52 protein-coding genes (2 of these 52 cut by a window edge) are annotated in these 57,671 nt (G+C 45.8%); 20 read left to right on the forward strand and 32 right to left on the reverse strand.

The genetic code is table 11. The annotated features are described in order from the left end of the window. Positions 1–350: the beginning of a tRNA preQ1(34) S-adenosylmethionine ribosyltransferase-isomerase QueA gene (gene queA, locus QMA41_RS19955; protein ID WP_281630422.1), read on the reverse strand. Its footprint begins 703 nt before the window's first position; only the first 350 of its 1,053 coding nucleotides appear in the window; its start codon is at positions 348–350; the stop codon falls past the left edge of the window. A gap of 326 nt (positions 351–676) precedes the next feature. Between queA and QMA41_RS19960 the strand changes: the two genes are divergently transcribed. Further along, on the forward strand, positions 677–1,117 hold the full coding sequence (locus QMA41_RS19960; protein ID WP_006959761.1) for a CBS domain-containing protein: 441 nt from the start codon (positions 677–679) through the stop codon (positions 1,115–1,117). Positions 1,118–1,234: 117 nt separating this feature from the next. Here the strand turns inward: QMA41_RS19960 and aceA are convergent, their stop codons facing one another. The 3 genes from aceA to QMA41_RS19975 all read right to left on the reverse strand — a co-directional run bounded on the left by aceA (position 1,235) and on the right by QMA41_RS19975 (position 5,869). Beyond that, on the reverse strand, positions 1,235–2,548 hold the full coding sequence (aceA, locus tag QMA41_RS19965) for an isocitrate lyase (protein WP_281630423.1): 1,314 nt from the start codon (positions 2,546–2,548) through the stop codon (positions 1,235–1,237). Between the two features lie 127 nt (positions 2,549–2,675). Further along, entirely contained in the window at positions 2,676–4,322 is a 1,647-nt protein-coding gene (gene aceB, locus QMA41_RS19970) for a malate synthase A (RefSeq protein ID WP_281630424.1), read from the reverse strand. 641 nt (positions 4,323–4,963) lie between these two features. Further along, positions 4,964–5,869 (reverse strand): hydrogen peroxide-inducible genes activator, encoded by a 906-nt coding sequence (locus tag QMA41_RS19975; RefSeq protein ID WP_281630425.1) that lies wholly within the window; start codon positions 5,867–5,869, stop codon positions 4,964–4,966. 198 nt (positions 5,870–6,067) lie between these two features. On the opposite strand from QMA41_RS19975, the gene QMA41_RS19980 reads away from it, so the two are divergent. Continuing rightward, a complete protein-coding gene (locus QMA41_RS19980; protein ID WP_019274128.1) occupies positions 6,068–6,676 on the forward strand; it encodes a peroxiredoxin C in 609 nt (202 codons plus the stop codon). Between the two features lie 341 nt (positions 6,677–7,017). Then, complete coding sequence (dapD, locus tag QMA41_RS19985) at positions 7,018–8,049, forward strand: 2,3,4,5-tetrahydropyridine-2,6-dicarboxylate N-succinyltransferase (RefSeq protein ID WP_281630426.1); 1,032 nt, start codon at positions 7,018–7,020, stop codon at positions 8,047–8,049. Between the two features lie 100 nt (positions 8,050–8,149). Here the strand turns inward: dapD and QMA41_RS19990 are convergent, their stop codons facing one another. After that, the gene (locus QMA41_RS19990; RefSeq protein ID WP_281630427.1) at positions 8,150–9,334 is read right to left on the reverse strand and encodes an NnrS family protein; all 1,185 of its coding nucleotides are present in this window, start codon (positions 9,332–9,334) and stop codon (positions 8,150–8,152) included. Positions 9,335–9,561: 227 nt separating this feature from the next. On the opposite strand from QMA41_RS19990, the gene QMA41_RS19995 reads away from it, so the two are divergent. Both QMA41_RS19995 and QMA41_RS20000 read left to right on the forward strand, forming a co-directional pair. Beyond that, positions 9,562–9,864, forward strand: a complete 303-nt coding sequence (locus QMA41_RS19995; protein WP_006959770.1) for a PTS fructose transporter subunit IIB — start codon at positions 9,562–9,564, stop codon at positions 9,862–9,864. Next, complete coding sequence (locus QMA41_RS20000) at positions 9,861–10,637, forward strand: PTS sugar transporter subunit IIA (RefSeq protein WP_281630428.1); 777 nt, start codon at positions 9,861–9,863, stop codon at positions 10,635–10,637. Before QMA41_RS19995 ends, QMA41_RS20000 begins: the two co-directional genes overlap by 4 nt. Here QMA41_RS20000 and QMA41_RS20005 read toward each other — a convergent pair. After that, on the reverse strand, positions 10,634–11,476 hold the full coding sequence (locus QMA41_RS20005; protein WP_019274123.1) for an AraC family transcriptional regulator: 843 nt from the start codon (positions 11,474–11,476) through the stop codon (positions 10,634–10,636). The genes QMA41_RS20000 and QMA41_RS20005 overlap by 4 nt on opposite strands. A gap of 341 nt (positions 11,477–11,817) precedes the next feature. Here QMA41_RS20005 and QMA41_RS20010 point away from each other — a divergent pair, with 341 nt between their 5' ends. Together QMA41_RS20010 and QMA41_RS20015 are read left to right on the forward strand one after the other, a co-directional pair. Continuing rightward, positions 11,818–13,713: a fructose-specific PTS transporter subunit EIIC gene (locus tag QMA41_RS20010; protein ID WP_281630429.1), complete on the forward strand. Its 1,896-nt coding sequence runs from the start codon at positions 11,818–11,820 to the stop codon at positions 13,711–13,713. Between the two features lie 122 nt (positions 13,714–13,835). Continuing rightward, positions 13,836–14,390: a gamma-glutamylcyclotransferase family protein gene (locus tag QMA41_RS20015; RefSeq protein WP_281630430.1), complete on the forward strand. Its 555-nt coding sequence runs from the start codon at positions 13,836–13,838 to the stop codon at positions 14,388–14,390. 31 nt (positions 14,391–14,421) lie between these two features. Here the strand turns inward: QMA41_RS20015 and QMA41_RS20020 are convergent, their stop codons facing one another. Both QMA41_RS20020 and QMA41_RS20025 read right to left on the reverse strand, forming a co-directional pair. Continuing rightward, positions 14,422–15,054: a porin family protein gene (locus QMA41_RS20020; RefSeq protein WP_281630431.1), complete on the reverse strand. Its 633-nt coding sequence runs from the start codon at positions 15,052–15,054 to the stop codon at positions 14,422–14,424. A 165-nt stretch (positions 15,055–15,219) separates the two neighbouring features. After that, positions 15,220–15,552 carry a tRNA-binding protein gene (locus QMA41_RS20025; protein ID WP_281630432.1) on the reverse strand — a complete coding sequence of 111 codons (333 nt, stop codon included), beginning with the start codon at positions 15,550–15,552 and terminating at the stop codon, positions 15,220–15,222. A gap of 164 nt (positions 15,553–15,716) precedes the next feature. On the opposite strand from QMA41_RS20025, the gene QMA41_RS20030 reads away from it, so the two are divergent. Then, on the forward strand, positions 15,717–16,715 hold the full coding sequence (locus QMA41_RS20030; protein ID WP_082313489.1) for a substrate-binding domain-containing protein: 999 nt from the start codon (positions 15,717–15,719) through the stop codon (positions 16,713–16,715). A gap of 55 nt (positions 16,716–16,770) precedes the next feature. On the opposite strand, the gene galM is transcribed toward QMA41_RS20030, so the two are convergent. The 4 genes from galM to galE all read right to left on the reverse strand — a co-directional run bounded on the left by galM (position 16,771) and on the right by galE (position 21,244). Then, the gene (galM, locus tag QMA41_RS20035) at positions 16,771–17,829 is read right to left on the reverse strand and encodes a galactose-1-epimerase (protein WP_281630433.1); all 1,059 of its coding nucleotides are present in this window, start codon (positions 17,827–17,829) and stop codon (positions 16,771–16,773) included. A gap of 9 nt (positions 17,830–17,838) precedes the next feature. Next, positions 17,839–18,999, reverse strand: a complete 1,161-nt coding sequence (gene galK, locus QMA41_RS20040) for a galactokinase (protein WP_281630434.1) — start codon at positions 18,997–18,999, stop codon at positions 17,839–17,841. Between the two features lie 111 nt (positions 19,000–19,110). Then, on the reverse strand, positions 19,111–20,163 hold the full coding sequence (locus tag QMA41_RS20045) for a UDP-glucose--hexose-1-phosphate uridylyltransferase (RefSeq protein ID WP_281630435.1): 1,053 nt from the start codon (positions 20,161–20,163) through the stop codon (positions 19,111–19,113). A gap of 61 nt (positions 20,164–20,224) precedes the next feature. Then, positions 20,225–21,244, reverse strand: coding sequence for a UDP-glucose 4-epimerase GalE (galE, locus tag QMA41_RS20050; RefSeq protein ID WP_281630436.1), 1,020 nt, complete (start codon positions 21,242–21,244; stop codon positions 20,225–20,227). 339 nt (positions 21,245–21,583) lie between these two features. On the opposite strand from galE, the gene ebgR reads away from it, so the two are divergent. The 4 genes from ebgR (at position 21,584) to QMA41_RS20070 (ending at position 28,007) form a co-directional block, all read left to right on the forward strand. After that, positions 21,584–22,570: a transcriptional regulator EbgR gene (gene ebgR, locus QMA41_RS20055; protein WP_229630083.1), complete on the forward strand. Its 987-nt coding sequence runs from the start codon at positions 21,584–21,586 to the stop codon at positions 22,568–22,570. Between the two features lie 363 nt (positions 22,571–22,933). Then, the gene (gene ebgA, locus QMA41_RS20060) at positions 22,934–26,023 is read left to right on the forward strand and encodes a beta-galactosidase subunit alpha (protein ID WP_281630437.1); all 3,090 of its coding nucleotides are present in this window, start codon (positions 22,934–22,936) and stop codon (positions 26,021–26,023) included. Between the two features lie 2 nt (positions 26,024–26,025). After that, complete coding sequence (locus QMA41_RS20065) at positions 26,026–26,478, forward strand: beta-galactosidase subunit beta (RefSeq protein ID WP_281630438.1); 453 nt, start codon at positions 26,026–26,028, stop codon at positions 26,476–26,478. 101 nt (positions 26,479–26,579) lie between these two features. Continuing rightward, on the forward strand, positions 26,580–28,007 hold the full coding sequence (locus QMA41_RS20070; protein ID WP_281630439.1) for an amino acid permease: 1,428 nt from the start codon (positions 26,580–26,582) through the stop codon (positions 28,005–28,007). Positions 28,008–28,075: 68 nt separating this feature from the next. On the opposite strand, the gene QMA41_RS20075 is transcribed toward QMA41_RS20070, so the two are convergent. Continuing rightward, positions 28,076–28,687, reverse strand: coding sequence for a TetR/AcrR family transcriptional regulator (locus QMA41_RS20075; RefSeq protein ID WP_038164891.1), 612 nt, complete (start codon positions 28,685–28,687; stop codon positions 28,076–28,078). Between the two features lie 149 nt (positions 28,688–28,836). Between QMA41_RS20075 and QMA41_RS20080 the strand changes: the two genes are divergently transcribed. From QMA41_RS20080 to ygjK, 3 genes are all read left to right on the forward strand, one after another. Continuing rightward, positions 28,837–29,853, forward strand: a complete 1,017-nt coding sequence (locus QMA41_RS20080) for an MBL fold metallo-hydrolase (protein WP_281630440.1) — start codon at positions 28,837–28,839, stop codon at positions 29,851–29,853. Positions 29,854–29,864: 11 nt separating this feature from the next. After that, positions 29,865–30,203: a DUF5329 family protein gene (locus QMA41_RS20085; protein WP_045986151.1), complete on the forward strand. Its 339-nt coding sequence runs from the start codon at positions 29,865–29,867 to the stop codon at positions 30,201–30,203. 334 nt (positions 30,204–30,537) lie between these two features. Further along, positions 30,538–32,913: an alpha-glucosidase gene (gene ygjK, locus QMA41_RS20090; RefSeq protein ID WP_281630441.1), complete on the forward strand. Its 2,376-nt coding sequence runs from the start codon at positions 30,538–30,540 to the stop codon at positions 32,911–32,913. Positions 32,914–32,964: 51 nt separating this feature from the next. Here the strand turns inward: ygjK and QMA41_RS20095 are convergent, their stop codons facing one another. The 3 genes from QMA41_RS20095 to QMA41_RS20105 form a co-directional block, all read right to left on the reverse strand. Beyond that, entirely contained in the window at positions 32,965–35,208 is a 2,244-nt protein-coding gene (locus tag QMA41_RS20095; RefSeq protein WP_281630442.1) for a hypothetical protein, read from the reverse strand. Positions 35,209–35,283: 75 nt separating this feature from the next. Continuing rightward, positions 35,284–36,714: a melibiose:sodium transporter MelB gene (melB, locus tag QMA41_RS20100; protein ID WP_281630443.1), complete on the reverse strand. Its 1,431-nt coding sequence runs from the start codon at positions 36,712–36,714 to the stop codon at positions 35,284–35,286. Between the two features lie 70 nt (positions 36,715–36,784). Further along, entirely contained in the window at positions 36,785–38,137 is a 1,353-nt protein-coding gene (locus tag QMA41_RS20105; protein WP_281630444.1) for an alpha-glucosidase/alpha-galactosidase, read from the reverse strand. A 332-nt stretch (positions 38,138–38,469) separates the two neighbouring features. Between QMA41_RS20105 and melR the strand changes: the two genes are divergently transcribed. Beyond that, positions 38,470–39,480 (forward strand): transcriptional regulator MelR, encoded by a 1,011-nt coding sequence (gene melR / locus QMA41_RS20110; protein ID WP_281630445.1) that lies wholly within the window; start codon positions 38,470–38,472, stop codon positions 39,478–39,480. A 78-nt stretch (positions 39,481–39,558) separates the two neighbouring features. Beyond that, a complete protein-coding gene (locus tag QMA41_RS20115; protein WP_281630446.1) occupies positions 39,559–40,662 on the forward strand; it encodes a phosphatase PAP2 family protein in 1,104 nt (367 codons plus the stop codon). Here QMA41_RS20115 and QMA41_RS20120 read toward each other — a convergent pair. Continuing rightward, the gene (locus tag QMA41_RS20120) at positions 40,643–41,551 is read right to left on the reverse strand and encodes a LysR family transcriptional regulator (RefSeq protein WP_281630447.1); all 909 of its coding nucleotides are present in this window, start codon (positions 41,549–41,551) and stop codon (positions 40,643–40,645) included. The two genes, QMA41_RS20115 and QMA41_RS20120, sit on opposite strands and share 20 nt — an antisense overlap. Before the next feature lie 104 nt (positions 41,552–41,655). On the opposite strand from QMA41_RS20120, the gene chrA reads away from it, so the two are divergent. Further along, positions 41,656–42,801, forward strand: coding sequence for a chromate efflux transporter (gene chrA, locus QMA41_RS20125; protein WP_281630448.1), 1,146 nt, complete (start codon positions 41,656–41,658; stop codon positions 42,799–42,801). Positions 42,802–42,861: 60 nt separating this feature from the next. Here the strand turns inward: chrA and QMA41_RS20130 are convergent, their stop codons facing one another. From QMA41_RS20130 to QMA41_RS20200, 15 genes are all read right to left on the reverse strand, one after another. Continuing rightward, complete coding sequence (locus tag QMA41_RS20130; protein ID WP_172849277.1) at positions 42,862–43,881, reverse strand: tetratricopeptide repeat protein; 1,020 nt, start codon at positions 43,879–43,881, stop codon at positions 42,862–42,864. 14 nt (positions 43,882–43,895) lie between these two features. Then, a complete protein-coding gene (locus tag QMA41_RS20135) occupies positions 43,896–44,843 on the reverse strand; it encodes a type II secretion system F family protein (RefSeq protein ID WP_021455741.1) in 948 nt (315 codons plus the stop codon). Between the two features lies 1 nt (position 44,844). Further along, positions 44,845–45,813, reverse strand: coding sequence for a type II secretion system F family protein (locus QMA41_RS20140; RefSeq protein WP_021455740.1), 969 nt, complete (start codon positions 45,811–45,813; stop codon positions 44,845–44,847). A gap of 11 nt (positions 45,814–45,824) precedes the next feature. Further along, positions 45,825–47,303 carry a CpaF family protein gene (locus QMA41_RS20145; protein WP_021455739.1) on the reverse strand — a complete coding sequence of 493 codons (1,479 nt, stop codon included), beginning with the start codon at positions 47,301–47,303 and terminating at the stop codon, positions 45,825–45,827. A gap of 31 nt (positions 47,304–47,334) precedes the next feature. Next, positions 47,335–48,558, reverse strand: a complete 1,224-nt coding sequence (locus tag QMA41_RS20150) for an AAA family ATPase (RefSeq protein WP_165579428.1) — start codon at positions 48,556–48,558, stop codon at positions 47,335–47,337. Positions 48,559–48,569: 11 nt separating this feature from the next. Beyond that, positions 48,570–49,055, reverse strand: a complete 486-nt coding sequence (locus QMA41_RS20155; protein WP_045986138.1) for a TadE/TadG family type IV pilus assembly protein — start codon at positions 49,053–49,055, stop codon at positions 48,570–48,572. Then, the gene (locus tag QMA41_RS20160; protein ID WP_085058122.1) at positions 49,052–49,495 is read right to left on the reverse strand and encodes a TadE/TadG family type IV pilus assembly protein; all 444 of its coding nucleotides are present in this window, start codon (positions 49,493–49,495) and stop codon (positions 49,052–49,054) included. Before QMA41_RS20160 ends, QMA41_RS20155 begins: the two co-directional genes overlap by 4 nt. Continuing rightward, positions 49,492–50,721 carry a Tad domain-containing protein gene (locus QMA41_RS20165; RefSeq protein WP_031342483.1) on the reverse strand — a complete coding sequence of 410 codons (1,230 nt, stop codon included), beginning with the start codon at positions 50,719–50,721 and terminating at the stop codon, positions 49,492–49,494. The genes QMA41_RS20160 and QMA41_RS20165 overlap by 4 nt, the downstream gene beginning before the upstream one ends. A gap of 17 nt (positions 50,722–50,738) precedes the next feature. Continuing rightward, positions 50,739–51,008 (reverse strand): hypothetical protein, encoded by a 270-nt coding sequence (locus tag QMA41_RS20170; protein WP_019274092.1) that lies wholly within the window; start codon positions 51,006–51,008, stop codon positions 50,739–50,741. An 11-nt stretch (positions 51,009–51,019) separates the two neighbouring features. Next, on the reverse strand, positions 51,020–52,483 hold the full coding sequence (locus QMA41_RS20175; RefSeq protein ID WP_095664587.1) for a type II and III secretion system protein family protein: 1,464 nt from the start codon (positions 52,481–52,483) through the stop codon (positions 51,020–51,022). Positions 52,484–52,491: 8 nt separating this feature from the next. Continuing rightward, complete coding sequence (gene cpaB / locus QMA41_RS20180) at positions 52,492–53,235, reverse strand: Flp pilus assembly protein CpaB (protein WP_019274090.1); 744 nt, start codon at positions 53,233–53,235, stop codon at positions 52,492–52,494. Then, on the reverse strand, positions 53,232–54,578 hold the full coding sequence (locus QMA41_RS20185; protein ID WP_281630450.1) for an AAA family ATPase: 1,347 nt from the start codon (positions 54,576–54,578) through the stop codon (positions 53,232–53,234). The genes cpaB and QMA41_RS20185 overlap by 4 nt, the downstream gene beginning before the upstream one ends. A gap of 15 nt (positions 54,579–54,593) precedes the next feature. Then, positions 54,594–55,118, reverse strand: coding sequence for an A24 family peptidase (locus QMA41_RS20190; protein WP_281630451.1), 525 nt, complete (start codon positions 55,116–55,118; stop codon positions 54,594–54,596). Positions 55,119–55,144: 26 nt separating this feature from the next. Then, positions 55,145–55,297, reverse strand: a complete 153-nt coding sequence (locus QMA41_RS20195) for a hypothetical protein (protein WP_021455729.1) — start codon at positions 55,295–55,297, stop codon at positions 55,145–55,147. A 91-nt stretch (positions 55,298–55,388) separates the two neighbouring features. Continuing rightward, positions 55,389–55,553: a hypothetical protein gene (locus QMA41_RS20200; protein ID WP_021455728.1), complete on the reverse strand. Its 165-nt coding sequence runs from the start codon at positions 55,551–55,553 to the stop codon at positions 55,389–55,391. Positions 55,554–56,055: 502 nt separating this feature from the next. Between QMA41_RS20200 and QMA41_RS20205 the strand changes: the two genes are divergently transcribed. After that, complete coding sequence (locus QMA41_RS20205; RefSeq protein ID WP_281630452.1) at positions 56,056–56,793, forward strand: AraC family transcriptional regulator; 738 nt, start codon at positions 56,056–56,058, stop codon at positions 56,791–56,793. Positions 56,794–56,929: 136 nt separating this feature from the next. Continuing rightward, positions 56,930–57,671 carry the beginning of an AMP-binding protein gene (locus QMA41_RS20210; protein ID WP_281630453.1) on the forward strand. The gene runs 944 nt beyond the window's last position, so only the first 742 of its 1,686 coding nucleotides appear in the window; it begins with the start codon at positions 56,930–56,932; its stop codon lies off the right edge, out of view.

Below are 57,671 nucleotides of genomic sequence, written 5' to 3' on the forward strand. Positions count from 1 at the left end.
GCAGAATACTCGTCGTTTTCACCAATAAAGATGGTTGAACCCGGTTTAGGCGATTTAGAACAGCGCACATGAGCCAGAATGCTTTTTTCATCCAACACACGTTCCACTAACACTTCCAGCTTACCGCCTGACTCTTTACGGCCAAACATACGCGCAGGAATCACACGAGTGTTATTGAAAACCACAAGATCGCCCGGCTGCACTTGCTCAAGTACATCCGTAAACGTGCCATCGCTTAGCTCACCACTGTTGCCATCAAGTTGAAGCAAACGGCTCGCGGTGCGCTCAGGCTGAGGATAACGAGCTATCAGCTCATCGGGTAAATCAAAGTGAAAATCTGATACTTGCATGTTACTAATCTTTTGTCGTGGATTCTTACGTCGTGATGGAAGTCGAACTGATTCTGTCACAAACAGACGACGAGTTTTTCGCAGCCGACTAGTATATGCCGCACAAGCGCAATAGCAAGGATTGAGATGTGAATTATTGTAATCAATATTGAATTAACGAGTGTATGGAGGAAGGCTGTAAAATTGGCTGGATATTCTGTACATAATTCGCCACATTTTTTTCAAGGTTATCGGAATAAAAATCTATCCAGCTCTCATACTCCCGAGTGGAAAATTACTATATTAAAAGAGAACAAAACAATAACTCTATCACTCAGGAGGCAGCCATGATAAAAGTCGAAGACATGATGACGCGCACCCCCCATACCCTGCTGCGTTCACACCTACTTGCCGACGCGAAACATACCATGGAAGCACTAGATATTCGCCACGTCCCAATCGTCGACGCTAATAAGCAGCTACTTGGCGTGGTTTCTCAACGTGACGTGTTGGCCGCACAAGAATCGAGCTTACAACAAATCCCAGAAAACCAGTCCTTCACTCTCAATACGCCACTTTATGAAGTGATGAAAACAGGCGTCATGACGGTCTCTCCTCAAGCAGGATTGAAAGAAAGCGCCATCTACATGCAAAAGCACAAGGTTGGCTGTCTACCTGTGGTCGAAAAGGGTCAGTTAGTCGGTATCATCACTGACAGTGACTTTGTTGCCATCGCCATCAATTTGTTAGAACTGCAAGAAGAAGCCGAACCTGAAGAAGTTGAGTGATGGGCAAAAAAAGAGCGACTTAATGTCGCTCAAAGCATGTCAAAGTTTATGCCTAAACAGAATATCGATGACCTAAGGCTAGCAAGTGAGAGCCTTGGTCATCATGACAGGGATACTTTAGAACTGGTCCTCTTCCGTTGAGCCAGTCAGAGCCGTGACTGATGAGTTGCCACCTTGGATGGTGTTGGTCATCTTGTCGAAATAGCCTGTACCCACTTCTTGCTGGTGTGCAACGAAGGTGTAGCCTTTTTCTGCTGCCTGGAATTCTGGACGCTGTACTTTCTCAACGTAGTGGCGCATACCTTCACCTTGTGCATAGTCATGCGCAAGTTCGAACATGTTGAACCACATATTGTGAATGCCCGCTAGTGTGATGAACTGGTACTTGTAGCCCATGTCAGATAGCTCTTGCTGGAATTTAGCAATGGTTTCTGCATCCAAGTTTTTCTCCCAGTTGAAAGAAGGAGAACAGTTGTACGCAAGCAGCTGATCTGGGTATTCAGCGTGAATCGCTTCTGCAAACTTACGCGCTTCTTCCAGACACGGTGTTGCCGTTTCACACCAGATAAGGTCAGCGTATGGTGCGTAAGCTAGGCCGCGAGCAATTGCTTGGTCAATGCCTGCACGTACACGGTAGAAACCTTCTTGAGTACGGTCACCTTGAATGAAGTCTTTATCGTACGGGTCGCAATCGGAAGTCAGTAGGTCTGCTGCGTTTGCATCCGTACGAGCAATAACGAGTGTTGTGGTGCCCGCTACGTCAGCTGCCAAACGAGCTGCAACCAGCTTTTGAACCGCTTCTTGAGTAGGTACAAGAACTTTACCACCCATGTGACCACACTTCTTCACGGATGCTAGCTGATCTTCAAAGTGAACACCTGCCGCGCCAGCGTCAATCATCGACTTCATTAGTTCGTAAGCATTAAGTACACCACCAAAGCCAGCTTCTGCGTCTGCAACGATTGGTAGGAAGTAGTCGATACCGCCTTCATCCGCCGGTGATTTACCGCCAGACCATTGGATTTGGTCCGCACGACGGAATGAGTTGTTAATGCGCTTAACCACTGAAGGCACTGAGTCAACCGGGTAAAGTGACTGGTCAGGGTACATAGTCGATGCAGTATTGTTATCTGCCGCTACTTGCCAACCTGATAAGTAAATCGCTTCAATACCCGCTTTCGCTTGCTGGACCGCTTGACCACCAGTCAGTGCACCCAAACAGTTTACGTAGCCTTTCTTAGCATCACCGTTGACCAAAGACCACAGTTTGTCTGCACCGCGCTGCGCAATTGTGTTGGCTGGCACCATCGAACCGCGCAGTTCTACGACTTCTTCTGCTGTATATGGACGCTTTACATTTTTCCAGCGTGGGTTAGTTACCCAGTCTTTTTCAAGAGCTTCGATTTGTTGGCGGCGAGTTAAATTAGTCATCGGTCTATCCCTCTATTGATGTGCGCTGCTATTTGTTGACAATACGGGCGCTGTTTTTATTTTTTCTCTGGCGGTACATCCATCTCCGCCTCGAAATGTTCACGTTACTGATGTTGTTATTGATTCATTAGTCCAGGTAGTCATAACCTGGAATGGTTAAAAAGTTCGTTAGTTCGTCGCTGGTGGTCAGTTTGGCCATCAGTTCAGCCGCTTCTTCAAAACGACCTTCCTGATAACGTTCATCTCCAACTTCTGCTTTTACGACGTCAATTTCTTCACTAAGGTATTGTTCGAACAAGGCTTTGGTTACCACTTGACCATTGTCGAGCGCTTTTCCATGCTGAATCCATTGCCATATCGACGCTCGGGAAATTTCTGCCGTTGCGGCGTCTTCCATCAAGCCGTAGATAGGGACACAGCCATTACCAGAAATCCAAGCTTCAATGTATTGGAGTGCCACTCGAATGTTGTGGCGCATGCCCTGCTCTGTTCGTTCCCCCTGACAAGGCGCGAGCAGATCATCGGCAGTAATTGGCGCGTCATCCGAACGAGAAACATCAAGTTGATTGGTTCTCTCGCCCAGCACGCTGCCAAACACTTCCATTGCCGTGTTGGCTAAACCTGGGTGAGCCACCCAAGTACCGTCATGGCCGTTATTTGCTTCCAGTGATTTATCGTTTTGAATTTTGTCGAGAACCTTTTGATTCTCCTGTGGATCTTTTGCTGGAATGAATGCTGCCATTCCCCCCATTGCAAAGGCACCACGACGATGACAGGTACGGATAAGTAAACGCGAATAAGCATTTAGGAACGGCTTATCCATGGTCACAACCTGACGATCCGGAAGGACACGATCTGGGTGCTTTTTCAGTGTTTTGATGTAGCTAAAGATGTAATCCCAGCGACCGCAGTTAAGACCAACAATATGTTCTTTAAGCGAAAATAGGATTTCATCCATTTCAAACACGGCTGGCAGTGTTTCAATCAGCACGGTGGCTTTGATAGTACCTGTATCTAGGCCATAGTAATCCTCAGTAAAATGGAACACTTTGCTCCACCACTGCGCCTCTTTATGCGATTGCAGTTTTGGCAGGTAGAAGTAAGGGCCGCTGCCCTTTTTCATTAGCGCTTTGTAGTTATTGTAAAAATAAAGCGCAAAGTCGAATAAAGCTCCCGGAATGATCTCACCATTAAACGTCACGTGTTTTTCTTTTAGGTGTAAACCACGCACTCGGCAGATCAAAACCGCTGGATCATCCTTCAACTCATATTGCTTACCATTAACTGGGTTGGTGTAACTGATCTCGCCATCCACTGCGTCGCGCAGATTGATCTGACCATCTAGCACCTTATCCCATGCTGGGGACATCGAGTCTTCAAAGTCCGCCATGAACACTTTCACGTTCGCATTCAGCGCATTAATCACCATTTTACGGTCAGTAGGACCGGTGATTTCTACGCGGCGGTCTTGCAGATCTTGAGGAATCCCGAGAATTTTCCAGCTACCTTCTCTGATATCTTGTGTATCTTCGAGAAAGTCTGGCAGCTCCCCAGCATCGATACGTGCTTGCTTTTCTTCACGTTGAGCAAGCAAGGTATCGATCTGGCTGGCAAACTGAGCACACAGAAGAGATAAAAAGGTTTGGGCTTCAACAGGGAAAATCGCCTGATGTTCTGGTGAAAGGGTACCAGTCACTTCAAGCATGCCTTCTTGGTGTAAGGTTTCTTGGGCTTCGGCTGTTGTTTTTTCTCTATCTGGTGTGTTGGCAAGCATATTCTCTTCCTTTAACGCTCCGATACAACGATGACTGTTATGGGTTGTATCAGTGGTTGCTCTAATTTTCGAAGAGTTACATTTGTAACTATAAAACAACAATCAAACATCCTAATTGATCACTGCTTTCTTCGTTTATTTTGTCTTGTGAGCTCTACCTTGGCTAACTTGGTTTGCCTTTTCAATCTAGACATAAGTCTTACAGAGCCTTCATTTAAACTACACCAACATGCGGTAGAGCAAAAGTCCTAAAGTAGCCTATCGACTAAATTCAAAGTTTTATTCCGCTGCCCATAAGTTGTTGATTTTGATCACCAAAATGTAACTAGTTACGTAATTTAATTACAGTAAAATTAGAGCTGTAAAACCGTTTCAAACACGCGTTTAACTTACGAGTAAATCAGGCATCGCTTTATCAGACAGGGGATTTCGTGGCAATTACGGAGGCGGGTCAAACAGAGTGTTTTTAGTGAGCTGTAAAATTGACACTGTGAAATTTCACAATTTAATGAAAGCTTCATCAAGATTTCTTTGTAAAATTTTACAAGTTAAAGTTCACCAACAGAATAAAATGCTAAAAAGCACACTAAAACTAGTGTACTTTTGGAAGGTATCATCGAGATTTGGTCTAATACTTATCGCTAAAGCAGCTCTGACACGACTTGTGCCAGTTGATTAAAAGTATTCACTCTTGAAGAACTAGGGCGCCAAACTAGCCCAATATGGCGATGTGCTTGCTGCCCAGGAGCATCAACAACCACTAAGTTCTGGTTATCAATCAACCCGTGATCGATTGCCATCTGGGGGATAAAGGTGGTTCCTAACCCATTGGCAACCATCTGAACCAAGGTATGTAAACTGGTTGCCGAGAATGGGTTAATCTTCTCTTTCTTAGTCAGCTGACAAGCAGAAACGGCATGTTCTGTTAGGCAGTGTTCTTTTTCCAGTAAGAACACAAACTCATCAGGCAGGTCATCGTACTTAATCGGAGTCTGAATCGCGTCGGCCTGATTACGGCTGATGATCATCCGAAATGGATCATTACCAACGATTTTGCTTTCCATACCATCTATATCAACTGGCAAAGCTAAGATAAGTACATCTAATTCACCGTGGCGCAGCGCCGCCAGTAAATTGGTTGTGGTGTCTTCTCTTAGCAGTAAATTCAGTAAAGGAAAGCGCTGGTTCACTTCCTGCACCAAATCACAGAGTAAAAAAGGCGCAATGGTTGGAATACAACCCACACGCAATTGCCCTTCCATTTCATCTCCCTGACAAAGACGACCAAGTTCCACCAGATCTTGTCCTTTTGCCAGAAGTTCACGCCCTTGTTGGACAATTTGCTCTCCCGCCAGTGTAAACACTAATGGGCTTTTCTTATCTTTCTTCTCATAAAGAGGGCAACCAATCAGTTCTTCAAGGTTTTGAATACCTTTACTGAGCGTTGACTGACTCACGAAGCACCGTTCTGCCGCCTCACTAAAGTGGCGTGTTTCGTGAAGGGTTATCAAATAATGTAATTGCTTGAGGCTAGGCCACTTATTCATAATTCTATATGTAACTACTGCTCATCCAGTGATCAAGATAATGGTTTAGCATTATCGCTTTTTTCGATTAACTCAATCTATTTATTTCGCTTTTTTCCATACTACAATCTGTACTATAGTTTGTCGCGTACAAACACGGACCAAACCAAAAACGAATCAATTGGTTTGGAACTAACCATATATTTTAGGAGCAAAAAAATGGTACTAGTAGGTCGTCAAGCCCCAGATTTTACTGCTGCAGCTGTTCTAGGTAACGGTGAGATCGTTGATAACTTCAACTTTGCAGAGTTCACTAAAGGTAAGAAAGCGGTTGTTTTCTTCTACCCACTAGATTTCACTTTCGTTTGCCCATCTGAGCTAATCGCTTTCGACAACCGTCTAGCTGATTTCCAAGCTAAAGGTGTTGAAGTAATCGGTGTTTCTATCGATTCTCAGTTCTCTCACAACGCATGGCGTAACACTGCTATCGAAGATGGCGGTATCGGTCAAGTTAAGTACCCACTAGTTGCTGACGTTAAGCACGAAATCTGTAAAGCATACGACGTTGAGCACCCAGAAGCAGGCGTTGCTTTCCGTGGTTCTTTCCTAATCGACGAAGAAGGCGTTGTACGTCACCAAGTTGTTAACGACCTACCACTAGGCCGTAACATCGACGAAATGCTACGCATGGTTGACGCTCTAAACTTCCACCAGAAGAACGGTGAAGTATGTCCTGCACAGTGGGAAGAAGGTAAAGCAGGTATGGACGCATCTCCAAAAGGTGTTGCAGCGTTCCTATCTGAGCACGCAGAAGACCTAAGCAAGTAATTTTGCTTTCGCACCCAAGCTCAACGGGTGTCTTGGTTGGACAATATAAAGCTAAAAAGCAAACGCCAATCAGTTTAAAGTAAAGTCTTATTTAAAGAGCCCGAAACTCAGTTTCGGGCTCTTTTTATTTTGCTTTCACACTCAATGACCATTATCGCCCTCACAACTTACCTATATAGATAAAAAGACAAGATATCGCTAAAGAGACAAAACGTATCGACCTACAGACTTTATCTGTTTCTGCTCTTTAAAGTCGAAAAAGCTCTCTTTATGATGAACTCAACTGATTTGGAGGAAGAGTTCACTCTTCCAGACTGACGATTACTACACGGAGATTTAACATGGCTTACTTTTCTCTAGCCTTCGGTACGGCAACCAAAAACCGCGATGGAAAAATCATTGAAGCATTTTTCCCGAACCCAGTTCTTAACCCGTCTGACGCACTGGTAGACGCAGTCGCAAAAGTAGCAGGTTACGAGCAAGGCAACCAAGCGTTCGAAATCTCTGCGGCACAAAGTGCTGAACTTGCTGGTGCATTCGAAGCAAACGGTGATGCTGCAAACGCCTCATTCGCAGCTAAAGCTGCGGAGTCTTCACAACCGCTAGTACTTGTTGTTCTTGCTGCAGATGAGAAGCCAGCTTCTGTTGCTGAAGGCTTCCTGAAGCTTCAGCTTATCTCTAACCGCCTAGTTCAACCCCACGGTACTGTGCTTGACGGTATCTTTGGCCTACTGCACAACATTGCGTGGACCAACGAAGGCCCTATCGATCTGCCAGAACTGGCTGATCGCCAAATTGAAGCACGCCTAGCAGGCCGCAACCTATCTGTCGATTGTGTCGACAAATTCCCTAAAATGGTTGATTACGTTGTACCTGCTGGTGTGCGTATCGCTGATACTTCACGTGTTCGCCTTGGCGCTCACGTTGGCGAAGGCACAACCGTTATGCATGAAGGTTTCATCAACTTCAATGCGGGTACAACGGGTGTGAGCATGGTTGAAGGCCGTATCTCTGCTGGCGTTGTGGTTGGTAACGGCTCTGATATCGGTGGCGGTGCTTCAATCATGGGTACGCTATCTGGTGGTGGTTCAGTTGTCGTTTCTATCGGTGAAAGTTCACTGTTAGGCGCAAACGCAGGCCTTGGTTTCCCACTGGGCGATCGTTGTACGGTTGAGTCTGGTCTGTATGTCACTGCGGGTGCTAAGGTTCGTATGCTGGATTCAGAAGGCAACGAAGTGGAAGTGGTGAAAGCACGCGACCTAGCTGGCGTGTCTGACTTGCTGTTCCGTCGCAACTCAGTAACTGGTCAAATTGAATGTCTGGCGAACAAAACTGCAGTAGAGCTGAATTCTGAGCTACACAGCAATAACTAAGCTGGTAGCTGAACAGAAAAAGGGTTGATGTATATGCATCAACCCTTTTTATTTTTCTGCTAAGTGAATCGATCAGCGCGCGAATGCAGCCGTTAGCTACTTAACCTGGATGACCGTCAACTCTCGCTTTTAGCAACATAGGGCCAAACTTAATCACATACAGAGTAAACGCCAGCACCCACAACAACCCGCTGATATCGATCATCAACATCATTTGGGCTGGCCACAGAACTACACCAACACTACGAACTAACGCAGCTGCCGTCAGCATAGCGAATGCTAACGCCATATTTGGCCCCTGATAAATTGCTCGCCCAGTATGTCCCATGGTTACACGAGCGATCATCGCCAGTATCAAACCACCGAGCGCTCCAATCGCAAACAGATGCAACATATTGTGGCCCGCAAATGGGTTATCGAGTACCCCTCTCAATAATAGGCTGACCGGAATACACAAGTAAGCTAAATGTAGTGCCCATACCAGCGGCTCTTTAACGGTGCGCCACGGCTGCCATCTCATCACACGTACTAAATGTGCTAAACCGGAAATGACCATCAGAGAAGGCCCAAGCTGAGCAAAAGTGACAGGGAAAAAGCTCAGAATAAATAAACTGACCAGCGGGAGGTTTGCCGTCCATTCTAGCCAAGTCATCGGCTGTGGTTTCTCAAAATTAAATCGCCGAGCTGTGAAGAATGGAATCACTCGCCCGCCCATTACCGACAGTAAAATCGTAAACCACCACAACATTGCTTGCCAGACCGCCGAAGAAGGAAACGGCGGCATCCCCTTGATGGTCGCGTAGCTGGCAAAATTCGCCACAATCGCCAAAACAAATAAAGGCACAAAGAACAGATTTTTCCACCCTTTGGCTTTGATCACTCGACTGCCAACTTCATAAGCAGCAAAAGCGATAAACAGAGCCTCTATCGATGAAATCAACCACAAAGGCGCAGGTGTCCAGAACAGCACACGCGGAAGTAGCCACAAGCCAACCAATACCGCCAATCTATGGTGCTTGGTGCCATTGATTCCCGTCCAGTTTTGGACTGCGGTCAAGACAAACCCCACCACAATCGCCATCGAGAAGCCAAACAGCATCTCATGCACATGCCACCACAAAGCCGGTACCTTTAACGTCGCAGGCTGGCCGTTTTGAAACATCCATACCCACAAGGCGACAGCAATAACAGCATAAACGGCCCCAAGCAAAAAGAAGGGCCGGAACCCCAGACGTAAAATCGGCGGAATGGCTTCTTCGACTTTTTTGTCAGTAATATTGAGCACAATGGTCACTCCAAATATTGAATCTAACTATCTAACAGCAATATTCATTCCAGTGTTAAATCAACCGAAATTCAATATGTTAAGAAAAACTCGTGTCTTTATGACCCTACAAAATAAGGTCATAAAGACACATAAGAGTAATAAGAATACAAATTTTGAAGATCTGGATCATTGACCCAAGTCGTCAGAAGTTGACAATAACCCACCTGGACATTGTGAGGTTTTAGATGAAAATTGTTGCTGTAACCGCCTGCCCTACCGGTATTGCTCATACTTACATGGCTGCCGATGCATTGAGTAAAGCTGCACCTAAAAAAGGCTTGCAGATCAAGGTCGAAACTCAGGGTGCAATGGGGATTGAAAACCCTCTCTCCGCTCAAGATATCATGCGCGCAGATTTAGTTCTGATTGCTTCAGATATAGAAATAGAACAGCGGGCGCGCTTCACTGGTTGTAAAATCCATGTTGTTACTATTGAAGAAGTGCTGACCAATGTTGACGCCGTGCTCGACAGGTGCAAATCACTGTGATTGAGCGTCGCATTACGTTCGTTCTTCCTGAGGATGGATTTGCCAGTTGGAAAATCAATCGCCTCAAGGCCTTGAGCGGGATGTTTCGCTCGGTAGTCGTGTTACTTAATGTCACCAAGTGGGAAAGAGCCAATATCGAGCACCCGTTACAGGTCATGTCGTTGGGCAGTCAGGAGTTCGATTTATGTCAGATACACATTGAAGGCTCCGATGCGGAATTGGCCTGCATGGTGTTTACCAATTTCATCAGCGATCAGTTCACCTTGGTCAATACTGCGCATAAGAGTAACCAATTAACCAATATTGCGCTGCTCAGCAATCTGCCTACTTTTCATCTTGATTTTCCACTTAGCTACTTACACCACCACAGTGATGTTGACACTAAGTCAGCGGCATTCAGCCTCGCGACAAAATGTATTACCAGCTCAAACCCTGCTTTGATATGCGAGCAGTTTGCTCAGCGAGAGCAAACCTCTTCAACTGCTATTGGGCATGGTATCGCCCTTCCTCACATCATGAGTGAAGCGATTGATATCCCAAGTGTCAGCATTGTGTCGCTGACAGAAGAATTAGACTGGAACTCTCCAGCTCAGGGTGGCGTCAGCATGATCATCGCTATCGCTTTACCACATAACGCTTCACGTGATGTGTTGCTAGCCTTTACGCACCTGACTCGCTCATTGCTGGATCCAGACTATTGCCAGTTGCTGCGTACCAGCCACGAACCACAAGCGTTAAAAGCACTTCTTACCCATAAGCTGGCACAAGCCTAACTCGCCCGATATTCGCTCGGCGTCATACCGACTTTGTTCTTAAACACCCGAAAAAAATAGTTGGCATCTGCGTAACCACAACGGTTTGCCACTTCCTGTAGACGGAAGTCATAGCGCTTGAGCATAAACTTAGCACGGTCAATTCGAACCCAGGTGATGTAGTCAGCCAGTGTCATATGCCCTTGTTGGCGAAACAAGCGCGACAAGTGATTGGGGGAAATGTTAAACCGCGAAGCAATCGACGTCCGGGTAATCGCCCGATGAAAATTCTCTTGAATATAAATACAAATCCCTTGGTAAAGATCTTCACTATGGCTTTTCGAACTGCCATCAGGCTTTTGTAGCATTGACTGGCAGTAGCTGAGCAGAGCCACCAGCAAATGTTCATCCATCGGAGCTTTTTGAGGTTCCTGAGCTAGTGCGTTCAATGCCTGTAAAATATGGTCGACCGCGTGGCCAGTTCGGGTCGGTACAGAATATTTCTGGATGTCATAGAAACCGCTTTCCCCCGCACGCTTGCTCACCAAGCTAAAACCTAACTGGCGACGGCCAAACAGCAAACTCAGTACCGAGCATTCGTTTTCCCAGTTCGGTTTATTCCAACAGTTAGGAGGAATATAGAGTGCATCTCCACTCAATACGCTAATGTCCGCAATCCCTTGTTCAGGATCTTCAAGTTGATTGAGGTACTCGCCACTTAAAACGAGCTCAAGCCGTGGAAAGTTCACCTGATAGCTAAAAGCCGGGGGCGTGAGTTTGTCTGCAGCAAACCAGATACGACTAAAATGCTCCCGTTCATGAATAACATTATCGAGTAACTCATGGAATATATGGCTCATAGTCCCTCTCAAACAATCACTTTTCGTGACTTCCATCAACAAAAAAGCAGTAAAAATTGAGGTTACTATACTCTAGTTTTTACGATTTGTATTTTTCCTTCCAAAGATAGAAACACTCAATAAAAACAATTAAATACATGATATTTAAAGATTAATACCAAACAAAATAAACTAATTACACTTAAATCAATAATTGAGTTCGATCACACTCCAAATCCATAGTTACAATAATCCAGTAAATGCATTTCTGGTACACTAAAAATCCTTGACTTAATCCCCCACAATTACCCTCAGATAAAAAACAAGTTCCGCACAGATCGGAACCAATCGGGGTAAACGAGATGATCACAGACTTAATCAATCAAGAGTTGATTTGCTTAGATCTCCAAGCAACAACCAAGCAAGAAGTATTCGAAGAACTGATCGAACTGCTGAGCAACAACCACCGCATCAGCGACAAAGCGCAATTCCTCAGTGATATTCAGGCTCGAGAAGAGATTGGCAACACAGGCTTTGAAGATGGCGTCGCGCTGCCTCATGCCAAAAGTGCCGCGGTTTCCCAACCCGCTGTCGCGATTGGTATTAGCCGCCAAGGGATAGAATACGGCGCAGAAGACGGTCAGCCGAGTAAACTATTTTTCATGATTGCCTCTCCTGATGGCGGTGCAGATCATCACATCGAGGTGCTGGCTGAACTCTCTTCCAAACTGATCGAAGACGGTTTTATTGAACGTTTTATGCAGGCCAGTTCTTCTGAAGAAGCGTTAGAATTACTGCTCGCCAAACCACAAGATCAGCAAGACAACCCAGAAGCCGATCAAGGCTTTTTAATCGGTGTTACCGGCTGCCCAGCAGGTGTTGCGCACACATACCTAGCCGCCGAAGCCTTAGAAAAAGGCGCCGCTGAACTTGGCTATCAAATCAAGGTCGAAACCAATGGCTCTATCGGGGTCAAAAACACGCCGAGTTCAGAAGAGATAGCTAAGGCTGACGCGATCATTGTCGCCTGTGACAAACAGGTTGATATGAATCGTTTCGCGGGAAAAAAGGTCATCACGACAGGCGTCAAAGCCCCTATCAGCGATGCTAAGGGTTTAATAAAAAATGCGCTACAAGCACCACTCTATACAGCGAGTGAAGAAAGCCAAACGACTGAAACAACCTCTTCGAATGCACGTAGCGATTTATACCGCTACCTGATGAACGGCGTTTCACACATGATTCCATTTGTGGTTACAGGTGGCCTACTGATCGCTCTCGCGCTGGCCATTGGTGGCGAGCCAACGTCAGCGGGAATGGCAATTCCTGAAGGCAGCATGTGGCAAAAAGTACTGGATGTCGGTGTGGTGTCGTTTACCTTGATGATCCCTATCTTGGCGGGATACATCGCCTATGCGATTGCAGACCGTCCAGGGCTCGCACCAGGATTAATCGGTGGCTGGATTGCCAACAATGGTTCTTTCTATGGTGCAGAAGCTGGCACAGGCTTTATCGGCGCCATCGTTGCAGGTTTACTGGTCGGCTATTTTGTTAAATGGCTGACGAGCATCAACTACCATAAATTTATTCAGCCATTGGTGCCTATTATGATTGCACCAATCCTAGGCTCTTTGTTTATCTCCAGCCTGTTTATCTTCGTAATTGGTGCACCCATTGCAAGCTTGATGGACGGCCTGAATGCGATGTTAGTCAGCATGAGTACTGGCAGTGTGATTCTGCTGGGTATTGTCTTAGGTGGTATGGCTGGTTTTGATATGGGCGGGCCGTTCAACAAAGTCGCGTTCTTGTTCTCCGTCGGTATGATCGCCAGTGGTCAGACACAATTTATGGGTGCCATGGCATGTGCGATTCCTGTAGCACCTCTTGGTATGGGTCTAGCCACATTCCTTGGTCGTAAATTCAATCTATTTGAAGAATCAGAAATCGAAGCTGGTAAAGCGGCTGGCGCCATGGGCCTGGTCGGTATCTCAGAGGGCGCAATTCCATTTGCCGCGCAAGACCCAATGTCTGTGATACCTGCTAACGTGCTTGGCTCCATGGTAGCGGCGGTAATGGCATTCTCATTTGGTATCACCAACAGCGTCGCGCACGGTGGTCCGGTTGTCGCATTACTTGGCGCAATGAACCTACCACTGATGGCTCTCGTTTGTATGGCGGCAGGTACAGTCGTGACCGCCCTGACCTGTATTTCACTTAAGAAGATGCGTAAAGCGAAAGCACAGCTAGCAACTGCTTAATCATTTAAGCACCTTAAGCGCCATCCCCCTATTTTGCGCGCTATTCAGACCCCGTTTTTACGGGGTCTTTTCTTTTGTGGTAAAAACCTTTAGGTTGTTTGTTGAACACAGAGGGAAATTACATGGCAATTTACATCTTTGGCTACGGCAGTTTAATGAACTCCGCATCGAGACAACTGACAGGAAAAACCGCGCAAGCTTTGCCTGCCATTGTTCATGGCTTCAAACGCTACTGGGGTAAAGTGGATGACAGTTATATCCTTTCGCCACTAGTAGTAAATAAAGGCGAAGGCTTAGTCAATGGAGTACTACTTGAAATCAGCGAAGATGAGCTGAGTGAGTTTGATGTTCGCGAGCGAGGCTACCATCGAGTGGAAGTGCTCCATTCACAGCTTGAGTGTGATAACCCGTTTCGTGCCAATGATCAGGTTTGGGTGTATATCAAAGACAACCCAGAGCCACCATGTAACCTGAGCCCTATCATGCAAACCTATGTCGATACCGTATTAGCAGGTTGTCTGGAAATTTCCGAACAGTTTGCCAAACAATTTATTGAGCACACCATCGGCTGGCACTTCCCAAGAGAAGATGACCGACATGCGCCTAAGTATGGCAACCTCGCCGGTGTAGAAGAACACCATTATCCGCTGATTGATAAACTAATAAAGGGAGCATAATGCTCCCTTTTCAATTCGGTAATACAAGCGGTTAGAACTTGTAGTCTATACCTAGGAACAAAGTATCCATATCAATATCGGCTCCATCCACATCTACATTAGTCACACGATAACCACCGTTTACAAACCAATTGTTGTTGATCGCATATCCCATTTCAGCACCATAGCTGAATCCAGTATCGGAACGTGACTGACTTATTCTTGCTGTAACAGATTGATTTACAACAGCTTCAGCATCAAGATCAGTTTTATATGTACCTACACCGATTAAAGCACCTAAATAGAATTTTGAACCTGAAACAAAATACTTCGGCTTAAGGTTTAGTGACAGTGCATAAATGTCTGTACTTGCTTTAATGCTTGAATCACTGCTATATACCAAGTCAAATTTGCCATAGTCAACAAACTCCGCTTCAACACCAACGATAAAATCCTCTACGATCTTAAAGTTATACCCTAGAGAAACAGAAGCACTCGTTGACGAAACTTCGTTTGATTTAGTCCCGTCTTCATCGGAAACTAGATCTGTATCAATGATATCTGCACCTAGATACCAGCCATTTTCAAGGTAACCGCGTTCAGCCTGTTGTACATCTACGTTTTCCGCACCAACTGCCTGAAATGAAACTGCCGCGACTAGAGCCGCTAATAATTTTTTATTCATTATAATTCCTATATATCTTGAACTACTTCATAAAAGTTCGCGGGCGAATATAGGAATCCCACCAATAAATAAAACCATTGATATTTCATATAATGATCGATATCTCATTATTACTTTAAATATGAATGCTAATTGTACAGTCAGGCTAGCGATACAATCTCTAAGCTAAACAATACGCGTCCCCCTCGGCATTGATCGTTCTGGGGTCAGCAAAACACTTTCTGACTCATCATCGGTTTCAGCGCACAGCAACATACACTCAGAAGTTTCGCCACGCATCTTGGCTTTAGCAAGGTTACATAGCACCACCACTTCTTTGCCCATCAACTCTTGTTCCGTGTAATAAGGCACTAAGCTTGTGACCGTCTGCAGTCGCCTTTCCCCAACATCAATTTGAACAATGTACAGTTTGTCGGCGTTTTGATGGCGGGCAACTTCAATGATCTTGCCTGTTCGCATCTCCAGTTTTGAAAAATCAGTGTAAGCGATCGTATCCATGATAAAAACCCAAGTAAAATTTACTAAAAGATAACGTTTACACTAACACTTAACTCTTACAAAACAAGTGGTAAAGATCGCATTTATCGCAGTAAAAAGTATCTCAAATTGCTTCATTTTCACAAACAGTGTTTAATGTTCAAGTTCAACTTATGAGGTAAAGCATGGCAACGATAAAGGATGTGGCAAAAGAAGCGGGAGTCTCTATCGCAACGGTTTCACGCGTTATTAATAAATCCCCTAAAGCCAGCCAGTCATCCGTTGACTCAGTCACCAAAGCAATGGATAAGCTTGGTTATCGCCCCAACGCAGCAGCGCGTTCACTGGTCAGTCAAAGTACCAATACCATGGGTGTGCTGGTTAGTGATGTATCCGATCCGTTTTTCGGTACTTTAGTCAAAGCTGTTGACACGGTTGCTCATGAGCACGGTAAACATATTTTGATTGGCAATGGTTATCACGATGCTGAACAAGAGCGAAAAGCGATCGAACTTCTGATCAACAATCGCTGTGATGCCCTCGTCATCCACGCTAAAGGTCTCTCCGATGAAGAACTGATTGGCTACGCCAAAGAAGTCAAAGGTATGGTCATCATCAATCGTCATATTCCTCAATTGGCGGAACGTTGTATCTCGCTCGATAACCATAAAGGGGCTTACCTAGCAACGGAGTACTTGATTCGTCACGGTCATACCAAGATTGCCTGTGTCGCTTCTAACCACGGAATTGAAGATTCACAACAACGGGTTGAAGGCTATCTTGCCGCACTGCGAGATCATAATATTGAGTTGCCGAGTAGCTATATCGAATATGGTGAACCGAATAACGATGGTGGTGAAATTGCAATGACCAATCTGCTAACCAAATCGTTAGAGATCACTGGCGTTGTCGCATACAACGACTACATGGCCGCTGGCGCTTTGTCCGTTCTGGATGAAAATGGGATTCAGGTACCACAGCAGGTATCTATGATGGGGTTTGATGATGGATTGATCGCTCGCTACGTCCACCCTCGCTTGAGTACCGTGCGCTACCCAATTCAAATGATGGCAGATAAGGCCGCACGCCTTGCGTTGTCGTATGCTCGTCAAGAGCCTGTCGAGAATGACACCATTATCTTCTCGCCAACGGTGGTGCGACGAAATTCAGTTGAGCGGCTATAGCAATTAACAAAGAAGGCGCTGTCTCAGCGCCTTCTTGATACTAAACCTTCCATGTTTAACACTCAAAAGCGTAAACCGTCGAGTAACAGTACTCTTGATTCGGTTTGAGAATACAGCTCGGTTGAGGCCACTCTGGGTGGTTCGGTGAGTCAGGCAAAAATTGAGTTTCTAGCGCCACCCCAGCGTAGTCTGAATACGTGCTACCACTGCGGCTAGGTGTACCTTCTAACCAGTTTCCCGTATACAGTTGAAGCGCGGGTTTATCGGTGATTACACTCATCTTCACTTTGCCATCCTGACTCGATAAACGGGCGATAGGCTGACGTTTATTGCGTTTAGGATCGAAGTAGAAGCTGTGATCATACCCCTTAGCGATTTGCTGCTGCCCATCAAGTAAAAAGTCCTGACGAATGACTTTCTGCCATCTAAAGTCAAACCCAGTACCATCGACTAAAGACAATGAACCATGTGGAATGCCATCTTCGGATGTCGGCAAGTAATACTCTGCGTCGACTTGCAGAAGATGCTCACGTCCGTCAATACCGGATTCAGCACCATGAAGGTTAAAGTAGGCATGATTGGTTAAGTTGACCGGCGTTGCCTTATCGGTCGTTGCCAGATAACGAATCTCGACCTGATTGTCTTCGCTCAACGAATAGCAAACTGACGCATCTAAGTTGCCAGGAAACCCCTGCTCGCCGTCCTTAGACTGATAACTGAACACCACCTTGCTTTGACTTTGCTCGACAATTTTCCAGCGCACTTTATCCATTCCGACTGTGCCACCATGTAAGCAGTTACCAGCCTGATTGGTTGTGACCTGATGTGTCTTCCCTTCCAACTCAAAACAACCTTTGGCAATGCGGTTTGCGTAGCGCCCTACTGTTACCCCCAAGTAACTTTGTTGAGCTTGAAAGTCAGACATGGCCCCTACACCAAGTAAGACCTCGCGTTGCTCGCCGCACGCCAAAGGTAGCTGACAACTGAGCCAGGTGGCTCCGATGTCCATCAACACAATGCTGCCCCCTGCAGCATTGGTCAATTCCACAAGCTGAGCAGGCTGACCGTCAAAAGCAGGCTGCTCAGTCATTGTCACAAATAAGGATGATTTCATGGTTGGTCCTTATAAGGCTTCGACTAAGCCAGCACCACTTTTAGCCTGACAAACATAGATAGATTCTTTTAGCCCTGTCGCCGCGTGGTACTGGTTCTCAACCGCTTCCGTCACTTTGTCTACTAGTGAGGGTGGTACTAAAGCCACAATACAACCGCCGAAGCCACCACCTGTCATACGTACACCGCCTTGCTCACCAATCACGGACTTAACAATCTCAACTAAGGTGTCGACCTCAAACACAGTAATCTCAAAATCATCACGCATTGAAGCATGAGACTGAGCCATCAACTCTCCCATACGTTTAAGGTCATTGGTTCTTAATGCATCAGCGGCTTCAAGCGTACGGTCATTTTCAGTAATCACATGGCGAGCGCGTTTGGCAACAACGTCATCAAGCATGTCAGACTGTGCATTAAACTGCTCAATGGTGACATCACGTAACGCTTTAACACCGAAACGCTGTGCAGCGGTCTCACACTGCTCACGTCGGGTATTGTATTCACTCCCCACTAAACCGCGCTGTTTATTACTGTTAATGATCATCACTGCCACGTCTTCTGGCATAGAAACGGGCTGTGTTTCCAGAGAACGGCAATCCAGCAGCATGGCGTGGTTTTCCATTGCCTCAGCCGAAATCATCTGATCCATAATCCCACAGTTGCAGCCGACGAATTCGTTTTCTGCCTGTTGGCCATTAAGTGCAACTTCTGCCTGAGTCATTTCAAGGTTGTAGAGTACCTTTAACGTCTGACCAATCACGACTTCTAGTGCAGCCGAGGAACTCAGCCCAGCCCCCTGAGGGACGTTACCGCTCACGGCAAGATCAGCACCTTGGACGTCATAACCACGCTGCAGTAAAAACTTCACCACACCCCGGATGTAATTAGCCCACATCTTGTCCTGTTGGAAAGTGATCTCTTCAGCGAGGTCAAACTCATCCACCTGATTATCATAATCAACCGCAATGACACGGACTCGACTGTCATCTCGTTTTGCAGCCGCCACTACCGTCTGATAGTTAATGGCACATGGTAGGACAAAACCATCATTGTAGTCGGTGTGCTCTCCAATCAGGTTAACTCGACCAGGCGCCTGAATGATGTGGCTGGGTTGGTAATTCAGCACCTGTTTAAACGATGCTTTTACTGCTTGAGTGAGTTCTGACATATTAAATTCCTAGCCTTAAGTTGTTAGTTTTCAGTGATCAATTGTCACCACCGAAAATTTGATTCGTCACATCTCTATTGGGTAAAGGTTACCGCTCAAAGTAGAGCGGAATTATCCTTCTTTGTAGTGCACATCACTGACGTCACGCAGGCGCTGCGCTGCTTGTTCAGCAGTCAAGTCACGTTGACTCTCCGCGAGCATCTCGTACCCGACCATAAACTTACGCACTGAGGCACTGCGCAATAGTGGCGGGTAGAACAACGCATGCAATTGCCAATGTTCGATATCCGTTCCCTGTTCAAAGAAAGGCGCGTAATGCCAACCCATGGAATATGGAAAAGAGCACTGGAACAGGTTGTCATAACGGCTAGTGAGTTTTTTGATTGCTACGGCAAGATCATCACGCTGCGCTTCGCTCAGCTCATTCATGCGGCGGATATGAGTTTTCGGCAATAACATGCTCTCAAACGGCCAAGCCGCCCAGTACGGCACCAATGCCACCCAATGTTCGGTTTCGACCACAATGCGTGAGCCATCTTTGAGTTCAGCGCCCACATAATCGACCAGAAGATTGGAACCATGTTCGTCGTAATACGTTTTTAAGTGATGCTCTTTACATTCAATTTCATTGGGTAAAAAGCTATTGGCCCAGATTTGTCCGTGCGGGTGAGGCTGTGAACAGCCCATGGTTTCGCCCTTGTTCTCAAACGCTTGTACCCATACGTACTCTTGACCCAGTTCTTCAATTTGTTCATTCCAGGTATCAATAACACCGCGGATCTTTTCCAGTGGCAGCTCTGGCAATGTTTTGCTGTGGTCTGGAGAAAAACAGATCACTCGACTTAATCCGCGAGCACCCTGAGTTTTAAACAATGGGCTATTAGATTGCGGTGCCTCAGGCGAGTCCGTCATCAAAGCGGCAAAATCATTGGTAAACACATACGTCCCCTGATAATCCGGATTGACATCACCAGAGATTCTCTCGTTTGTCGGACACAGAAAACATTTCTCGTCATAGCGCGGAAGCTCATCAACCGCTGGACTTTCATCAGCACCACTCCAAGGGCGTTTCGCTCTGTGTGGTGAGACCAATATCCACTGACCTGTCAGTGGGTTGTAGCGGCGATGTGGGTGATCCACAGGGTTAAACTCAATCTTCGACATCTCAATTACTCAACTTAAAAAACTCAATCTTGTTCTGCATTTCAATCAGGATCAGTTGCACCTAAACATCGGGATACCCGGACGGGTTGTCCGATTGCCAGCGCCAAGTATCCGCGCTCATCTCCGCCACACTGCGCGTCGCTTTCCAGCCCAGTTCCTGTTCGGCCTTTTCAGTGCTTGCCCAACACTCCGCAATGTCACCCGGTCGACGCGGACACAACTCGTAAGGCACTGGCTTTCCACAAGCGGAACCAAACGCATCCACCATCTCAAGTACGCTGGAACCTCGGCCCGTACCCAAGTTATAGATGTGTAACCCGGCTTGTTCACCGACTGACTTTAAGGCCGCAATATGTCCATCGGCTAAATCCATAACATGAATATAATCACGTACTCCGGTGCCATCTGGGGTTGGATAATCATCACCAAACACCGATAACTTTTCTCGGCGCCCAACGGCCACTTGAGCAATGAATGGCATCAAATTGTTTGGGATGCCTTGCGGGTCTTCACCCATGGTGCCGGACGGATGAGCCCCGACCGGGTTGAAGTAACGCAGTAAGGTAATACTCCAGCTATCATCGGCTGCGAAAAGATCACTCAAGCATTGCTCCACCATATATTTGCTGCGGCCATAAGGGTTGGTCGTGGCGCCAGTTGGCGAGTCTTCCGTAATCGGTACCACCTCAGGGTCGCCATAAACGGTCGCGGACGAACTGAAGACGATGCTCTTTACACCAGCTTTGCGCATCGCACGCGCCAGCACCAAAGAGCCATTCACGTTGTTGTCGTAGTACTCAAGTGGTTTTTGGACTGACTCCCCCACTGCTTTCAGACCAGCGAAGTGAATGACCGCGTCAATCTGATGCTGCTCAAAAACGCTATCCAGAAAAGCTTCGTCACGAATGTCGCCCGGATGAAAACACGGTCGCTGGCCTGTAAGCGCTTCGATTCGATCTAACACCGCCTGTTTCGCATTACATAAGTTATCAATGATGATCGGTTCCATGCCCGCTTCAATCATCTGCACGCAGGTATGACTGCCGATGTAACCCATTCCACCTGTGACTAGTACTTTCACTCTTGCCTCTCTGTCTAAACGCCTAGTGTGTGATCTTCGGTTCGCTAAAAGTCTAGCAATCAACAAGGATCACTTTCCGTGATCAAATTCGCATTGTGTAAACGTTTCCATTAGTTATCATTTAGACTCACATATAACCAATCAGGTAAAAGCGGATAGGTAAATGCAACATTGTTGAGTTTAATCAGTGGGATACTTGTTCACAGTGACACTCTGTTGCCTTACACATTCCTGGTCAGAAATTTTTACTAAAAATTATTACAAGCGTATGAGGATTGTTTACAATGGCGGAAACAGTGACTTGCCCAAAGGAGTTGGGCTCGCCAACGGAAAAAACACATGGCTACATTAAAAGATATTGCAACAGAAGCGGGCGTTTCATTAGCGACCGTCTCCAGAGTTCTCAATGACGATCCGACATTGAGCGTCAAAGAAGAAACCAAACACCGGATTCTGGAAATTGCCGAAAAGCTGGAATACAAAACCAGCAGCTCAAAAAAGTCGATTCTGGCCAGAAAACAGCAGCACCACTTTCTGGCGGTATACAATTACAAGCAGGAAGCGGAAGTTAACGACCCTTACTACCTCTCGATTCGCCATGGTATAGAAACCCAATGTGACAAACTGGGCATCGAATTGACCAATTGTTACGACAGCGAAGTATCAGTAGAGAGCAATAAGATCACTGGTGTTCTGCTGGTCGGCCGCAGTAGCGCCGAAGTGCTAAAGGACGTTGAAAAACTCACCGACAATATTTGCTATGTGGATTTCAGTGATAGCGAGTCACCCTTCGATTCCGTCGATATTGACCTAGTGCGCATCAGCAAAGAGATTACCGATTTCTTTATCGACCAAGGCTATCGGCGTATCGGCTTTATCGGCGGTCAAGATACCACTGACACGCCAGACATCCGCGAGGTGGCCTTTGCCGAGTACGGTCAACTGAAAGGCGTGGTCTCTTTGGACGATATCTATCGTGGTGATTTCACCAGCTCTTCTGGTTACGATTTAGCGAAACAAATGCTGGCAAAGGATGACCACCCGAGCGCTCTATTTATTGCCTCTGATTCGATTGCCATCGGCGTATTGCGTGCGATTCATGAGCAAGGGCTAAGCATTCCTCAGGACATTGCTCTAATCAGTGTGAATGACATTCCGACGGCTAAGTTTACCTTCCCGTCTTTGTCTACCGTGCGGATTCATTCTGAGATGATGGGGATTCAGGGCGTTAACCTGCTGGTAGAAAAAGCCCGCGATGGTCGAGCATTACCACTTCAGGTCTATGTTCCAAGTAAACTCAAGCTTCGCGACACGACAAAATCTTGATCGCCACTCCCCTTCTCCGTTATATAAAGCGCTGATTTTCAGCGCTTTTTTATTATAAAAAACAAGTGTACACCTACATTACGCTGCTGTTTTACTGATTTTTACTTTCCAGATAATCACTCCTTTACCCAGATCACAGCTTTCAGATAGATCGCTCAATAATTCGTGATCAAGTTAAAGTAAAACGTTTTCACACATTTGTTTTAGTAAAATTTTTACTAATATATTTTCCAGATAGTCAAAAAAGACCTTTACTCACTATTACGTCGGCATAGCCCAATTCACTTTGAATCAGTGTGAGCGTATTCACCACCAGACTTTTTTAAAGTGCAAACAAGCTGCCTTGGCCGAGGGAGAACGAACGTGAACAACTGGGAAAACTTCCTACATTTGCATGAGAATCGTATGGCACCACGTGCCTACTTCTTCTCATACGACTCAGTAAAAACCGCTCAAACATTCCAGCGTGAACTAAGCCGCCACTTTATGCTGCTAAGTGGTCAATGGAACTTTAACTTCTTTACTAACCCACTGTTGGTACCAGAAGAGTTCTACTCACAAAAGATGGAACAGTGGGACCAGATTACGGTTCCCAATATGTGGCAAATGGAAGGCCACGGCGACCTTCAGTACACAGACGAAGGCTTCCCATTCCCGATTGATGTGCCTTTTGTTCCTAGTGACAACCCAACCGGCGCTTACCAACGCACATTCACACTCGGGGAAAACTGGAAAAATAAACAAACCATCATCAAATTTGATGGGGTAGAAACTTACTTTGAAGTGTATGTAAACGGCGAATACGTAGGCTTTAGTAAAGGCAGCCGCTTAACCGCTGAATTCGATATTTCTAACTATGTTCAACAAGGTGAAAACCTGCTTTCAGTACGAGTGATGCAGTGGGCTGACTCCACCTATATTGAAGACCAAGACATGTGGTGGACAGCAGGTATCTTTCGCGACGTCTATTTGCTCGGAAAAGAACAAGTTCACGTCCAGGACATAACAGTTCGCACTGATTTCGACGACGATTACGTCGCGGCGACACTTTCTTGCCAAGTCGAAATAGAAAACCTATCTGCTCTGCAAGCCTCAGGCTATGCCCTTGACTATGCACTGATGGATAAAGGCCAGCTTGTTGCGCAAGGTTCATGCAGTAACCTAACCATCGACAACAAAACGCAGGCGAGTTTTACGCTTGAGATCGACGCTCCCATCCATTGGACAGCAGAAAACCCATACCTTTACCAACTGGTTTTAACCTTAAAAGACCAGCTAGGTAAAACCCTTGAAGTCATCCCTCAACGTGTTGGTTTTCGCGACATCAAAGTACGCGATGGGCTGTTCTACATCAACAATCAATACGTGATGCTGCATGGTGTTAACCGCCACGACAACGATCACCTAAAAGGTCGCGCTGTCGGAATGGACCGCGTAGAGAAAGATTTGGTATTGATGAAGCAGCACAACATCAACTCAGTCCGTACCGCGCACTACCCGAACGACCCTCGCTTCTACGAGCTATGTGACATTTACGGTCTGTTTGTGATGGCCGAAACCGATGTTGAGACTCACGGCTTCGCTAACGTCGGGGATTTAAGCCGCATCACTAACGATGCTGCATGGGAAGCCGTCTTCGTAGACCGCGCAGAACGCCACGTCCACGCTCAGAAAAACCATCCTTCTATCATCATGTGGTCGCTGGGTAATGAGTCAGGTTACGGCTGCAACATTCGCGCGATGTACGAGGCGACTAAAGCCATCGATGACACTCGCTTAGTCCATTACGAAGAAGACCGTGATGCGGAAGTGGTCGATGTCATTTCCACCATGTATTCCCGTGCACAACTGATGAATTACTTTGGTGAGTTCCCACACGAGAAACCACGCATCATCTGTGAATACGCACATGCAATGGGCAATGGCCCGGGCGGTTTAACCGAATACCAGAATGTGTTCTACCAACATGACCACATTCAAGGTCACTATGTCTGGGAATGGTGTGACCACGGCATTCTCGCTCGTGATGAAGCAAGGACAGAGTTCTACAAGTACGGTGGCGACTACGGCGATTACCCGAACAACTACAACTTCTGTATGGACGGCCTTGTGTACCCAGACCAAACACCGGGTCCGGGCCTGAAAGAGTACAAGCAAGTCATTGCACCAGTGAAAATCCGTGCGGTTGATGAACGGGCTGGCAAGTTCCTGATTGAGAACAAATTGTGGTTTAGCGATATCAATGACTACACCATTACCGCAGATATCCGTGCTGAAGGTGAAACACTGCGCAGCGTTCAGTTCAAGGTAGACGATCTTGCCGCTAATTCTGAGCGTGAAATCGACATTGCCATTCCACAGTTGGATGAGCGTGAAGCCTTCATCAACTTCACAGTACGCAAAGACTCTCGCACACTTTACAGCGAAGCCAATCATGAGGTTGCTGTTTACCAATACCAGCTCAAGCAAAGCACTAATGTCGAAGAGATCTTTACCAATCACAACGCGACACCACTTCACGTAGAAGAGAGTCGACTTAACTATTTGATTTCAGGTCACAACTTCGCTCTCAACTTCTCGAAAGTGAACGGTAAACTGACCTCTTGGTTGGTTAATGGTGAAGAACTGATCAAGTCTGAGCCTAAGCTCAACTTCTTTAAACCAATGATCGATAACCATAAACAAGAGCATGACGGTCTATGGGAGCCAGCGCACCTGCAAATCATGCAAGAGCACTTCCGCACACTGCATGTTGAGCAAGTGGATGGCAAAGTCGATATCACGACCACCAGCATTATTGCGCCGCCCGTGTTTGATTTTGGTATGCGCTGCGAGTACCGCTACCAAATCAATGCCGAAGGTCAGTTGAATCTCGAGCTAAGCGGCGAGCGTTACGGTAATTACCCGCATGTGATACCTGTCATCGGCTTGGACCTTGGCATCAACGGTCACTTCGACCAAGTGAAATACTACGGTCGCGGCCCTGAAGAGAACTACCAAGACAGCAAACAAGCCAACCTGATCGATGTTTACCAAAGCACAGTCGCTGACATGTTCGAAAACTACCCGTTCCCACAAAACAATGGCAACCGCCAACATGTTCGCTGGGCAGCACTAACCAACCGTGACGGCATGGGATTACTGGTAAAACCGCAACAAGAGATCAACTTCAGCGCTTGGTTCTACACCAACCAAAACTTGCATCAGGCACAACACACGACGGAGCTAGAAAAAAGCGGTTACATCACTCTCAACCTCGATCATAAATTGATGGGACTTGGTTCTAACTCTTGGGGCAGTGAAGTGCTCGACTCATACCGAGTGTATATGGACACCTTCCGCTATGGCCTCACCCTGATGCCATTGCAGGCCGGAGATTGCAGTGCGCAAGACCTAGCCGCCCATAACTTTGGTCACGACTTCTTTACTCCCACTCAGCGAAACGAGGCATAACCATGATCGTGTTAGAAAACTTAGCGCAATTCAAAGTCGTTTACCGCGATGGTCGTAAATGGAACCGCTGTATTGAAGCGATTGAAAACATCGCCAACATCAAAGACGGCGTGATGCATTCAATTGGCGATTCTCTGGTTTACATGATTGAAGATGGAGTGGCTCGTCACACTGACACCTTTGAAGGCAATCGCCGCTACTTCGACATTCATTACTACCTAGAAGGAAAAGAGACGGTTGAATTTGCTGAAAAATCTCAGCTTGAGCTTGTCGACAACTATCGCGATGAGACCGACCGAGAATTCTTTTCCGGCCAAGGTGATACCCGCGAGCTGGTGGAAGGCCAAATCGCCATCTTCGATAACCACAACGCTTACCGTTTTCACGGCGATCACGCCGTGAGGAAAGTGGTACTTAAAGTCACCGTTGAGGACGGCTACTTCCTCAACAAATAACCCTGAATAATAATCGGGCCAGACACTGAATCTGGCCCACAGCAACTATCACGCTCACGAGCAATTGGGCGTATAATTGACGTGATTCATTGGAGGACATTATGTCTGAATCTCTACGCGGCACAATTGGAAAATTTGCCTTGCTGTCGATGACCTTTGCGGCGGTATTTAACGTCCGTAACATCGTAAACAACAACATTGAATTGGGGTTAAGTTCTGCCCCCGTATTCTTGCTGGCGACCATCATTTACTTTATCCCTTTCGTGTTCATCATCGCGGAATTTGTCTCGGCGAACAAAAACTCTGAGTCGGGGATGTACGACTGGCTCAAGCAACCTTTGGGCACCAAAAATGCCTATTTGGGTTCGTTCCTCTACTGGTTCGTCAACCTGTTCTGGTTCGTCTCCTTACTGCCCAACGTGATTGCCTACGCATCGTATGCGATGCTCGGCTATGAATACACCTTCTCACCTATGGTGACATCGCTGATTTCTATCGTCCTGTTTGCAGCGGCGACACATATCTCCACCAAAGGCGCGAGCTGGCTGGGCAAGATTTCAGAAATCGTTGCTTACGGGGTATTTGCCTTGTTTGGTATTTACGTGCTGGGTGCATTAATGGCGCTTGGCGGCGGCGATTACACACCAGCAGAGCCAATAACGCTGGAAGCCATGACACCGACCATCAACTGGGCAACCATAGGTATCATGTGTTGGATCTTCCAAGCGGCGGGCGGTGCAGAAACGGCAGCGGCGTACCTGAAAGATGTCAAGGGCGGTCAAAAAGCCTTTATCAGAGTTATCATCATCGCCGGTGTGCTGATTGGTGCCATGTACGCCGTCGGCTCTCTATTGGTTAACGTGTTTGTTCCTCTTGAAGACCTCACGTATGCGGGCGGCATGGTCGAAATCTTTACCGGTATGGCGAACTACTTCAACATCTCCGAAACCATGGTTGGCCGCTTCGTGGGTATCGTACTGTTCATTGCCATGTTTGGTTCAATGATGATGTGGACAGCGGCACCAGTAAAAATTCACTTCTCTGAAATTCCGCAGGGCGTATACGGTGAGAAAACAACCGAGCTGAATGAACATGGTGTTCCTGTTCGTGCCGCTTGGTGGCAGTTTGCTTTCGTTGTCGTGATGCTAGTGGTGAACGGTTTTGGCTCTGAGTCCGTTCAGGACATGATGAATCAAGCCATCAACCTGACAGCGGGCACCGCCATGTTACCGCCTATCTTTATCATGGTGGCTTACTTCATCTTCCGCTGGAAACACGACGATACACCGCGTGATTTCCGCATGGGTTCCCGCAAGTTTGGTATGGGTGTGGTTTCCATTCTGATTGCCATCTTTGTAATCAGTATGACGGCTTCCGCCTTCCCGACTGGCGTTGACTTGGTTCGTGCTTTCTTCATCAACGTATTTATGACAGCGGTATTCTCAGGTATTGCTTGGTGGTGGATTTCTCGCTTTGAAAAAAAGCAAGCGAGCAAAGAGGTCAAGTTAGAAACCGCTAAACAGCCTTAATACTTAGGCTTAAACGTGACTCACAAAAAAGCCCTTACCTAAAATGGTAAGGGCTTTTCTAATTTTATTTAAACGCGATACTGACTCATAAACAGTCTTGCGGTTTGCTCAGCTAGCACCCTAGCCTCTTGCTTACTCAGAGACGCTTTCATACCCAGAACCTGAGGCCAAAACGCACTGCCTTTGACCAAACTATGCAGTTGAGTACTCGCGACAACGATATCGTCCATCGCAAGAGTTTGTTTCTCCGCCTGCTCATTCAGCCAACGAAACAACGCAGTCTCTTGCTTCGACATTTTCTCTTCTTGCTCTTTAAGCTCATCAGGCTTATAGAAAAAATAGCCCAGAGCGACTTTCGCCAAATCAACATAGTGAGGGTCAGTCACCACGTTGATTTCACTTTCAAGCAGAGCAACGAGCTGCTGCTCTAAATCCAGTTCTACAAGACCTGCGACTTCATGATCTGCCATCGAAGTTCGCCACAGCTCTGACAGTAATTCCATGACAATCGCTTCTTTCGATTCGAAATGATTGTAAACCGTTCTCTTAGAGACCTCTGCCATAGCAGACAGCTTATCCATGCTGGTATTTTGCACGCCAAATTCCTGAAAAGCCTGTTTTGCCGCAACCAATATCGCTTCTCGTTTAATTTCGCTACGACCTTTTTTTCTCACTTTCATAGAGTTAACGATCCTACTTCATTCCGCTGAGATCTATTTTACACCAAGCAGTTTACTTTAAAAGCAAAGCATGTAAACTACACCGTATAGTTTACTTTAGGATAAACCATATGAAACGCGCATTGTTAGCCACTGTAGGAGCGATAATTATGACTACCTCAATCATTTCTTGTACCAGTTCTGACAAGGCTTCTGGTAAGCAATATCCCAAGAAATTTGCTAATACGGAGCTAGAATACAAAAGCGGATTTGGTGACATTCTTAAGATAACGAAAGCTTATTTCACCACTGAGCGCCTGAACCCAACGCCAACCTTTGAGCTGCCAGTCCACGCGATCAGCACTGATCAGTTAGCCAATGAACAGCAAGACGTGTTGTATCGTTTGGGTCATTCCAGTATTGCGATGAAGATCGACCAACAGTTAATCCTGACCGATCCTGTGTTTAGTGAACGCGCATCACCCGTGCAGTGGGCAGGACCAAAGCGTTTTCACCAACCGCCGATTTCATTACAAGAGCTACCAAACATTGATGCCGTTTTGATCAGCCATGACCATTACGATCACTTGGATAAAGCATCGATCAAAACGCTGACAGACAAAGTCGACGTATTTCTTGTCCCACTTAAAATTGGTCAAACATTGAGAGAGTGGAATGTCCCAGAAGAGAAGATCATTGAGCTTAACTGGTGGGAATCACATGTTCACAATGGCGTCGAATATGTACTGACACCAACACAACACTTCTCTGGCCGCGGCTTAACCGATCGCGACGGCACCCTGTGGGGCAGTTGGGTCATCAATGGACAGCAACATAAAGTGTTCTTTAGTGGTGATTCTGGCTACTTCTCTGGCTTTAAAGAGATTGGCGATAAATATGGTCCGTTTGATTTCACCATGATAGAGACAGGGGCATACAACACCCTGTGGGCAGACATCCATATGTTCCCTGAACAAAGCGTTCAGGCACACATCGACTTACAAGGTAAGGTTATGATGCCAATTCACAACGGCACCTTTGACCTCGCCATGCACGATTGGAATGAGCCAATGCAGCAAGCAATGGAGATCAGTGAAGAGCGTGGTGTGACCATGGTGAGCCCTGAGTTTGGTCAACGGGTCGAGCTTTCTCAGCCATTGCCAATCAAACCTTGGTGGAATTTGTAAAAGAGGCTGCAATGAAGCTTAAATACCTCCTCTTACTCGTGAGCATATTGGCTCTTCCCGCAGCGGCGAATGTCGAGCAAGATGTCGACATTTTGATAGGGCAAATCGCGCAATCACCTTGCACCTTTATCCGTAACGGCGAATCATACGATCAGCAGCAGGCTGCGGAACATATTCGTAAAAAATGGCACTACGCTAAAGATGATGTTACGGATATTCAGGTGTTTATTAGCGAGGTGGCGTCTAAAAGTTGGTTTAGCGGCAAGCCATATATGGTCAAATGCGGAGAAACTCAAATCACCAGCGAAGCCTGGCTCAATCAATTATGGCAACAAGCCGAGCAGCCCTAACAATCTTTAAAAAGCACCGCGAGGTGCTTTTTTATTTTGGCTTCATTGGTGTTTAGAGCGCTAGGCTTCACAATAACGACCCATTACCTTCCCTGCCCCTGTATAAGCACTCGCACATACTTGCCCGCACTTTATCTTGCAGATGAATCAATCAATTGCACCCAGCTCGATAATGCTCTCTCTGCCCATCATTAACAGGTTCGATGTAATCACTCATCAAGTAAAATTTTACTAAATTAAGATCACACATTAACTAAAGATCGGTTACCCCTTGTATTTGTGGCAGATAAAATCTTGTCAATCAACGTTCAGACCTTTGACCAAGGAAAATGACATGACCCTTAGTAAAACTTTTATCGCCCTTGCTGTAAGTTCCGCTGTGGCCATTTCTGGCTGCGCTTCAGTCACCAGTGAACCAACGCCACAGGCAATGGAGTTCAAGAACGTCATTGATCGCACTGGTTCTCCAGAATATATGCGTGATTATGATTTTGATGACCACCAGCGCTTTAACCCTTTCTTCGATTTGGGTGCGTGGCATGGTCACCTGCTACCAGACACTAAAGACGGTATGGGTGGATTTCCGGGGACCGCATTACTGACTGAAGAATACATCAACTTTATGGCCAACAACTTTGACCGCTTAACCGTGTACAAAAATGGCCAGAAAGTGAATTTTGAGATGGAAGCGTACAGCCTGCCCGGCGCCTTGGTTCAAAAGCTGTATTCTGACGATGTACAAATCGAGATGACGCTGCGCTTTGCTAGCAACCGCACTTCGCTGCTTGAAACTAAGATCACTTCAGAGCAGCCACTTGATCTGGTGTGGGATGGTGAACTGCTGGAAAAATACCACGCTAAAGAAGGCAAGCCTCAATCCGATAAAACCATCGATCAAGCTTATCCGGATTATGACCGTCAGATTGTCGCTACCGATGACGGCCTCAAAGTGACGTTTGGTAAAGTTCGTGAAACATGGACATTGCTGACTTCAGGCGAATCTGAATATCAGATCCACAAATCCATCCCGATGAAGACCGAAATCGAGGGCCATCAGTTTGTTTCCAAAGCGCATGTTTCTGGCTCTACAACCCTCTACACCACATACACTCATGTGCTGACAGCAAAAGAAAACCAAGCTGAACAGAGCAAAATACAAGACATACTCACCCACCCAGACAAGTATCAAAAAGCGTCCGTTCAACGCTGGGAGCACTACCTTGAGAAAGGGCTGACCAACCCGAATGCCACTCCAGAACAAGAGCGAGTGGCAGTCAAAGCGATGGAGACGTTGAACGGAAACTGGCGTGGTGTGGCTGGTGCGATGAAATTTGATTCTGTCACTCCATCGGTGACCGCTCGTTGGTTCTCGGGCAATCAAACTTGGCCTTGGGACACATGGAAGCAAGCCTACGCAATGGCACATTTCAACCCAGAAGTGGCGAAAGACAATATTCGCGCCATGTTCGCCTACCAGATTCAGGCCAATGATCCTGTTCGCCCGTGGGATGAAGGTTATGTACCTGACTTGCTGGCTTACAACTTAAGTCCTGAGCGTGGCGGCGATGGAGGAAACTGGAATGAACGCAACACTAAACCGAGCTTAGCCGCGTGGGCTGTTATGGAAGTGTATAAAACAACCGGTGATAAAGCGTGGTTAGAAGAGATGTACCCTAAATTGGTCGCTTACCACAACTGGTGGTTACGTAATCGTGACAACAATGGTAACGGTGTGCCTGAGTATGGTGCTGCTCGTGACAAAGCCCATAACACCCCTGACGGTCAGATGCTATTTACCGTCACTCGTGGTGACAAAGAACAAACCTTTACCGGGCTAGACCAATATCAAGCAATCATTGCCAATGGCCAATACGACCACATTGAAATCCCGGCCCAAACCGCGGCGTCATGGGAGTCTGGTCGCGATGATGCGGCAGTATTTGGCTTTATCGACAAAGAGCAACTGGACAAGTATGTCGAGAAGGGTGGAAAACGCAGTGACTGGGATGTGCAATTCGCTCAGAACCGAGCACAAGATGGCACCCTACTAGGTTACTCATTACTGCAAGAGTCGGTCGATCAAGCCAGCTATATGTACAGCGATAATCAGTTCCTTGCTGAAATGGCGGACATCATAGGCAAGCAAGAAGAAGGAAAAGTTTTCCGCGAGAAAGCCGAACACTTGGCTGATTACATCAATACCTGCATGTTCGATGAAGAAAGTGGCTATTTCTACGACATTCGCATCGAAGATAAGCCACTTGCCAATGGTTGTGCAGGCAAACCGATCGTTGAACGTGGCAAAGGGCCAGAGGGCTGGTCACCACTGTTCAATGGCGCGGCGACTCAAGCACACGCCGATGCGGTAGTGAAAGTGATGAAAGATACCGAAGAGTTCAACACTTACGTACCTCTGGGTACCGCAGCGCTGTCTAACCCCGCCTTTGGGGCTGATATCTACTGGCGTGGACGTGTGTGGGTCGACCAATTCTACTTTGGCCTTAAAGGAATGGAGAAATACGGTTACCGTGACGATGCAGTCGAGATGGCCACGGCTTTCTTCGACAATGCCGACGGCTTGATTCAAGACGGCCCAATCAGAGAAAACTACAACCCGCTTACCGGCGCTCAACAAGGTGCACCCAACTTCTCTTGGAGTGCGGCTCACCTATATATGCTTTACAACGATTTCTTTACCTCGGAAAAGTAACAAACAACAAAGGGCGCTTAATCGCGCCCTTTCAATTAGAATTTAAGTAAATTAGCGGCTTTTTGACACCGAATGTGACTCTTTCCCCAGCACATTAACCAGTACGTAGCTCACCTTCTGACCATTAACCACTTTGTGTTTCGCTTCAACGGTCTTTCCATTGACCACCAGCTTTGGATAATCCCCATAGAACCACGCTTCCCACGTGAGCGGCTTATTGTTGTTATTGGTTAATGTCGAATGGTCAGTACCCTCATGGCGCAGCGCGACTTCATGCTCACCCATTGGTAAGTAGTCAACCGCGAGCCAGTCAATATCCGCTGTCAGATGCGATGCCGTGATCAGATGACTGTCTGCTGCGTTTGGTTTCACCCCCATCAGCCCTTCAATGGTATTGGCGATAAAGGTAAACGAGATCTCCGGATAATCGCCATTGGTGCCTTGTGTCGGACGCTCATGAGGTAAGTCTTTCATATCCATGATGTACTGCATCCACTTCCAAGCTTCCTCATTGCGGTTGTATGGAAAATAGGTCTCTGGGATGTAGCTGTACGCCTCGATATTGTTCGGAGCATCTGGCGTCGAGCCAATGCCATCGCCGAGACTTTGTGAAATAAAGTCTAGGTATCGGTCATTACGCTCACCCGGCTCGGTGATCAGCTTCATCGGCATAAACCAGCTGTTTTCTTTACCAAAGTCGTTCAGCCTCAAGCCATCCTTCTGCACTATGTTGACGTAGTTATCCAAAGGCTTTTCTGGGTCAGCAATACTCCACTCCTGATTAAAGTAGTCTTTCAGTTGCTGGGCTTTTTGCTGCCATTGACGAGATTCACTGTACTCTTCTCTGGCGTTAAGCATGGCCGCATAAGCCACCGTTGCTTGATATTGAGAGCCAATCCCGTCACCCGCTTCAATCGGGAATTCGCCCCGTTCGTTATAGGTTGCCGAGCCTTCAAAGATACCACCATAACCTTCAGCGATACCGTTTGGGTCCTGATCGTCATGCAATGCGATGTAGTCGGTCATCACTTTGGTGTAAAAACGCCACAGATCTTTGTCTTCAATGTAGCGCTTATCACCCGTCCATTGGTATTGCTCCCAAGCCTTCTCAAGAAATTCAAACTGCGCCGGGACTTCACGCACAAACCAGTCGTCGTCTTCGTAGTCGATCAGGTGCGGGCTGCCATCAAAGTTGATCGCCCACAGGGTGTACCACTTTCTCGACTCAGTAGAGTGCTTAGCGAAGGTTTTGAACATAGAGAAGTTTTCACGATCTAAGCCCGCTAACTTAGCGCCAGCCGACTGGTGAAGAAAGTCCCGAGAGTAGAAAGCCGTACGATCAAAGTAACCCGCCCAATAGGAAGGTAAGTAATCCGCGCTGCCTGTACCATCATTGTTATTTTCATCACGGTTGATCAAGTCGTGCTGCCCCGTCATCACAAACTGACGTGTTTTCTCTATCGCCCAGTCAAACGAGTCCTGCAATTTATCATTGGAAGACGAAACGGTGACTTGCTTCGCTTTAACCCGAGCACGCACCTTCCAATTCTCAACACGCCCTTTTTCATCTTTAAGCTTGATGTGAACTGGTTGACTAAAATCGAGAATTTCCCCCTGCTCGACTGACGCTCGAGAGCCTTTAGACACATGCAGCTTAGCAATCGCTACTTCAGAGACATCGCTCGCATACGGCAATTCAAACTCGATGTTTCTGCGTTCTTTATCGATAATGCTCTCACCGGATTGTGCTGCAACTTTGAACCCTATGATTTGATTAAAGTGTGGCGAATTGGATTTAGTGCTTTTTACCAGTTCAACCTGATCAATACTGACGCTGCCCGCATCTGACCCAGTGAAGCGCAGCTTTATCTGCTCCCCCCTCTCCAACGGAATCTGTTTAATTTTATTGTGCTTGTAGTCGTGACTCTTTTTGAGTTTTTTACTCAGAAAAGCTTCATCGCCAAGGTTAGTCAATTCAACGCGAGCATCTTTGCCTGGGCTGATCGCTTGAACCGACAGCTGGTAAAAGCCCGTTTCAGGTATAGTGACTATCTGGCTGATGCTGTGTCCGGCACCAATGGCAATTCTGCCGCGATATTGGCCTTCAAAAGCTTTATCGTCTTTGATATTGGCAAACCAGTAATGCCAACCTAGGCCACTGTCTTCAAACCCTGGGTTAGCCAGAACGTTGTGGTTTTCTCCAGCTGCAAGTGCTGTCTCAGGTAAAGTGTTAGCAGACACCGCTCCACTCAGCAGAGATCCTAGGATCATGCTGGCAATCAATGAGTGTTTCATCTTATTTAGCTCCCTATTCCATGGGGATATTCAGAAATTAGAAAAGCAGCCCTTTGGATAAAAGGGCTGAACAGATTACGCCTGAGCAGGCTGAGGGTTGTCGGGTGAGGCGATGCCTTCATTATGCTCATCGTTGTCGACTAGCTCATATTTTTCCATCAACTGTTGCTGGATCTGTTGATGATACGCGCCATTAAGTTTGTAGTAGCGGAAGTACATAAACAGCGCGATAGCAAAGAACAAACTTGGTAAACCAATCATAATGCACTGCATGCCAAAGACGGTTTCCGGCGTTTGCTCTACATTAGGCACGTAGTGCACAGCGGTTAAGGCAATACCGATAAAGAAAGCCGCAAACGCTGAGCCCGCTTTTACTACCAGAGTCTGTACTGAGTAGGCAATGCTTTCACAACGCACACCAAGCTTCACTTCACCGTAATCAACCGTATCGGCAACCATAATCACGTTGAGCACCCAGAACAGTGCGGTACCAATTTGCAGGAACACACCTGCGGTAGAGATCAGCAGCACGCTTTGGGTATCGTTCATGCCGATGTAGATCAACACTGCACTGCCGACAATCGGAAAGCCAGACGCACAGGCCCAAAGAACTCGACGAGAGAACCACTGAGCCAGTTTAGGGAATAGAACCAACGTGATGAGGTTAGCGATGCTGGCGTACGCCATGTAGTAAGGAAACAGGCTTTCATCCCCTACGACATAAGTGAAGTAGTACACGGCAAAGGCGGTAATAATGTTGGTCGCTAGGTTGTAAGACAGAGCCATACACAGCAGGCTGCTAAGCTGATCGTTCTTATAGATCAACGACAGCATTTTCTTCAGTGAGACCTTCTCTTCAGGCTGAGTTTTATTGAGCTTGGTAGTTGAGTAACGCTCTTTTACGTTGCGTAGAGTGACAAAGGTGGAAATCAGGAAACAAACGATCAGTAGCAGGGTGAACATCTGAAAACCGAAGCCTTTGTTGTCTTCACCACCAACATAGTTAATGAATGGCATCGCAATCGCAGCAGTCACCGTCCACGCTAAGCTAGCAAAAAACCTTGGGAAAGGGACCAGTTCTTCACGTTCTCGCTTATCGATCGTCAATGTTGGTACCAAAGACCAGAAGGGGATATCCATCAGGGTGTAAGTCATACCCCACAGAATGTAGGTAATGGCTGCGTAGGCGATAAGCCATGGGCCTTCAATCAGGTGGGCACTGAACACCATATACAAGACGACAGAATTCGTTAGAGTGCCAATCAGAATCCAGGGTTTGAATTTCCCCCAACGGGTTCGGGTATTGTTTACCACCCAGCCCATGAGTGGGTCATTGACTGCATCCCAGATCCGCGCCACCAAAAAGATGGTGCCAACAATGCCCGCTGAAATACCGACCACATCCGTGTAGTAAAACATCAGATACATGTAGACGATTGTGATGGCGAAATCCTTGCCGTAGGCACCAAACCCATAGCTGAGTTTGGTGCTCATCGAAATACTCATGTTTGCTCCTTAACGCTCCCATCACTGGGAGCGTATATGATTCACGTTATTGGAAGGGATATTATTGTTTTTATTGATAAACCCATTCAGGAAGCCATCCCTGATGTGCTTCGATTAAGTCATCCACCAACGCATAGATTTCATCGATACCGAGAACAGCCGCGGTATGTGGATCCAACATCGCAGCGTGATAAATACGCTCACGGTTTTCTGTCAAGATGGCCTCGGTTAGCAGCGTTTGAACATTAACGTTAGTCTGCATCAATGCCGCTAAATGGCTCGGCAAGCGCCCTGCTTTGGTCGGCTGAATGCCATTGGCGTCAACCAGACAAGCCACTTCAACGCAGCAGCCCTGGGGTAGGTTATCAATTAAGCCTTCATTCTTGACGTTGCCATAGATAACACTTGGCGTACCAGTCCAGATCGAGTTCATGATCGTACTGGCGTACTCCTGAGACTCTTTCACTGTGATTTGGTCAGCTAGCTTGTAGTCTTCTAAATCTTGTTTCCATGCAGCAATCTGTTCAACACAACGTTTTGGATACTCATCAATTGGCACTTTATAGCGCTCAATCAGATCCGGTCGATTTGGCTTGATAAAGTAAGGCGTGTATTCAGCAAAATGTTCGGAAGATTCCGTGACAAAGTAGCCCAGCTTCTTGAACATCTCGTAGCGAACTAAATTGGTACAACGGCCATCGTGATGCAAACCTGGTTTAGGAGCCTCGCCACGCTCAAACGCACCGAGCAAATCTGGATAAATATCAACGTAATTGCCTTGCTCGTCCTTCTTCTCCAAAGTTAGGTAGTAAGCCATGTGGTTGATGCCCGCACAGGTATAACGCAAGTCGGCATAATCCAAATCCAGATCGCGTGCTAACTCTTCCGCCGTCCCCTGCACAGAGTGACACAAGCCAACCTGTTTGATCTCTGGGTACTTCTCGTACATGGCCCAAGTATTCATCGCCATTGGGTTCACGTAGTTCAGCATGGTGGCATCTGGGCAGACTTGTTTCATGTCTTCACACACACTCCACAGGTGCGGAATGGTGCGTAACGAACGCATAATACCGCCCGGGCCTAAGGTATCAGCAATGGTTTGCTCTAACCCGTGGCGCTTACACACTTCGAAGTCGGTCACGGTGCAAGGCTCATAGCCCCCAATCTGAAATGCGATGACAACAAAGTCCGCGTCCTGCAACGCTTCTTTCTGATCAAGGTGGCAAGAAATGGTGCCTGTGGCGCCTGCAGAATTCATCAACTTACTGACGACAAGATGCGACTCTTCAAGACGAATCTCGTCAATATCCATTAGCGCTACATGCGCACTTTTTAACGCTGGCTTATGAAATACATCACCAAGAATGTTTTTAACAAAGATGGTCGAGCCGGCACCGATAAACGTAATTTTTGGACTGTTCATGCTCATGTGATCCTTTATTGATAGGTCTAGGTCATGCATCAACATTACTGACTTGATTATGATTAAGTCGTCTCGGTTCAACTCATCACTCTCTCATTTACTAAGATTTAATGCCTCATATAACAGAAAAAGTGTTTTTAGGAGTCTTTAAGAGATATTCGGGATTGATTGAGCATTTAAATCGAAAAACCACCGTCAATAACGGCAAAATGTTAGCCGTGTTACGTTCTTAGCCACAAAATGGGCGACTTATTCAGCTTTTGAACTATCTCTCTTTTTACCAAACAAAGGTCTGTTACAACCCTATAACTACCATTTCGTAAGGAGCCGACATGCCCTCGCCTAACGACCTACTCTCTGTGACTGCTCAAGAGCAGTATTCTTCAGAGTGTGTCTCAGTCAGCCCATTGTCACTCTATTCCTCTTACGAAAAAATTGATGTGGAGATGCGTGCGCCACACGCTATGCCCGGTTACCACTGGCATGGGCAAATCGAAGTTAATATTCCGTTTGGTGACGACGTAGAGTACATGATGAATGGCAGCCCAATTCACCTCAAAAATGGCAGTATTGGACTCTTTTGGGCTTCGGTGCCGCACCGTCTCACTGACCCTGGCGCAAGCCACAACATGGGCATCATCAATATTCCAATTCATCATTTTATGTCTTGGCCGCTTAACCGCGATCTGGTGAGCCAACTTACCCATGGCGCTGTACTGCAATCCACGTCCTGTAATTTAATCAGCGAATTTGAAATTGCTCGCTGGACAGAAGAGAGTCAACACCCGTCGGAAAGTCGCCAGCAGTTAGTCACCGATGAAATTGGATTGATGCTCAAACGCGTCTGTCTCGATGGTTGGCAGCAGCTTTCAACAGGTCGCGCAGATAAGGCCGCGAAGAGCAATACTTCAAAGCACTCGCAGTTTTATGTCAGCCAGATGCTGGAGTACATTGCGACCCACCACAACACTCCGCTCACAGCACAAAAGGTCGCTGACTATGCAGGGTTGCACGCCAATTACGCCATGACTATTTTTCAGCGCACCATGCAAATGACCATCAAGCAATACATCACTGCGATGCGAATTAATCACGCCCGTGCGCTGCTGAGTGATACGGAACGAACCATACTCGACATTTCCCTTACGGTAGGATTTAACTCCATCAGCCGCTTTTACGACACCTTCCGTCGTTGTATGGAAGTCACACCTACCCAGTATCGTAAGCTAAGTCGAGAAGATCATCGCTGGGGCTGGAAAGACGCCAACCCGCTTAATCAATTAGAGAAGGGCGCCTGTGATGGTAAGCGCCCCTTAGTGGTAAGTCACAATATCGAAAAATAGACACGCTATCGGTATCTAATTCCACTCAGGGAGAGTTGCTCTACACTTAGATGAGGAACAATAAGACCTTCATTTTAAATGGAACCTTTGATTCAGACTTCGCAATCCTCGCAATGGCAACATATAAAAACGGCTCTTTATCAGGACCGATTTCTTTATGGGTATGTGTTTGTAACCACGCTACTCTTATATGCGCTGTCTTTCCTTCTCGGTAACGACACTAAGTTTGATTTCAACCCTTTCATCTATCTCGCAACATTAGTTCAAGTTTGTTATGTCTCGTTTCTAGTTTGGGCAAGCGGCTATTTTTTGTATTTGCTTTACCACAAAACACCGCATCCACTGGCTCATTTCTTTCAAGCGATAAAAGGGTTCTTTCAGCCTCTATCTAAAGCGGTCAGTTTTATTCTTCTGGTGTTGGCGCTCAACCTGACTTTTTCCAGCTATACATTTCTCAAGCCACTGATTCCTGAAATCAACCCATTTCAATACGATGTACTGTTCTACGACCTAGACAAGTGGCTTCACCTAGGATACTCACCATGGGAGCTGACGCACTCCCTCTTCAGCAGCGCGTTCGCAACAAGCTTGCTTAATTTTCTTTACCATCTTTGGTTCCTACTCATGTGGGGCTCAGTGCTATTTTTTATTGTTCGACGGGACCTGACCAAACTACGGACCCAATTCCTTATCACCTTTCTTACCAGCTGGCTTCTTATTGGGGGAGTTGGCGCCATCCTTCTATCTTCAGCAGGGCCTTGCTACCTGCACCTGCTAGATCCTCAAGCGCTTCAATATGAACAACTAATGCAAAGGCTTGAGGTGCAGAATCAGCAACTTATTCAGAATGGCTGGTTCGGCTTATGGGCGTTAAATGTTCAGGATACGCTCTGGCAAATGCACATAAGCGAAGAGCCAGGGATTGGAGGAGGTATCTCAGCGATGCCGAGCATGCATGTAGCGATAGCTGTCGCCATGGCGCTGGCCGCTTATCGACACAATAGAAAACTAGGGGTCGTCATGTGGAGCTATGCGTTAGCCATACAAATTGGCTCCGTCCACCTCGCGTGGCATTACGCAATCGACGGATACCTAAGCTTTATTTTGACAATCGTGATTTGGAAGCTAGTCGGATGGCTGCAGACTCGATTCCGCCGAACAATTACTTCACAACTCGTGTAACGATATTGCGTAACCAGATACTCTTTTCTTCATACTGGTTAGCACTAAGAAACAACAACTTAATGTCGAAGTCCGGTACCTCCAAGGGAGCGGCAACCGCTTTTAAGCTGTGGTTATACATTTCCATTTCCGCAAATCTTTTCGGGACGATACAAACCATCTTCCGGCCAATCAACAACTTCCGAATGGTCAAAAAATTTCGAGAGGCCACACCAACTCTTCGCTCATGACCCATTTTAGCCAGCTTTTTATCCACCTGAGTTTCCAGACTGCCATCTGGGCTAACTAACGCATGCTCAACAGACACAAACTGTTCCAGCGTCATAGGGTTCTGGTGATCGAAGGTAAGTGGGTCAAACAAACACAAATGCTGTTCAGAATAGAGATATTGAGAGACGAAACGACGATTATGGTCATCAATACTACCAATGATTGCATCGATCTGCTCACTATCCGCTATCGATTGGTAGTTGCTTCGGTTCACGTTAAAAAAGCTAATTTGTGAGTAAGGCGATTCGTTCTTAATCGCATCAAATAATATCGGGGCAAAAAGCTGCTCAGCATAATCCGTCAAACCGATTTTCCACACACCACGATAGCTTTTGGGGTCGAAACCTTTCTTACTCAATAAATCGTTTTTAACGCTCGCCAATAGATTATGAACAAGTGGAGCCATGTCATGAGAGCGCTGTGTCGGTTCCATACGTGTGCCTACACGCTCGAAGAGAGGGTCATCAAACAAAGTACGCATACGTTGTAGGGTGTGGCTCATAGCTGATTGGCTGACATAACACTCCTGAGCCGCGAGGCTCACGCTTTGTGTATCGTATAAAGCCTGAAAGGCGACCAAGAGATTGAGGTCAACGCCTTTCCAATTAAACTCTTTCACAACAATCCCATATTATTCATACATTATATTAAAACTATTAATTGGAATCATTTTAGTACATTTCTTACAGTATGCGCAGTATTTGTTCTAAGAGTAACCAGACGATGTTGTCTATTTTTAAAACCTTTTTTTGGCTTGGTTGGATAAGCTTCGGCGGCCCAGCAGCCCATATTGGATACTTTCGTAATACCTTTGTTGAAAATCTCAAATGGCTTGACGATAAAGAGTACGCACAAATTGTCGCTCTGAGTCAGTTTCTGCCTGGACCTGGTTCCAGTCAGGTTGGCTTTGCTCTCGGTTACAAACGCGGCGGATTACCCGGCGCCTGCATGGCATTTTTAGGGTTCACTCTTCCATCGGTCCTTATCATGCTGGCTCTCGCTGTACTCAGTAGTCAGCTAACGGAGACTTCCCTATTCCAAAATATCGTCCATGGTCTAAAGCTTTTAGCGGTTGTCGTTGTGGCAGATGCCACATGGGGAATGTACAAGAACTTCTGTAAGGAGAGGCTATCGGTCACTCTGTGCTTAATTACCGCCATATCACTTTTAGTCTTCCCCGGTATCGCTACCCAAATGTTGGTTCTGGTTATCGCAGCGCTTGTCGGTATGAAGTACTTGGGCAGTCAAGAACAAGGATCCCAGACACGTTTTGAACCATCGGTGTTCCCTCTTGTTTTATTTGTTGTGCTGATTATTGGATTGCCTTTTGTCGCTCAAAGCTTACCTGCCCTAGAGCTATTCAGCGATTTCTTCCAAGCAGGCAGTTTGGTATTCGGTGGGGGGCATGTTGTCCTACCATTGCTACAGAATATTGTCGGTGACCAGCTCAGTCAGGATGCTTTCCTCACAGGGTATGCTGCAGCTCAAGCAGTACCGGGACCAATGTTTACCTTTGCTACTTACATTGGTTATGAGTTGTTACCACAAGCTCCTATTGCAGGCGCATTGATTGCCACTCTGGGTGTCTTTTTACCAGGCTTCTTACTTCTTTTAGGTGTACTGAAAAACTGGCAATCCTTAGCCAAGATGCCCAAGGTATCGGGCGCTGTAAACGGTGTAAATGCAGCCGTTGTTGGCCTCCTGGTAGCTGCACTTTATCAGCCCGTATTTACCAGCGCGGTCATGAGCCCAATTGATATTTCATTTGTTCTGATTGGTTTTTATCTGCTTAAGCAACTGAAACTGCCAATTGTCTGGATGGTCATCTTCTTTATGGCAGCGGGTATTGCAGGTGGGTACCTCGCTTAACGACAAGGCAAGAAAATAAACTAAGCAAAAGGGAGAGCTAAACTAAAGCTCTCCCTTTTATTATTCTGCTACGGCAACGACTTCCGCAGCTTTCTCTTCCCTTACCATAGCCAATGCTTTTTCAAGGTTTTCATTCGCCACTTTGTAATAGGAGGTTTTGGTATCTATTGCTTGTTGCAAGTACGGAATCGCCTGATCGGGTTTACCCTGTAGGATCAAGAAATATCCGACATTGTTTAAGGCTTCTGGCTTTTCCATATGCTTAGAGAACACGTTTACCGCACGAGTAATCTCACCTTTACCCAAGTAAATCAACGCGAGATTATTCAGTGCTTTTTCGTTTTGCGGGTCTTTTTTCAGTGCTTGTAAAACGAAACGTTGCGCTTTGCGATAGTCACCCGACATGTAAAAGGAGTAGCTTACGTTTATCAAGGTCTTGATTGAATCCGGCTTTATGCTCAAGGCTTGTTTATAAAACGCTTGTGCCAATTTATGATCTGTATTCAAATCTGCAATCACACCAAGGCCCATATATGCATATTCAGGTGAGTAGTGATCGACTTTAAGTTCGATTACTTCCTGCGGTTTCACCAAGTCCTTTTCATTGAGAGTTTTGTTGCTCTTGAAGCGAATCTGATCGGCATTAATTGAACGAAGAAAATAGCTCTTACCCAAATCTAAATCACCCGTTTTGCTGTAGATCGTTCCTAACTGCTCCAACACCTCAATATTGTTCGGGTTTTGCTCAACAGCTAACAAGTAGGCTTTCTCAGCCAAGGACAAATTTCCTCTCGACTGATGAATTCGACCGATGTTGTACAGAGAACGGTCTTTATACTGGCCGTTCTCAAACGATAAAGAGCGAATATATTCGTAGAGAGCTAAGTCGCTATTTCCCGCACTTAACGCGGTGTCACCTCGTGTAATCGCTTCTTGTTCTGTTTTGGGCGGTTCATCGGAGGACAGAGAGTCGATTGGCTTACCTTCATATAGTGAGGTATCGATACTCGGTTCATTGGATGCGCAAGCTGTCAAAAACAACGCAGACAGAGAGAGCACTATAAGATGAAGTCCTTTCATAACTTGCTCCTTAATTAGCCATTACCTAAAGTCGACGTGAACAGCAGCATAGATGGGCCAATCGCTACAATAAAGAAGCATGGCCAGATAAACAGCAACAATGGGAAAATCATTTTTGTTGGGATTTTCGCTGCAATTTCTTCGACTTCCTGATTTCTTTTATCTCGATAGTCTTCCGTATATTCACGCAATGTTTGCGATAAACTGCCGCCAATACGCGAAGCGTGAGCCAACATGGTAACCAGCCCTGCAATTTCATTCAGACCAGTACGTTCGATGAGGTCTTCAAACGCATCTGACATTTCAATACCTGCATTAATCTTGACACACACAGTATCCAATTCATCCGCAAAGTCTGGGTGAGAGATAGTAAGCTCATCAGCGACTCTTCGAAGCGCGGAGTTAAAACCCAGCCCGGATTCGGTACATACCACCAGCAAATCCAATGCATCGGCAATACCGCCTCGAATTTTTTTCTGACGCTTTTCAACTTTGTAGTTAAGCGCCATATTTGGTGCATACAAACCCGCGCCTGCGCTGACTGCCATTACCAAGTTCAACATCGACATATCAGGAGCGAGAAAATAAAAACCAGCAGCCATTCCCAAACCAACAACTAGTGACATCCCCTTGAAGGCATAAAAAACGGTCAAAGCGTTAGCGTCGTGATACCCAGCATGCATGAGTTTTTGACGAATGCTTTCACTCTCTTTTGAATTAGAGGGCTTCATCATTGGGGCTAGTGACTCAAGCGTGTTATCAAACTTGCGGCCTTTTTTCAGCTTGTCAGCACGAGTCGAGTCCCTTAGTTGTTCTAACTTAGCTCTCAATGGAGACTTGGAGCCAACCAGCAACAAAGACAAAGTGAATACAATCAATATGGTGGCGAGCAGAATGAGCCCGAGAAATACAGTCTGCTCATCTAGGTTGTAAGCGGTAAATTGTTCAAATAAGTTCTCCATGCTACACCTCAAAATTAATGATGTTGCGGATCCACAAAGAACCAATAAACAAACTAACGACACCACCACTCACCAAAGTCATTCCTCTTGGATCGGTGTATAACGGCTCGACATACCCAGGGTTAATAAAGCTAAGGAACAAAAACAGCACAAAAGGAGATAACACTAGAATCCAGGCAGACAAACGACTCTCAGCCGACAATGTTTTGATTTTTCGCTGTAGCTTGAACCTTGATCGTAACACTTTCGATACTTTTTCGAGGTTTTCCGACAGGTTCCCCCCAGTCTCCTTCTGCAATAGCACCGCACTGGAAAATGCCAGCATTGAGACCGTTGGAGTCCGCTCTGCCATCTGCATGATCGCCATACGCATGTCATAACCGTAATTAAGAAGGTTAAAGGTATTCTTAAACTCAATACCAATCGGAGCAGGCATCTCTGTCCCTACTTCATTGAACGCTTGCGTTACAGGCTGACCTGCTTGAAGCATGCGCCTCATAATATCCAATGCTTCAGGAAGCTGTTCCTCAAACGCAGAGAGCCGATCCGAAATTTTCTTATTGAGCCAAAAGTAGAGACATACCCAGACACCCACAATTGATGCTGCACCAACATAGATTGGCTGACCAATTAATAAGACAATGAAAAAAGCACAAACAGACAAAATAGACGTCACCATCAGAGTCTGAGTTAAACTCCAGTCATAGCCTGAAAGCTCGATCATTTTCTTTAGCGATGAAAACACCTCTATCTTGACGAGCTTTCTATCCAGTGGCGTCAAACTCTTCAAGTAGTGTTCTTGGAGTAAAGAACGAGCTTCTTCGTCTAACTTAGACTGGGACTCTCTCAGTCGATCAGAAAGTTCCTTATGCTTCGCCTTGCTACCCGCAGCTGGGAGAATCAGTGCCTGCGATATGAATACAACCGCAAAGAATAATAGTATGAAAAATAGCGTGGCATCCTGCTGCATGACTCCCCTCCTTATGAGTAAGACTCATTAAAAATATCAAATGGCAAATGCATCCCTTTTTTAGCCAATTGGTCATGGCATTGAGGGACGACCCCAGTCGCAGTAAAGTGACCAATGACGTTGCCTTCTTCGTCCATTCCTTTTCGCTGGAATTTGAATATTTCGGACATGGTAATGATCTCGCCTTCCATGCCGTTTATCTCACAAATACTCACCATACGACGCTTACCATCTTCCTGACGCTCCATTTGAACGACAAGATGAATCGCAGAAGCAATCTGGGACCTAAGGTTTTTGGCCGACATGTTCCAGCCCGCCATCGCAAACATATTCTCAACCCGCGAAAGAGCATCGCGTGGTGTATTGGCGTGAATAGTTGCCAAAGAGCCATCGTGCCCCGTATTCATTGCCGCCAACATATCAACCGCTTCAGCGCCCCTAACCTCACCAAGCACGATTCTGTCTGGTCGCATACGTAAGGAGTTTTTCACCAAATCTCGCTGGGTGATTTCACCTTTACCTTCAAGGTTGGCAGGTCGAGTTTCTAAACGCACCACGTGTGGCTGTTGAAGTTGAAGTTCAGCGGAGTCTTCTATGGTGACAATGCGATCATCAGATGGAATAAAGTTAGAAAAGATATTCAGTGTTGTGGTTTTCCCTGAACCGGTACCGCCAGAAATCAGCACATTCATCGCCCCCCGAACTGCGGCTTCCACAAACTTTGCCATTTCCGGTGATAAGGAATTGAAGTTCAGGAGATTGTCCATATTGAGCTTTTCAACCGCAAAGCGACGTATAGACACCGATGAGCCATCGAGAGCTAAAGGAGGAATAATGGCATTAACACGAGAGCCGTCGATTAAACGCGCATCCACCATTGGTGAGGCTTCATCGATGCGTCGACCAACTTGGCTAACCACTCGGTCGATGATGTTTCTTAGATGACGTTCATCAAGAAAGGTATAGGGTGTCAGCTCAAGCTTACCTCTGCGCTCGACAAACACATGCTTTGGCCCATTAACCAAGATATCAGAAACAGTAGGGTCATTGAGCAGTGGCTCCAACGGGCCGAGACCAAACACCTCATCTTCGATTTGCTGTATTACCCGTTTACGGCCTTCAGCACTTAAAGCGTGGGTCTGATCGTCTGCCATCAGTTGCACGATAGCATCATGTAGCTCTTTTCTCGCCCGATCTTTTTCTAGGCTTGCCAACAGTCCCAAGTCGAGAGTTTCAAGCAATCTCTGATGGTAATAATGCTTAACGGCTAGTTCTTGCTCTAATTGCTTCTTCGCTTCTTCAACCGCATGCTCTTTAGCCTCGGCTTCCAACTTTCGTCTTTCTTGAAAGGTTTCAGTTGCTTCCGTACTTACCTGAACGTCTAAAGTAACCGTAGGGGTCAAATCTTGTTGCTGTGGTTTTTGCTGTTCTTCTGCTTCGGCAACTTTTTGCTGTAGTTCTGGGTTTATATTTTTCCTTTTAAAAAACATGAAAAATCCCTTTATTTATGCAGACTGCCAACTATGAGAAGATTTTTTTTAACCAACCTTTTTTGACTTCCTGGTCGGGTAATAGAGAATTGGCAAGTTTTCTGACAGACTTAGCAATTGAGCTACCTTTCTTGGACTGAATATAAGGTCTACCTAAATTGGCACTTTCAATTGCTACCTTAAACTCATTGGGAATGGTGTGTACTGCAATATTTCCTACCGTATCCTGTACATCTTTGAGTTTGATTGATTGGCGTTTTTCGTAACGATTCACCACAACTTCCATCTGCTCTTTAGCAACACCAAATTCGAAAGTAAGCAGTTTTAATATTTGAGTGGTATTTTTAATCGCCACTAGGTTTTGCTGAGTAATTAAAAATATCTTTGTTGCCGGGGATATTACCGATGAAAACAATCGATCTAATCCACGAGATAAGTCAACGATAACGTAAGGATAGCGCTCCCTCAGCAAAGGAATTAGTTTGTTCATATGGTGAGCTTTATCAAAGTTATCGTGGCTATTTTCTCTTTTAAAGCCAATGATGTGCAGCCCTGAATCATGTTTAGTCACTAAGCTACCTAGCGATACATCATCCAAATCAGCAACATTGGCTATAGCGTCCGCTAAACCATATGTACTACTCACATTCAGGTAGTCTTCAATCACTCCAAACTGCATATCCAAATCGAGGAGCAAGACTTCCTCTGGATGGCTTTTCGCGATTGTAATCGCCGTATTGAGAGCAATCATAGATGCACCAGCTCCACCTTTGGTGTTCATAAACACCAGTAATTCTCCCAAATGGCGGTTAGCGACTTTCTCTTCAGCAATATTCTTTAATAGAGGAACCAACTCTTCAAGCGTTGCTTTGTCTGACATAAAGTCAGCAGCCCCAATACGCAACGCAATTTTGAGCGCCCCATTATCACTTTCATTACCGAAGACAATCAGTGAGGCATCATGATTACCATCATGAGTCTCAGGTGCTTCAAACTGCTGCAGCTCAACAATTTTCTGTGCCCAGTTAGGCCCAGTTTCAACAAAAATAAGATCAGGTGGAGAAAAATGAGCAAGGTTCCCCACCACTAACCCATGGAACGAGATCATTTCGAAGCTAATGCTTTGGCACTTTGAAAGCTCATGGCTAATGTGCAGATGAAAAGCATCAGACGAATAGAATACCCAAACTGTTAAGCTCGTTTTTAATCTGATAGGACTTTCCCCATTTGGAGTTAGCTTAACCGCCTCTCCCATATATTTTTCTCCTAGCAATCCGTGCTATTGGCTGGATTTGTCGGCGTCTCTCGATGGTGTCCCAAATTTTCTCTGGGACGAGTCGTTTCAAATTCAGGGACGGCCAATAATCCCGTTAAGCTGACAAAGCTAAGTAAGCCTGTAAATTGGTAATCAAAATCAACAACTCTCGCCCTTACATATTCAATTGTAGAAAACACATCGTCATCTGTCAGAGTTCCCGTAACAACATTTCCTGAAGCATCAAGATACTCCACGGTTAAATTAGCTGCCGTAAAACCAACTGGCGCGTTATCAGACAACGCGAGTCCTGGTATGTCGTTTTGGTCTTCCACGCGGCATACAACGGCGAGACGTGCCGCGACGCGTGTCATATCATTTACCACTTGCAGCGAATACACATAGCGTCCTACTTCAATCACACCAAAGATGATGAGCAACAACGTGGTCGACACTAGGGTAAATTCAATGATCGTGACCCCTTTTTGCATCTTCATGGCGCTGTCCTCATCGTTGCAGACGCATTGAGGGGAACACTAAAGTTAATTGATGAACTAAAACCAGAAATAAGCGGGGTGTAGGTATGGTTTATTGTGATCGTTACATATCCGCTGGAATGGTTAACCGACACATCTGAAGCGCTGATTCCAGACATTAGCGACGTTGAACCTGAGCCTGTATGGCCATAAACAACCATATTCTTGATCTCATCAACATCTGCAATTTGATCATAAGTTGCTGTGCCTGTAACCCCAGCCGTCGCGTAACGAATACCGCTCTGCGCCATTTTATTTAGCGTTGCATATTGGATGAATGCGTTCCCAAACTCTGTGATGGACATTAAAACCATCATCAAGACGGGGACGGCGACAAGCATCTCAACCGCTGCTAAACCTTTTTGAGTTCGATGCCTTAGAGAGATAGTTGGATACATCATGATTCCTCCCCACTAGGATCTTTGTACAACACAATGAGATAAGGTCCATCACTACTGGAGTTCTGACCTGGATTCCCTCCTCTAGCGGAACAATCATCAATGTATTCACCAAATACAGGTTGCTTACTACCATTACTGGATGGTGCCTCTTGAAGCATGAAAAAGCACCCAAGTGCGGTAACCGTAAATGATGTTGTCCCTCCACTCGCAGTAGAACAGTCAACGATTGGAACAGCTAAAATTCTTCTATCATGTTGGCCTCCCGATGCAATTCGACAATCGGAATCCCCCGTGCAATCGGGTAAAGCATCTTGGTAATCATCGTAGCCCCAAGGCGTTCCTCCAGCACCACTGGTATCGCTGTAGGTAATATTACCGCTGTTGTCCATAGTTGCAGGGCTTGATGGCTCTCTAACATACACATCGGGCGGGTATTCACTGGAAGAAACGCCTCCACCACTATATATACCCAAGCGCGTATTCAAGCCTTGCCCAACAGGCCCCACAGAGTTACCCGGCTTGGTTGTCACAGTATCACCAATGCCAACGCTACCCGCATATTCACCAGCTAACCCTTCTCGTACTGTGCTGGCACCAGAACCAAAATCTAAAAGTTGGTAGTTACCACTCCCCATAGAACTGAGATTTTGGTCGGCTAACTTGAGGGCATACAAATCTCCCGGTGTATAACCCGCCGAACCTCCATCATCTCCTTCACATACAGCCATAGGTACGACATTCACAGCAGAAGCTCCTGGGCTTGGGCCTGCGACCGCACTAGCCCCTAGCTGCTTATTGACTCCAAAAATACCAGCAAAGAAGTTATCTAGTGGGTAAGAGCTTACGGTGACTCGAACATAAGTATCCAAGTTAGCGTCGTAGCTTGCCTGAGGGAAAATACTGGGGTCATTGGAATATTCAATGGACACACTAGCAGACGAAAAATCCATCTCATCATTACCTGTCGCACCAGCCATATTGCTCAATGTGGTATTGGCCGCAGATGTGGCATCTGCATTTGTCCCTTCACTATCCATAACAATTGCCGCAGCCAGCGCCGCCGCATCAACACTATTTTGCAATCGTGTTTTGTTCAGAATTGCGTGGTTTACGTCTATTGACAAGGCTGCGATACCCATCAGAGAGAGCATCGCAACAGTGACCATGACTAATACTAAGCCTTTTTGCCGGTTTGGCGTTCCCCGACATCGCCTTGCCAAATTCATAGTGGTTTCCTTAAGGGCTATTTACTCTGCCCTTCTTCAACAAATTGACTTTCGGTCCCTTCCAGATCCATATCCTGTTTACCGGTATAAACCTGATAAGCCCCTTCCATTCGCTCACCACTGCCCGTTGGAATGACACCCAAGTTATCTCGGGTGGCATTCAAATTATAAGTCTGCTCAGTTTTAAGTTTCGCTACATGAGCACCTAGTCTTTCAGCGTTATTCACACAACCCAAGAGCAATAGTGATGAGCAAAAAACGCTAATGATTAATAGATTATTATTCATGCTAATCGTCCCTATAAGCTGTGACCAAATGTGCCTTCTGTCCCACCCTTAGAGTGGTCAATAAAGCTTTCATCTTTTACTTGCTGGGTCTGATGAGAGCCATCCGGGGCAATGTATGCGCCACGGCCTAGCAAGTAATATTCAAAGTCATTTGGCTCAACGAAGGAGTCTGTTGGCAGTGAAACTTTGTTTCTATCCACAGGCCTTGCCAATCTTGGAGTCACTAAAATAACCAGCTCAGTTTCACCTGAGATATATTCTTGACTATTAAACATTTGTCCTAAGATTGGGATATCACTAAAGCCTGGCATTTCTCCCACAATATCCCTTACGTTTTCGCTAATTAGGCCTGCGATACCAATAGTTTGGCCATCGGCTAGCTCTAGCGTCGAAGATGCACTTCGTCTTGTAATAGGAGGGATAACATAGGTCGTATTCGTCAGATCAGGACTAAGCGTTAATGAAGATGTATTGGCAATTTCACTGACATCGATTGCCAGGTTGAGGTTGATTTTCTTGTCGCTTAATACCGTTGGAATAAATTTCAAACCCACACCGTATTCTTTGTACTCAATAGTGATCCCATCATCATCCGGCACTGGGATAGGAAACTCACCACCAGCCAGAAACTCTGCTTTTGCACCGCTTAGTGCCGTCAAGTTAGGTTCTGCCAGAACTTTCGCTGAACCGTTTTGCTTAGCAATATCTAAAGCAAATGAGAACAAGGTATTGCTATCGATGAAAGAGCCAAGCAAGCCTGTATTCTCAATGGTTGGCGAATTGAAGACCGGAGAAACCGCGGTGGTTGTAGTAGGTAACGAGCCACCAGCAGAGGTGCCTCCCCATGAAAAGTCACCGCTCTGTTGTAGAAAGTGGAAGTTCGCATCAAACTTTCTGACCAAACTTCTTTGTACTTCAGCGACGGTCACTTCCAGCATCACTTGCTGAGCACCACCAATCGTCATTAAATTTATGACGCCCGTTTTCTCAACTTGCTGACTCAGCGAAATGGTCTGCTTATCTGCCTCTTCACCAGCGGCATAGGTTTCTGCAACCCTTAACGCAATATTCATTGCCGCCTGATTGCTGATTTGACCGCTTAAAATAAGACGATTCTGAGCACTGTGTACTTTGATCTCTTCATCCGGTAAGAACTCAAATAACTTCGCTTTTAAGCTATTGAGATCATGGGTGACCTCAATGTTGATCGATTCAATCAACCGTCCGCGGCTATCCCAAGCCATGAGGTTTGTTGAACCTAGCTTTTTACCGATTAAGAAAACTTCATTGGATTTAAGCATCACAATATCCAGCACTTCTGGATCACCCAAAGAAACTCGCTTAGCTTTACCAGCTAAAGTCACATGAGTGGATTTATGATGAGGAACCCGTACCGCTTTACTGGATTGGGTTGCCGCATAGGTACCAGCTGCACTAAAACACAATAATGAGATTAGAATTATTAGATTTCGCATGGTTCACCTCAGTCCTTAACTCTGATGTTGCGAGATTCGGTGCCTTTGATAATGGTGACACTAGGTGCAACGTAGCGTTTGACGACTTTTTCTTCTTCATGAGGATTACGTAGAGCAAGCTGAATTTCACCTTTGCTCTGAGCAGATAACAACTTCTCTGCTTCTCTAGGAGACACTTCCAACGTCACAGCACGAACGATAATCGGCTTGTTCTCTTTTGTTTTTGCCGTTTGGTCTACAGCCAATACTTTGATTTCTTTAAGAACTGTCACCGTAGAGGCTGATGTTGAGCTGTATTTGATCGTGTTGAGTACATCGACTTTGTTGCCAGGCAAAAGAAACCCAGCCACACCAATAACATCATTCACTCGTATGGTAACCGCACGTTTATTCTCTGGGATCAAAGACGCTAACGTGGATCCTTCCCCAGGTATCGCCAAACGATGGATTGTCACTATTTCTCCAGGGTAAATGGTCGTTGCCACCACTTGGCCCACTAGGTCTTCTGCATTAGAAAACTGAAATTCATCGCGCCATGCTTTTTCAAGCAGCTTAGTAGTAATGTGCTGCTCTTCAATGACACTTCCCGCTAGGATTTCCTGGGTAGTCACTATCACGGGTTCTCTTTCAACTACCTCAACTTCTGTTTGAGGCTGCATTTGTCTGTCCATCCATTGTTTAGCGAAAAATACGGCACCTAAACCAAATGCAATAGAGAGTAAAAAAAGTAAGATCACCTGATTCCGACTCATCGAGCACCTCCTCCCTTGCCATCAGCTGTGAAATACACTTCCCACGCGCGGCTTACTATTTCAGGGGAGATAACTGGCTCAACTTCTTCAAAAATGATGATATCTCGGCTGATACCGACTATGTCCTTGGGCAAACAAGGATAAAAGCCCACGTTATGCTGACGATGTAAGTCAAATAATGTGTCAAAGCACCCATCCGCTATGGAGAGGTCTTTCGATTTAGAAATGATTCCCCACAATTCTCTGTATTCATTTTCTAGTAGCGGCCCAAATTGAATCTTGTAGCCCAAACGGCGTAAAAATGCGGGGTCACTGATCTTTTCCGGATCTAAGTTCGTAGAGAATGCGAGGGTAAGGATAAATGGAATACTGATTTGCTGGCCATTTGGAAGATTTAAGTAGTCATAGAAATACTCCATTGGAACAATCCAGCGATTAAGCAATGTATCGACTGGCATGGGTTGGCGACCTAAGTCATCGATAATGAAAATGCCGTTGTTGGCCATCATTTGAAGCGGAGCCATCCACACCTTGTTGTGTTCACTGTGGTTGACCTCCAGCATGTCCATGGTCAGTTCACCACCCACCTGAATACTTGGCCTCTCACACAATGCCCAACGACGGTCGAAATGCTCTTTAAACGTAATGGAATGAAGTTCATCACTGCGAACGCGTTTGTGATGTTGAGGCGAGAACACTTTTATGATGTTACCCGCGGCAAACACTGAGTAGGGAACATAGATAGATGTGTTTAACGAGTTTAGAATTTTAGTCGCGACAAAAGTTTTGCCCGAACCTGCACTCCCGTACAAAAGTAGCGCTCGACCTGAGTTAATCGCGGGACCTAATACTCCAACCATTCGATGAGCGCCAAGCACATCAGATAATGCGTATTCAACATCATCCCGGTTTACCATTTGCGCTCTCACATCCTGAGCGGTAACCATTTCACTGTAAGCATTGAGAGATACAGGCACAGGCCCAAGGTAAGCATCTTTAATGAAAGCTGTATCAGCCTCTTGCATACCCGACTCTGATAGGCCATAACGAACGTGACCACTGGATTGAACGGAAAAGGAACTTGAAGCAGCTTGAAACACTTCGACTAATGATTTTGCTCTCAAGCCAGCGATGATATCTTCAATCAGATGGCTATTTATACACAGGAGTTTTGTAAGCTGGAGAATATCTGATTTTGGGTAGGCAGCAATGTGTTTGATAACAAGGTTTTCGACCACAGCTTTGGGTATACCCAAATCATCGAAAGTGGTTGGGACCGGAGGCTCCGGAGCTTGCGGAGTAAGCTCAGTTCTATGTCGTATTTGAGACGTCACCTGAACCATAATGACTCCTTGTCATTAATTCAAAAAATAAAAGTAAAGCGCAATCCCTAACACAACGACTGGTGCAAACGGCATCCTATAGTGATCACTCATCTTTCTTTTCGGTGAATCGCCAGCTAATTTCGCTTCAGATTCTCCATACATGGCCAGAAGGGAGTACTTGTTAAACAGTGCTTTAGCTTTTTCCGGGGACTCTGCCACTCTCAATAAAGCATAGAAAATACCAACTATTACGCTTGAAACTGCAATCCAAAATATAGCTTGCGTAATATGCTCAGTGCCTAACCAGAAACCAATAACACCCAAAAGTTTTACATCCCCTGGAGCCATCACTTTTAAAAAGTAAAGAAGTAGCGCACAAATAAAGCAAGTAATACCAGTTATAAATGACCAAAATAGAAGGGAAAAATCTTGAATAATAAAAACAATATTAATAAAAACCAGAACGACAACAGCTAATAACAAAGTATTAGGAATACGATGTTCTTTGGCATCGGAGACGGCTACAGCAAACAACACAGTCCATATAAGTAAGTTCATTTAACCGCTCCTTGCGTCCTAATTCACTAACTAAATATAGATGCAAATTCAGTTGTCAGTATTCCTCTAAAAGCAACAAATAAACCTGCAAAACCCACCACAATCAGGCCTGCACCTACAACATACTCCACAACAGTAAGGCCTTCTTCATCATCTAAAAAACGTTTTATACTTATCACGATGCCAATCTCCTTCGACAAACGCACAAATGACCCACGGCCACTGCCATGGGTCTGAATTATTACCTAAGCTGAAGTTAGCCATCAAAGATTAACTAAATATAGAGCCTAGCTGAGTAGTAAGTGTGCTACTAAAGGTAGTAAAAATACCTGTTAGACCTGCTACTAAAAGTCCAGCACCGACAACGTATTCAACTACTGTTAAACCTTCTTCATCCTTAAGAAATGCTTTGATATTAGTTAGTACTTTATTCATAACGTGTCTCCTTTCTGAAAGTACATTAAGCTGTCTCGCTTAACCTTTAATTTAGATATTTCATCAGATAACAGTTAGGATTTTTTTAACCATCTTTGGTACTTTTTTGCCATATGTTTGCTTAAATAAAGGAATAAAAATGAAATAAAAATAATACTTAGGTCATAATTTAGATTTATTACCCTAATTTAAAACACAAAGAAAAAACTCATAATATACTGTTTTGTAAAAATAAATATTTTCCAGTAATAATCTCTTTCGAGGTCCGGTGAATTATTTTTTTCTTGTATCATTTTTGATACTTGACAAGATATAACCAACACAAAAAGGAGATCCTGATCCCAACAAAACTTAAGAATAATTACTAACAACTCAATAACGTATGCAAATTGACAGTAATTTAGGGATAAAAATTGATAGAAAAGTAGTAGTTGAGATTACTCGCCTCTCACCTAACCTTATTAATAGAGCACTAGAACAATGACTTAGGAATGCGCTTTCAGTGGATGTGTTACATAAAGGATATTGGCTAGGCCAATCAATAAGTTACGTTGATAAAGATACGGTGAGAGATCTGGAGAGGTATTTTCATCTTCTTGACTATGGCTATGATGTTTCCGTGTTGAGTGAATCTGATATCGATTTCTGCTTTTTTTTCTACGAAGAAAACTTTGACTCCCTATTTCTGACCACAGCCAAGATCTGTCAGAACTTACACAAGCATCTCGTCCTGCTCTATCGAGAGCATTTAGACCCAGAAGTTGAAGAACTAGACGTTGTGTTCTCAACGCTTGATCTTAACGGTAAGTCGGCGAAGCTCTGGGCAGAAGAGCTAAGCAAGCAGGTTTACTACCAGTTCAATAAGCACCAAGAGATCTTAGAGATCCATAAACTTCCAGCTATCTCTGAGCAGAAAGAGATCAGTAAGGATCTAGTCGAAATTCTTAGGTACATAGACAAAAACCTTTCGCGAACTATTCGTGAAGAAGATATCGCCGAGTACTGCCATTACTCTGTCACATATTTTTCTAGATTTTTTCATAAATCGATAGGCGTCAGTTTTAGAGACTACCTCACACTAAAAAGAATAAACCTTGCTAAGCAATTACTTAGCGAACAAAGAAAAGACAAAATTTCCTTTATTGCCTTCCAGTGTGGGTACAATGACGTATCCTATTTTTCTCGCATCTTTAAGAAAAAAACGGGCTTCAGTCCGGCCATCTACCGCCAGCTACATTAGTTTTCACATCACGGTCACAAGTTCCTGTTGAACTACCCTCTAATACTTCCCTCTTTTTCACCCCGCGTGCTAAAGTTAACAAGCTGTTAACAATATAAAAAATACCATAACTTTGCCAATAACATGGAGTTAGAAAATGATTCAGCCTAACGAGTTAAGCAAAACGACTTGTGCTCTCCCACCACCAAATGAAATGATCCTTCGCTGGGCAGAGGAACGCCCAAATGAAGTGTATCTAAAACAAATTATTAACCGTCAATTCGTCGAGTTCACCTATGCAGAAGTTGCTGACAAAGCACTAAAGCTGGTGTCTGCCTTACAAGAGTTAGGTATACAGCCTCGCGATAAAGTGGCTCTGGTCTCGAAAAACTGTGCTGAATGGTTCATTTGCGACTTGGCAATGATGCTGGGCGATTTTGTCAGCGTCCCCATCTTCCCAACAGCGGGTGCCGACACCATTGAGTACTGCGTCACTCATAGTGAAAGTAAAGCGCTAATTGGCGGTAAGCTTGACGATGCTGCTGCAACTCAGCAAGTACTGGATGCAATGCCAAATCTAATCAGCATTTCGCTTCCATACGATACAGCACCGAAATGTCAGCACAGCTTTAACGACTTAATTGCTAAATCTCAGCCAAGCAATGCTCATCCTGAACACTACGATGATAAGTTAATGTCGCTGGTGTACACATCAGGTACATCCGGCTTACCAAAAGGCGCGATGCTCACCTATGGCGCATTTAGCTGGTCAGTGCAGCAACTGATCGATCATATCGGCATTCAGGAAAATGACCGTTTGTTCTCTTATTTGCCGCTGGCGCATATCACTGAGCGCGTGTACATCTTTGGTTCTTCCATCATGGGTGGAGTCCCGACTG

The organism is Vibrio sp. St2 (genome assembly GCF_947311885.1).
In the GTDB taxonomy this organism is placed as follows: Bacteria; Pseudomonadota; Gammaproteobacteria; order Enterobacterales; family Vibrionaceae; genus Vibrio; species Vibrio coralliilyticus.

Excerpts from the sequence above, each read along its gene's own strand:
- QMA41_RS19960 (WP_006959761.1), top strand. The coding sequence starts at position 677 with ATGATAAAAGTCGAAGACATGATGACGCGCACCCCCCATACCCTGCTG.
- aceA (WP_281630423.1), bottom strand. The coding sequence starts at position 2,548 with ATGACTAATTTAACTCGCCGCCAACAAATCGAAGCTCTTGAAAAAGAC.
- aceB (WP_281630424.1), bottom strand. The coding sequence starts at position 4,322 with ATGCTTGCCAACACACCAGATAGAGAAAAAACAACAGCCGAAGCCCAA.
- QMA41_RS19975 (WP_281630425.1), bottom strand. The coding sequence starts at position 5,869 with ATGAATAAGTGGCCTAGCCTCAAGCAATTACATTATTTGATAACCCTT.
- QMA41_RS19980 (WP_019274128.1), top strand. The coding sequence starts at position 6,068 with ATGGTACTAGTAGGTCGTCAAGCCCCAGATTTTACTGCTGCAGCTGTT.
- dapD (WP_281630426.1), top strand. The coding sequence starts at position 7,018 with ATGGCTTACTTTTCTCTAGCCTTCGGTACGGCAACCAAAAACCGCGAT.
- QMA41_RS19995 (WP_006959770.1), top strand. The coding sequence starts at position 9,562 with ATGAAAATTGTTGCTGTAACCGCCTGCCCTACCGGTATTGCTCATACT.
- QMA41_RS20005 (WP_019274123.1), bottom strand. The coding sequence starts at position 11,476 with ATGAGCCATATATTCCATGAGTTACTCGATAATGTTATTCATGAACGG.
- QMA41_RS20010 (WP_281630429.1), top strand. The coding sequence starts at position 11,818 with ATGATCACAGACTTAATCAATCAAGAGTTGATTTGCTTAGATCTCCAA.
- QMA41_RS20015 (WP_281630430.1), top strand. The coding sequence starts at position 13,836 with ATGGCAATTTACATCTTTGGCTACGGCAGTTTAATGAACTCCGCATCG.
- QMA41_RS20020 (WP_281630431.1), bottom strand. The coding sequence starts at position 15,054 with ATGAATAAAAAATTATTAGCGGCTCTAGTCGCGGCAGTTTCATTTCAG.
- QMA41_RS20025 (WP_281630432.1), bottom strand. The coding sequence starts at position 15,552 with ATGGATACGATCGCTTACACTGATTTTTCAAAACTGGAGATGCGAACA.
- QMA41_RS20030 (WP_082313489.1), top strand. The coding sequence starts at position 15,717 with ATGGCAACGATAAAGGATGTGGCAAAAGAAGCGGGAGTCTCTATCGCA.
- galM (WP_281630433.1), bottom strand. The coding sequence starts at position 17,829 with ATGAAATCATCCTTATTTGTGACAATGACTGAGCAGCCTGCTTTTGAC.
- galK (WP_281630434.1), bottom strand. The coding sequence starts at position 18,999 with ATGTCAGAACTCACTCAAGCAGTAAAAGCATCGTTTAAACAGGTGCTG.
- QMA41_RS20045 (WP_281630435.1), bottom strand. The coding sequence starts at position 20,163 with ATGTCGAAGATTGAGTTTAACCCTGTGGATCACCCACATCGCCGCTAC.
- ebgR (WP_229630083.1), top strand. The coding sequence starts at position 21,584 with ATGGCTACATTAAAAGATATTGCAACAGAAGCGGGCGTTTCATTAGCG.
- QMA41_RS20065 (WP_281630438.1), top strand. The coding sequence starts at position 26,026 with ATGATCGTGTTAGAAAACTTAGCGCAATTCAAAGTCGTTTACCGCGAT.
- QMA41_RS20070 (WP_281630439.1), top strand. The coding sequence starts at position 26,580 with ATGTCTGAATCTCTACGCGGCACAATTGGAAAATTTGCCTTGCTGTCG.
- QMA41_RS20075 (WP_038164891.1), bottom strand. The coding sequence starts at position 28,687 with ATGAAAGTGAGAAAAAAAGGTCGTAGCGAAATTAAACGAGAAGCGATA.
- QMA41_RS20080 (WP_281630440.1), top strand. The coding sequence starts at position 28,837 with ATGACTACCTCAATCATTTCTTGTACCAGTTCTGACAAGGCTTCTGGT.
- QMA41_RS20085 (WP_045986151.1), top strand. The coding sequence starts at position 29,865 with ATGAAGCTTAAATACCTCCTCTTACTCGTGAGCATATTGGCTCTTCCC.
- ygjK (WP_281630441.1), top strand. The coding sequence starts at position 30,538 with ATGACCCTTAGTAAAACTTTTATCGCCCTTGCTGTAAGTTCCGCTGTG.
- QMA41_RS20095 (WP_281630442.1), bottom strand. The coding sequence starts at position 35,208 with ATGAAACACTCATTGATTGCCAGCATGATCCTAGGATCTCTGCTGAGT.
- melB (WP_281630443.1), bottom strand. The coding sequence starts at position 36,714 with ATGAGTATTTCGATGAGCACCAAACTCAGCTATGGGTTTGGTGCCTAC.
- QMA41_RS20105 (WP_281630444.1), bottom strand. The coding sequence starts at position 38,137 with ATGAACAGTCCAAAAATTACGTTTATCGGTGCCGGCTCGACCATCTTT.
- melR (WP_281630445.1), top strand. The coding sequence starts at position 38,470 with ATGCCCTCGCCTAACGACCTACTCTCTGTGACTGCTCAAGAGCAGTAT.
- QMA41_RS20115 (WP_281630446.1), top strand. The coding sequence starts at position 39,559 with ATGGAACCTTTGATTCAGACTTCGCAATCCTCGCAATGGCAACATATA.
- chrA (WP_281630448.1), top strand. The coding sequence starts at position 41,656 with ATGTTGTCTATTTTTAAAACCTTTTTTTGGCTTGGTTGGATAAGCTTC.
- QMA41_RS20130 (WP_172849277.1), bottom strand. The coding sequence starts at position 43,881 with ATGAAAGGACTTCATCTTATAGTGCTCTCTCTGTCTGCGTTGTTTTTG.
- QMA41_RS20135 (WP_021455741.1), bottom strand. The coding sequence starts at position 44,843 with ATGGAGAACTTATTTGAACAATTTACCGCTTACAACCTAGATGAGCAG.
- QMA41_RS20140 (WP_021455740.1), bottom strand. The coding sequence starts at position 45,813 with ATGCAGCAGGATGCCACGCTATTTTTCATACTATTATTCTTTGCGGTT.
- QMA41_RS20145 (WP_021455739.1), bottom strand. The coding sequence starts at position 47,303 with ATGTTTTTTAAAAGGAAAAATATAAACCCAGAACTACAGCAAAAAGTT.
- QMA41_RS20150 (WP_165579428.1), bottom strand. The coding sequence starts at position 48,558 with ATGGGAGAGGCGGTTAAGCTAACTCCAAATGGGGAAAGTCCTATCAGA.
- QMA41_RS20155 (WP_045986138.1), bottom strand. The coding sequence starts at position 49,055 with ATGAAGATGCAAAAAGGGGTCACGATCATTGAATTTACCCTAGTGTCG.
- QMA41_RS20160 (WP_085058122.1), bottom strand. The coding sequence starts at position 49,495 with ATGATGTATCCAACTATCTCTCTAAGGCATCGAACTCAAAAAGGTTTA.
- QMA41_RS20165 (WP_031342483.1), bottom strand. The coding sequence starts at position 50,721 with ATGAATTTGGCAAGGCGATGTCGGGGAACGCCAAACCGGCAAAAAGGC.
- QMA41_RS20170 (WP_019274092.1), bottom strand. The coding sequence starts at position 51,008 with ATGAATAATAATCTATTAATCATTAGCGTTTTTTGCTCATCACTATTG.
- QMA41_RS20175 (WP_095664587.1), bottom strand. The coding sequence starts at position 52,483 with ATGCGAAATCTAATAATTCTAATCTCATTATTGTGTTTTAGTGCAGCT.
- cpaB (WP_019274090.1), bottom strand. The coding sequence starts at position 53,235 with ATGAGTCGGAATCAGGTGATCTTACTTTTTTTACTCTCTATTGCATTT.
- QMA41_RS20185 (WP_281630450.1), bottom strand. The coding sequence starts at position 54,578 with ATGGTTCAGGTGACGTCTCAAATACGACATAGAACTGAGCTTACTCCG.
- QMA41_RS20190 (WP_281630451.1), bottom strand. The coding sequence starts at position 55,118 with ATGAACTTACTTATATGGACTGTGTTGTTTGCTGTAGCCGTCTCCGAT.
- QMA41_RS20200 (WP_021455728.1), bottom strand. The coding sequence starts at position 55,553 with ATGAATAAAGTACTAACTAATATCAAAGCATTTCTTAAGGATGAAGAA.